Below are 57,671 nucleotides of genomic sequence, written 5' to 3'. Positions count from 1 at the left end.
TGCGGAAAAAGCCGATCTGGGTATTGCGCTGGATGGCGATGGCGACCGCGTCATTATGGTTGATCACGAAGGTAATAAGGTCGATGGCGATCAGATCATGTACATCATCGCCCGTGAAGCCCTGCGTCAGGGTCAGCTGCGCGGTGGCGCGGTAGGTACGCTGATGAGCAACATGGGCCTCGAGCTGGCGCTGAAACAGCTGGGTATTCCGTTCGCCCGTGCAAAAGTTGGCGACCGTTATGTGCTGGAAAAAATGCAGGAAAAAGGCTGGCGTATCGGTGCCGAAAACTCTGGTCATGTGATCCTGCTGGACAAAACCACTACTGGTGACGGTATCGTGGCGGGTCTGCAGGTGCTGGCGGCGATGGTACGCAACCATATGAGCCTGCACGACCTGTGCAGCGGCATGAAAATGTTCCCACAGCTGCTGGTTAACGTACGATACACAGCAGGTAGCGGCGATCCACTGGAACATGAAAACGTGAAAGCGGTGATGGCGGAAGTGGAAGCGGCGCTGGGTAACCGTGGACGCGTCCTGCTGCGTAAGTCTGGTACCGAACCGTTAATTCGTGTGATGGTTGAAGGTGAAGACGAAGCGCAGGTGACTGAATTCGCCCACCGTATTGCCGATGCTGTGAAAGCGGCCTAATTCCGAAGAAAGTGAAAGCCGGAGTCTGAGACTCCGGCTTTTTTTTACTGTACGGCAAGCTGCTGTTTACGTCGGCGCTGCCAGAAGTAACCACCGACCATCAGTAGCACAAGGACTGCCAGCCACGGCAGAACCGCCAGCAGATGTCCAGACCGGGCAAAGGTTAGCGCAATCATCAGTAGCCAACCGCCCAGCATCGGAATCGCGGTACGCTTAACAATATCCACAGGCGAGACGCCTGCAATTCCCGCGATAGCAATGATTACGCCGGCAATGGGCGATAGCGTACGACCAATACCCGCCGAGATCTGGATAGGCAACATCATGACAGCGATATCGCTACCGATATGACGGCTGATGTCCGGCACCATGGGTGCGAAGGAGAAAAATGCCGCATTCCCGGAGCCCATCAGCGCTGAAATTGCGAAGGTGATCAGGGTCATCAGCAGGATAATAGAGGCGGCGCTGAGGCCAAATTCACCGGAAAGTGACAACAGTGCGTCAACGGCACCAATGGCTTTCAGTCCGGCGGAAAAGACTTCACCGGCGATAATCAGCGTCACGACGGTGGCAAAAACGCTGCCCATGCTGTCAAAAACCTTTTGTACGCCAGCCATCACCTCACGCGCCTTGCGATGACGGCAGTACTCACAAACCAGCGTAATAGCGAGGCTTATCAGTACAGCGGTATCCAGCGTGATCTTGAGAGAGCTGAATACTAAATCGCTGCACACCAGCATCAATACCAGCGGCAGCATGGGCAGAAACAGCCAGGCGATAGGTGCGTCGGCTTCATCAGTCGCCGTTAATGTCTGCATTTTCTGGGCTGCATTGTCGCCACTTTCCCGACGGTCAAAAAAGCGTTGCACAACAATATGCAGTAGGGCGATGAAAAGAATGACGGGCACAACGATTGGCAACTGATCCTGCACGAAATAGTTCACGACCTCGATGCCTGCAGTTTTGGCGGCGAGAACAGAGTTGCCGGAACCGGGGCCAAACTCAACCGCACAGGTACTGGCGATAACGGCGGCAACCGCGGCGCGGCTACAGCCAAGACGGGTAAGCAGCGGGTAAAGCGTCGCCATCAACAGCAGACCCAATCCGGTGGCGCTGCTGATAAACAGCGACAGGAATTGACCCAATAGCAGTGCCAGCCCCAGCAGCAGATAAGGCGAGTTCAGCCGTTGCAAAGGACGAGACGTCACCCGAACCAGTACCTGGCTTGCGCCAATGGCTGACATGTAGGTGGCAAAACCACCAATCAGCATAATTTGCAGTCCGAGGCCGCCGAGACGCACGCTCAGGGTATCGCGAATAAACTCAAAGGCGTCAAAGGGGCCAAATCCGGTGCTCTTTTTCACCAGGCCACTGAGTGAGGTCATTCCGCTAAAATGCGCGATAAGCAACAGCACAATCCCGGTCAATAACAGTACCGACTGGGGGTGATATTTTTTGAGGATCAGACGTCCGGCAAAAATGATGGCGATTAGCGCCAGTAGCAATGACATTCTTGCCCCCTTACTCGAAGTTGCCGGTAACCAGGCACTCGCCATCCCGCAGCAACGGTTTACCCGCGGCAAACAGATGGGCCAGCGAGAGGTCATCATTGAGTACACAGATATCAGCACGTTCTCCGGCGCAGAGCACGCCCCCGGAAATACCCAGCGAGCGCGCAACGTTTGCCGTCAGCATCGCGATGGCCTGTGACACCGGAATCCCGACATCAATCAGGCGAGGAAGCAGGTTAAGATTGCCTGCGACCGGTGCCGCGCTTAAACCTTCAACGATACCCTGAGCGTTAAAGCGCGGAACGCTGCCATTGCCGTCAGAACTGATCGTGATGCGATCCGCCGGAACCTGCGCTTCCAGGGCGTGGAGGATCGCCTGTTCCTGAGGTGTAAAGCGGCTGCCGCCAGACGTAACGTCGATATGGCCGCCGCGGTGGGCGAAAGCAATCGCCTGTTCGAACAAGGGTTCAGTTCTCGCAACATGCGTCGGTGAAATATGGTGAATCGGAATACCCGCATCACACAGCTCAATAAGTTGCGACATCCCTTCCGGCAGATTCCCCAGGTGCACATGCAGCAAGCCCTTTTTCCCAGCCAGCAGGGAAGCGACGCGAATATCGCTCACTATCCTCAGCAACTCCTGGAAAGAGGGGTAAGAACCGCGGTGATCGGCGAGGGCGATTTTTACACCAAGAATTGCCGGAATGAAGGCCATATCATCGCGGATGGATCGCGTAATGGTTGGGCTGGGAACGGCGTAGGCTCCCGTGTGCATAAACGCGCGTAATCCCTCAAGGTTGAGAGACTGCATTTTTGCGTAGAGGTCTTTGGGGGAACGAGAAATGGCATCGGTGCCTAACACGCCAACCACCGTGGTAATACCTGCCTGAATCAGGTCGCGCAGCTTGACGGCGGGCGTCCGACTGGCAAATCCGGCTTCACCACCGCCACCGGTAAGATGAACATGCTGATCGATGATACCAGGGATAACCCATTTACCCCGACAATCGATGACCTCGTTGATGCCATCAAACAATGAAATATCTTTTTCTACCGCCACAATTCGGTCGGCATGAATGAGCAGGGAGCAGAGGCCTAAATCCTCAGGAGAAAAAACACGGGCATTGGTCAATAAAGTAAACATAGCGGTCCTGTCAAACGTCGAGGGTGAGAGTCGGCAGGTGAAACGAAATATTGTTGTTATGATGCCCACCATAAAGCCATTACTATAACTATGACTATTACCGATTTGTTATTGGAGGATGCGGTTATGGCATGGCGGAGAGCACAACGTGGATTGTAAGTGGCTGGAAGATTTTCTGGCCTTGAGCCAGCATGGAAACTACTCTCAGGCCGCGGCGCAGCGGCATATTACTCAACCTGCGCTGAGTCGGCGTATAAAGGCCCTGGAAGAGGTGCTGGGCGTACCTTTGTTTGACCGGACAACGACCCCCGTCACGTTGACGCGCTATGGTGAACGCTTTGAACCTTATGCCCGGCACGTTCTCAGCACGTTAAGAGAGGCAAGCCATGAGCTGTCGGCGATGACGCCAGCAACGGATAACACGCTGGTGATGGTCAGCCTGCATACGCTGTCGGTGAATATCCTGCCAGATATGATCAACTACCTGCGACAGAGTGAGCCGCAGTTAAACTTTACGGTCAACGCCAGTATCCAGGGGATAGACAACCACTTCAATGCCCTGATGAACCGGCAAATTGATTTACTGGTAACCTACGATTTACCGTCTGCCCAGCCGGGGCTGGAGATCGCCGGAGGGTTAAAACGTTCACTATGGCGGTATGAGCGATTTATACCGGTTATTTCAGCCCAGTTGGCTGATGCGCTTAATGATCCGCATGCTCCGATTCCGTGGCTATGCTACAGCGACTACACCTTTGTCAGACGTATTATTGAGTCGGCAGAACAACGCGTCCGCCCACGGCTAAAAAAAGTATTTGAGAGTGGTTTAAGCGAAACGATACGAGAAATGGTACTGCGCCATATGGGAATGGCCTGGTTACCTGAATCGATGGTTGCGGAAGAGTTGGTGAATCAGCAAATTATTCACTGCTGGCCAGAAAATACAGACCTGATTTGTGAAATCCCCGTTGTGGTATGGGCGAATCTTGAAGATCAACGTGCCGTTATGCAGAGATGCTGGGAGAAGTTGCTGCGTTTTTGATTGATGTGGCGATTTTTTCCGCAGTTGATACAATGCTAACAAATTGCCCTTGCGAAGGTTATTCGCTTTGGTTAGTATTCACACCCGCTTCAGTGGGAAACAGTAAATATTCCCGCTTTAATGGTCGAAGCATTGTACGCGGCAACTCCGCAAGGAACAGGTTGATTATGCACGAAGCTCTTTTAGTAGTTTTCCTTATTGTGGCAATTGGTCTGGTAGGCTTGATCATGCTGCAGCAAGGCAAAGGCGCTGATATGGGAGCCTCTTTTGGCGCAGGCGCTTCTGGTACTCTGTTTGGTTCAAGTGGTTCTGGTAACTTCATGACCCGTATGACAGCTGTATTGGGAACCTTGTTCTTCATCATCAGTCTGGTGCTGGGTAACATGAACAGCAATAAGACCAATAAAGGAAGTGAGTGGGAAAATCTGAGCGCACCGGCGAAAACCGAGCAAACTCAGCCAGCTGCTCCGGCTCAGCCGACCAGCGATATCCCACGCTAAGTATTCTGTACCGAGGTGGTGGAATTGGTAGACACGCTACCTTGAGGTGGTAGTGCCCTAACGGGCTTGTGGGTTCGAGTCCCATCCTCGGTACCAAATTCCAAAAAAAAGACGCTGCGAAGCGTCTTTTTTTTCGTCTGTTATTTGTGGCTATCCTGTAGGTCGGATAAGGCGTTAACGCCGCCATCCGACATTATTATAACGCCTGATGGCGCTACGCTTATCAGGCCTACAGACATCCTATATTCCGCGCATAAAAAAGGCCGCTTTCGCGGCCTTAAGATAGTGAATCTTTACTTCGCCTTATTTTCCAGATTCTCAACCTGCGGCAGGCCGGTTGCGGAAGAGGCGGTCAGCAGGCCAGACTGCGCATAGCCGAACAGCTTCTCGCGGGTATCGGTGATATCCAGATTACGCATGGTCAACTGACCGATACGGTCGTCCGGAGAGAATACGGAGTCGCCTTTTTCCATCGTCAGACGTTCTGGTTTGTACGTCAGATTGTCAGACACGGTGTTGAGGATTGAGTAGTCATTACCGCGACGCAGTTCCAGCGTCACTTCACCGGTAATCTGGCTGGCAACCCAACGTTGCAGACCGTCACGCAGCATCAGCGCCTGAGAGTCGAACCAGCGGCCCTGATACAGCAGACGACCCAGCTGGCGACCGTGCGCGTGATACTGCTCGATGGTATCCTCGTTGTGAATACCGGTCAGCAGACGCTCGTAGGCGATATGCAGCAATGCCATCCCCGGGGCTTCGTAGATGCCACGGCTCTTCGCTTCAATGATACGGTTTTCAATCTGATCGCTCATACCCAGACCGTGACGGCCGCCGATACGGTTGGCTTCCAGCATCATCTCAACGTCGTCGCTGAAGGTTTTACCGTTCAGAGCAACCGGATGACCCTGTTCAAAACGCACGGTCACTTCTTCTGCCGGGATCTTCACGCTCTCATCCCAGAACTTCACGCCCATAATCGGGTTAACGATTTTGACGCTGGAGTTCAGGAATTCCAGATCTTTTGCTTCGTGAGTCGCGCCGAGCATATTGGAGTCTGTTGAGTACGCTTTCTCAACGGACATCTTGTAGTCGAAACCACAGGCAATCATAAATTCGGACATCTCATGGCGACCGCCGAGTTCATCGATAAAATCGGTATCCAGCCATGGTTTGTAAATCTGCAGTTCGGCGTTGGTCAGCAGACCGTAACGATAGAAACGTTCAATATCGTTACCTTTATAGGTGCTACCGTCACCCCAGATATTTACACCATCTTCTTTCATGGCGGCAACCAGCATGGTGCCGGTCACGGCACGGCCCAGCGGGGTGGTATTGAAATAGGTCAGTCCGCCGGTGGTGTTGTGGAATGCACCGCACTGAATGGCAGCGATCCCTTCGGCAACCAGCTGCTTACGGCAATCTACCAGGCGAGCATTCTCAGCACCATATTCCATTGCACGGCGAGGAATGGCGTCATAGTCATCCTCATCCGGCTGGCCCAAATTCGCAGTATATGCATATGGGACAGCCCCTTTTTGTCGCATCCACAGCAGTGCTGCGCTGGTGTCCAGGCCGCCGGAAAAAGCGATACCAATACGTTGACCTACCGGGAGATGCTTGAGAATCGTCGTCATAAAATAAAACCCTGCTTGATAGACTGGTGAAGAGGTCGGCTTATTATACTAATTGCATTTTTATGCAAAATAAATGAGTTTTCATTTAATCATCTTTTCTGGATGACAGGAAGAGTTTAGTGATAATTTCGTTAAATAACGGCGTGGGCGGCATATTTATCTTGCTGGACTAGCGCTGGGCAGCATTCATTGATTTGCATAGTCGTAACAAGGTTGACATAACGCATAGTGAATCAATATACTGTGCGCAGATTTTACGTCCCGTCTCGGTACCAAATCCCAGCAGTATTTGCATTTTTTACCCAAAACGAGTAAAATTTGCCACGTTTCAGGCGCGGGGTGGAGCAGCCTGGTAGCTCGTCGGGCTCATAACCCGAAGGTCGTCGGTTCAAATCCGGCCCCCGCAACCACTTTCCCTTAGAGTTCTTTTTCAAATATACTGTGAAGACTTAGGCCTTCGTAGCTGGATTTGAAAAAAATTCTTTCGGAAGGTTCTCCGAACCGCAGGTGCGGTTATAGGGTTCAGTTATCTAAAGCCCCGATTTATCGGGGTTTTTTGTTATCTGACTACAGAATAACTGGGCTTTAGGCCCTTTTTTTATGTCTTGGGGGTGGGCTTGTCCACATTAGAGCAAAAATTAACAGAGATGATTACAGCGCCAGTTGAAGCCCTGGGCTACGAACTGGTCGGCATCGAATTTATTCGTGGTCGCACATCCACACTGCGCATCTATATTGATAGTGAAGATGGCATCAATGTTGATGATTGTGCTGATGTGAGCCATCAGGTAAGCGCCGTGATGGATGTCGAAGACCCAATCACCGTTGCCTATAACCTGGAAGTCTCCTCTCCGGGTCTCGACCGTCCTCTGTTCACAGCTGAACACTACGTGCGTTTCCTGGGTGAAGAAGTCACGCTGGTTCTTCGTATGGCGGTACAAAACCGTCGTAAATGGCAGGGCGTTATCAAAGCGGTGGACGGTGAGATGATCACGGTCACAGTCGAAGGCAAAGATGAAGTGTTCGCGCTGAGTAATATCCAGAAGGCGAACCTGGTTCCCCACTTTTAACAGTCTGGATTGAGGTGAAAAGCCCGCGATGAACAAAGAAATTTTGGCTGTTGTTGAAGCCGTATCCAACGAAAAAGCGCTGCCACGCGAGAAAATTTTTGAAGCGCTGGAAAGTGCGCTGGCTACAGCAACAAAGAAAAAATATGAGCAAGAGATCGACGTTCGCGTAGAAATCGATCGTAAAAGCGGTGATTTCGATACCTTCCGTCGTTGGGTAATCGTAGAAGAAGTTACTCAGCCGACCAAAGAAATTACGCTGGAAGCGGCACGCTTCGAAGACGAAAGTCTGAACGTGGGCGAATATGTTGAAGATCAGATTGAATCTGTCACCTTTGACCGTATCACTACCCAGACCGCGAAGCAGGTTATCGTACAGAAAGTACGTGAAGCTGAACGCGCAATGGTTGTTGATCAGTTCCGCGAACATGAAGGCGAAATCGTCACCGGTGTGGTGAAGAAAGTAAACCGCGACAACATTTCACTGGATCTGGGCAGCAATGCTGAAGCTGTGATCCTGCGTGAAGACATGCTGCCGCGTGAAAACTTCCGCCCTGGTGACCGTATTCGTGGTGTTCTGTACTCAGTTCGCCCGGAAGCGCGCGGTGCACAGCTGTTCGTAACCCGTTCCAAGCCGGAAATGCTGATTGAGCTGTTCCGCATTGAAGTGCCGGAAATCGGCGAAGAAGTTATCGAAATTAAAGCGGCTGCTCGCGATCCGGGATCGCGTGCGAAAATCGCCGTTAAGACCAACGACAAGCGTATTGATCCGGTCGGCGCCTGTGTTGGTATGCGCGGTGCGCGCGTTCAGGCGGTTTCTACCGAACTGGGCGGCGAGCGTATCGATATCGTCCTGTGGGATGATAACCCGGCGCAGTTCGTGATTAACGCAATGGCACCAGCAGACGTCGCTTCTATCGTGGTGGATGAAGACAAACACACCATGGATATCGCGGTTGAAGCCGGTAACCTGGCTCAGGCGATTGGACGTAATGGTCAGAACGTCCGCCTGGCTTCACAACTGAGCGGTTGGGAACTCAACGTGATGACCGTTGATGACCTGCAAGCGAAGCATCAGGCTGAAGCACATGCAGCCATCGATACCTTCACCAAATATCTCGATATCGATGAAGATTTCGCGACCGTTCTGGTGGAAGAAGGTTTTGCGACGCTGGAAGAACTGGCCTACGTGCCAATGAAAGAACTGCTGGAAATTGACGGCCTGGATGAACAGACCGTTGAAGCGCTGCGCGAGCGTGCTAAAAACGCACTGACCACTCTGGCACTGGCCCAGGAAGAAAGCCTCGGTGATAACAAACCGGCTGACGATCTGCTGAATCTGGAAGGATTGGATCGTGAGATGGCCTTCAAACTGGCGGCCCGTGGTGTTTGTACGCTGGAAGATCTCGCTGAACAGGGCATTGATGATCTGGCTGATATCGAAGGGTTGACCGACGAAAAAGCCGGTGAGCTGATTATGGCTGCCCGTAATATTTGCTGGTTCGGCGACGAAGCGTAATAAACTGTAGCAGGAAGGAACAGTATGACAGATGTAACCGTAAAAACGCTGGCTGCAGAGATACAGACTTCCGTAGATCGCCTGGTACAGCAATTTGCTGATGCCGGTATCCCGAAGTCTGCTGACGACTCTGTGTCCGCACAAGAGAAACAAACCTTACTGGCGCATTTGAACCGTGAAAACGGCTCAGCGCCGGATAAGTTGACATTGCAGCGTAAAACGCGCAGTACTCTCAATATTCCAGGTACCGGTGGAAAAAGCAAATCGGTACAAATCGAAGTCCGCAAGACACGCACCTTTGTGAAACGCGATCCGCAAGAGGCTGAACGCCTTGCCGCGGAAGAGCAGGCGCAGCGTGAAGCGGAAGAGCAAGCCCGTCGTGAGGCAGAAGAAGCTGCCAAACGCGAGGCGCAACAAAAAGCCGAACGTGAGGCCGCAGAACAAGCTAAGCGTGAAGCCGCTGATAAAGCGAAACGTGAAGCTGCGGAAAAAGACAAAGTGAGCAATCAACAGACCGACGATATGACTAAAACCGCCCAGGCCGAAAAAGCCCGCCGTGAAAATGAAGCCGCAGAACTGAAGCGTAAAGCGGAAGAAGAAGCACGTCGCAAGCTTGAAGAAGAAGCGCGCCGCGTAGCGGAAGAAGCTCGCCGTATGGCGGAAGAAAACGAGAAAAATGGTGTGAATAACGCTGAACCTGTCGAAGACACCAGTGATTATCACGTCACCACCTCTCAGCATGCTCGCCAGGCTGAAGACGAGAACGATCGTGAAGTTGAAGGCGGTCGTGGTCGTACTCGCAGCACTAAAGCTGCGCGTCCGGCGAAGAAAGGTAACAAACACGCTGAATCTAAAGCTGACCGTGAAGAAGCACGTGCAGCGGTTCGCGGCGGTAAAGGCGGCAAGCAGCGTAAAGGTTCCGCTCTGCAGCAGGGCTTCCAGAAGCCAGCTCAGGCCGTTAACCGTGACGTTGTGATCGGCGAAACCATCACCGTTGGCGATCTGGCGAACAAGATGGCGGTCAAAGGCTCTCAGGTCATCAAAGCAATGATGAAACTGGGCGCAATGGCGACCATCAACCAGGTCATCGACCAGGAAACCGCACAGCTGGTTGCCGAAGAGATGGGCCACAAAGTTATCCTGCGTCGTGAAAACGAGCTGGAAGAAGCAGTAATGAGCGACCGTGACACCGGCGCTGCGGCTGAACCGCGCGCACCGGTAGTGACCATCATGGGTCACGTTGACCACGGTAAAACGTCTCTGCTGGACTACATTCGTTCAACGAAAGTGGCCTCTGGCGAAGCGGGCGGCATTACTCAGCACATCGGTGCGTACCACGTTGAAACTGACAACGGTATGATCACCTTCCTGGACACCCCGGGTCATGCCGCGTTTACCTCCATGCGTGCTCGTGGTGCTCAGGCAACGGATATCGTTGTTCTGGTTGTTGCAGCAGACGACGGCGTGATGCCGCAGACTATCGAAGCTATCCAGCACGCGAAAGCGGCAGGTGTGCCGGTAGTTGTTGCAGTCAACAAAATCGATAAACCGGAAGCGGATCCAGATCGCGTTAAAAACGAACTGTCCCAGTACGGCATCATGCCGGAAGAGTGGGGCGGCGAGAGCCAGTTCGTTCACGTTTCTGCGAAAGCGGGTACCGGTATCGACGAACTGCTGGATGCTATCCTGCTGCAAGCCGAAGTACTGGAACTGAAAGCTGTGCGTAAAGGTATGGCGAGCGGTGCGGTTATCGAATCCTTCCTGGATAAAGGTCGTGGCCCGGTTGCTACCGTCCTGGTTCGCGAAGGTACCCTGAACAAGGGCGATATCGTTCTGTGTGGTTTCGAATACGGCCGCGTTCGTGCGATGCGTAACGAACTGGGTCAGGAAGTACTGGAAGCGGGTCCGTCCATTCCGGTGGAAATCCTCGGTCTGTCCGGTGTTCCGGCTGCGGGTGACGAAGTTACCGTTGTTCGTGACGAGAAGAAAGCGCGTGAAGTTGCACTGTACCGTCAGGGCAAATTCCGTGAAGTTAAACTGGCTCGTCAGCAGAAATCTAAACTTGAGAACATGTTCGCCAACATGACCGAAGGCGAAGTTCACGAAGTGAACATCGTGCTGAAGGCTGACGTACAGGGTTCTGTAGAAGCGATTTCCGACTCTTTACTGAAACTGTCTACCGACGAAGTAAAAGTGAAGATCATCGGTTCTGGCGTAGGTGGTATCACCGAAACCGACGCAACCCTGGCTGCGGCATCCAACGCGATTCTGGTTGGCTTCAACGTACGTGCTGATGCCTCTGCACGTAAAGTTATCGAATCAGAAAGCCTGGATCTGCGTTACTACTCCGTCATCTATCATCTGATCGACGAAGTGAAAGCAGCGATGAGCGGCATGCTGTCTCCGGAACTGAAACAGCAGATCATTGGTCTGGCTGAAGTTCGTGATGTGTTCAAATCACCGAAATTCGGCGCTATCGCAGGCTGTATGGTTACCGAAGGCACGATTAAACGTCACAACCCAATCCGCGTACTGCGCGACAACGTGGTTATCTATGAAGGCGAGCTGGAATCCCTGCGCCGCTTCAAAGATGACGTCAACGAAGTCCGTAACGGTATGGAATGTGGTATCGGCGTTAAGAACTACAACGACGTTCGCGTTGGCGATATGATCGAAGTGTTCGAGATCATCGAGATCAAACGTACAATTGCTTAAGGTTGTTCGGGTGTAGGCCGGATAAGGCGTTTACGCCGACATCCGGCAATGTAATGCCTGATGGCGCTACGCTTATCAGGCCTACAGCCTAATCACCGAATTATTTTCAAAAGGGGCTGAATGCCCCTTTTTTGTCTGGAGAATTTATTATGGCGAAAGAATTTGGTCGCCCGCAGCGTGTCGCGCAGGAGATGCAGAAAGAAATCGCACTCATCCTGCAACGCGAAATCAAAGACCCGCGTGTTGGTATGATGACCACCGTATCGGGTGTTGAGATGTCCCGTGATCTGGCATATGCCAAAGTATTCGTGACTTTCCTCAACGATCAGGACGAAGCTGCCGTGAAAAACGGCATTAAGGCACTGCAGGAAGCCTCTGGTTTTATCCGCTCTCTGCTGGGTAAAGCAATGCGTCTGCGTATCGTGCCTGAGCTGACCTTCTTCTACGACAACTCGTTGGTTGAAGGGATGCGCATGTCCAACCTGGTCACCAGCGTGGTGAAACATGACGATGAGCGTCGTGTGAACCCAGCGGACGACAGCAAGGAGGACTGATGAGTCGTCCTCGTCGTCGTGGTCGCGATATTCACGGTGTCCTGCTGCTGGATAAGCCGCAGGGCATGTCCAGCAATGACGTGCTGCAAAAAGTAAAGCGCATCTACAATGCCAACCGCGCGGGACATACCGGCGCGTTGGATCCGCTGGCGACAGGCATGCTGCCTATCTGCCTTGGTGAAGCGACAAAGTTTTCACAGTATTTGCTGGATTCTGACAAACGCTATCGCGTGGTTGCCCGTCTGGGCCAGCGTACTGACACTTCCGATGCCGATGGGCAGATCGTGCAGGAGCGTCCGGTAACCTTCACCGCAGAACAACTGGAGAGCGCGCTGGAGGCTTTCCGCGGCGATATCGAGCAGATTCCATCGATGTATTCGGCGCTGAAGTATCAGGGTAAGAAGCTGTACGAATATGCGCGTCAGGGCATTGAAGTGCCGCGTGAAGCGCGCCCGATTACCGTCTATGAGCTGCTGTTTATCCGTCGCGAGGGTAACGAACTGGAGCTGGAAGTTCACTGCTCCAAAGGCACCTATATTCGTACCATCGTTGACGATCTCGGTGAGAAGCTGGGCTGCGGCGCGCACGTAACGTATCTGCGTCGTTTGACGGTCAGCAAGTATCCGGTGGATCGTATGGTCACGCTGGAACACCTGCGTGAGCTGGTCGAACAGGCAGAACAGCAGAACATTCCGGCGGCTCAGTTGCTTGATCCTTTGTTGATGCCAATGGACAGTCCGGCATCGGACTATCCTGTTGTTAATTTGCCTTTAACATCGTCGGTTTACTTTAAAAATGGTAATCCGGTACGGACGACAGGCGCCCCGCTGGAAGGGCTGGTACGCGTGACGGAAGGCGATGACGGCAAGTTTATTGGCATGGGGGAGATGGACGATGAAGGTCGTGTCGCCCCTCGCCGCCTGGTGGTTGAGTATCCTGCATAGCGCTCTCTGTCTTGCGATAAAAGGGCGCTGCGAGTAGAATACTGCCGCTTAACGTCGCGTAAATTGTTTAACAATCTGCGTGGCGTACACTGGGATAGCTGAATTAGAGATCGGCATCCTTTCATTCTTAACACTTTGGAGTTTTAAAATGTCTCTAAGTACTGAAGCTACCGCTAAAATCGTTTCTGAGTTTGGTCGTGATGCAAATGACACCGGTTCTACCGATGTTCAGGTTGCTCTGTTGACTGCACAGATTAACCACCTGCAGGGCCACTTTGCAGAGCACAAAAAAGATCACCACAGCCGTCGTGGTCTGCTGCGCATGGTTTCTCAGCGTCGTAAACTGCTCGACTACCTGAAACGTAAAGATGTTGCACGTTACACCGCGCTGATCGAGCGTCTGGGCCTGCGTCGCTAATTCTTTCGAGTTTCAGAAAGAGGGGGCCTTCATGGCCCCTTTTTTCCAGCAGATGGCAGCAATTCGCTGGAAACTAATGTATTGTTGCTATGAATGATCTTCCGTTGCAGAGGTTCGCGCGGCTAATGAGAGGCTTTACTCATGCTTATGGGTTAGGGTTGTCATTAGTCGCGAGGATGCGCAGAAGATCGGGTATTAACGATGGCGCAAAAATGTGCCGTCAAAAAATAGAGAAAGGATATTATTTTGCTTAATCCGATCGTTCGTAAATTCCAGTACGGTCAGCATACCGTTACGCTGGAAACCGGCATGATGGCGCGTCAGGCGACTGCCGCTGTTATGGTTAGCATGGATGACACCGCGGTATTCGTTACCGTTGTTGGCCAGAAAAAAGCGAAACCAGGCCAGGACTTTTTCCCGCTGACCGTTAACTATCAGGAGCGTACCTACGCTGCTGGCCGTATCCCGGGTAGCTTCTTCCGTCGTGAAGGCCGTCCGAGCGAAGGCGAAACCTTGATCGCGCGTCTGATTGACCGCCCGGTTCGCCCGCTGTTCCCGGAAGGCTTCGTTAACGAAGTTCAGGTTATCGCGACCGTTGTTTCCGTTAACCCGCAGGTTAACCCGGACATCGTGGCAATGATTGGTGCATCTGCTGCGCTGACTCTGTCTGGTATCCCATTCAACGGCCCGATCGGTGCTGCACGTGTTGGTTACATCAATGACCAGTACGTACTGAACCCGACTCAGGACGAACTGAAAGAAAGCAAGCTGGACCTGGTTGTTGCAGGTACTGAAGCAGCCGTACTGATGGTTGAATCCGAAGCTGAACTGCTGAGCGAAGACCAGATGCTGGGCGCTGTTGTGTTCGGTCACGAACAGCAGCAGGTTGTGATTCAGGCTATCAACGAGCTGGCGAAAGAAGCTGGCAAACCGCGTTGGGACTGGCAGCCAGAAGCCGTCAACGAAGCGCTGAACGCACGCGTTGCCGCACTGGCAGAAGCTCGCCTGAGCGATGCTTACCGTATCACTGACAAACAAGAGCGTTATGCTCAGGTTGACGTGATCAAATCTGAAACCATTGCGACTCTGGTGGCTGAAGACGAAACCCTGGACGCTAACGAACTGGGTGAAATCCTGCACGCTATCGAGAAAAACGTTGTTCGTAGCCGCGTACTGGCAGGCGAGCCGCGCATCGATGGTCGTGAAAAAGACATGATCCGTGGCCTGGACGTGCGTACTGGCGTTCTGCCGCGTACCCACGGTTCCGCACTGTTCACCCGTGGCGAAACTCAGGCGCTGGTTACTGCGACCCTGGGCACCACTCGTGATGCGCAGAACCTCGACGAACTGATGGGCGAGCGTACTGACAACTTCCTGTTCCACTACAACTTCCCTCCGTACTGCGTAGGTGAAACCGGTATGGTCGGTTCTCCGAAGCGTCGTGAGATTGGTCACGGCCGTCTGGCGAAGCGTGGCGTACTGGCAGTAATGCCGGAACTGGATAAATTCCCGTACACCGTACGTGTGGTTTCTGAAATCACCGAATCTAACGGTTCTTCTTCCATGGCTTCCGTATGTGGCGCTTCCCTGGCGCTGATGGACGCAGGCGTGCCGATCAAAGCAGCCGTTGCGGGTATCGCGATGGGTCTGGTGAAAGAAGGTGACAACTTTGTTGTTCTGTCTGACATCCTGGGCGACGAAGACCACCTGGGCGATATGGACTTTAAAGTGGCGGGTTCCCGCGACGGTATCTCTGCACTGCAGATGGATATCAAAATTGAAGGTATCACCAAAGAGATCATGCAGGTTGCTCTGAACCAGGCTAAAGGTGCGCGTCTGCACATCCTGGGTGTGATGGAACAAGCGATCAACGCTCCGCGTGGCGATATTTCTCAGTTCGCTCCGCGTATCCACACTATCAAGATCAGCCCGGACAAGATCAAAGACGTTATCGGTAAAGGCGGTTCTGTTATCCGTGCTCTGACCGAAGAAACCGGCACCACCATTGAAATCGAAGATGATGGCACCGTGAAGATTGCTGCGACCGACGGTGAGAAAGCGAAATATGCTATCCGTCGTATCGAAGAGATCACCGCAGAGATCGAAGTAGGCCGTATCTACAATGGTAAAGTGACCCGTATCGTTGACTTTGGCGCATTCGTTGCCATCGGTGGCGGTAAAGAAGGTCTGGTACACATCTCTCAGATCGCTGATAAGCGCGTTGAGAAAGTGACCGACTACCTGCAGATGGGCCAGGAAGTACCGGTCAAAGTTCTGGAAGTTGATCGCCAGGGCCGTGTACGTCTGAGTATTAAAGAAGCAACTGAGCAGTCTCAGCCTGCAGGCGAACCGGAAGCTCCGGCAAGCCAGGGCGAGTAAGGTTGCCATTGCCCTCCGTGAAAGCGGAGGGCCTTTAACCCGGCAGGATGCCTTGTTAGCAACCGGGGAACCTGGACGTTCATTCAATCGTTGTCTTCGGGAGTGGGAAATGAAGCCTTTTTTGCGCTGGTGTTTCGTTGCGACAGCACTCACGCTGGCTGGATGCAGTAATTCCGCCTGGCGAAAGAGTGAAGTCCTCGCAGTACCATTGCAACCGACTTTGCAGCAGGAAGTGATTCTGGCACGTATGGAACAAATTCTTGCCAGTCGGGCTTTAACCGATGACGAACGCGCACAGCTTTTATATGAGCGCGGAGTGTTGTATGATAGTCTCGGTCTGAGGGCACTGGCGCGAAATGATTTTTCACAAGCGCTGGCAATCCGACCAGATATGCCTGAAGTATTCAATTACTTAGGTATATATTTAACGCAGGCAGGCAATTTTGATGCTGCCTATGAAGCGTTTGATTCTGTACTTGAGCTTGATCCAACTTACAACTACGCGCACTTAAATCGCGGTATCGCATTGTATTACGGCGGTCGCGACAAGTTAGCGCAAGATGATCTGCTAGCGTTTTATCAAGACGATCCCAATGATCCTTTCCGTAGTCTGTGGCTTTATCTTGCCGAGCAGAAGCTCGATGAGAAGCAGGCTAAAGAAGCGTTGAAGCAACGCTTTGAGAAATCGGATAAAGAGCAATGGGGATGGAACATTGTCGAGTTCTACCTGGGCAACATTAGCGAAGCAACGCTGATGGAACGCCTGAAGGCGGACGCAACGGATAACACCTCGCTCGCTGAGCATCTCAGTGAAACCAACTTCTATTTAGGTAAGTACTACCTAAGTCTGGGGGATTTGGACAACGCTACGGCATTGTTCAAACTGGCGGTGGCTAACAACGTTCATAACTTTGTTGAGCACCGATACGCATTGTTGGAATTATCGCTCCTGGGCCAGGACCAAGATGACCTGGCAGAATCGGACCAGCAATAGCTGACGTACACATCAGCCCGTAATCTTTTTTGATTGCCATCACCTTCACGGGTGAGGGCGTTGTTGTTCGTTAATACACCTACTTTGAGCCGGTTCACACTTTTCAATGAAAATTGCAGATCAATTTCATGATGAGTTATGTAGACTGGCCGCCATTAATTTTGAGGCACACGTACTACATGGCTGAATTCGAAACCACTTTTGCAGATCTGGGCCTGAAGGCTCCTATCCTTGAAGCCCTTAACGATCTGGGTTACGAAAAACCATCTCCAATCCAGGCAGAGTGCATTCCGCATCTGCTGGGCGGCCGCGATGTTCTGGGTATGGCCCAGACAGGTAGCGGCAAAACTGCAGCGTTCTCTTTACCGCTGCTCAACAATCTTGATCCTGAGCTGAAGGCACCTCAGATTCTGGTGCTGGCACCGACCCGCGAACTGGCGGTTCAGGTTGCAGAAGCCATGACGGATTTCTCTAAACACATGCGCGGCGTGAACGTGGTTGCCCTGTACGGCGGCCAGCGTTATGACGTGCAATTACGTGCCCTGCGTCAGGGGCCACAGATCGTCGTCGGTACGCCGGGTCGTCTGCTGGATCACCTGAAGCGCGGTACTCTGGACCTCTCCAAACTGAGCGGTCTGGTACTGGACGAAGCTGACGAAATGCTGCGTATGGGCTTCATCGAAGACGTTGAAACCATCATGGCGCAGATCCCGGAAGGTCATCAGACCGCTCTGTTCTCTGCAACCATGCCGGAAGCGATTCGTCGTATTACCCGCCGCTTTATGAAAGAGCCGCAGGAAGTACGTATTCAGTCCAGCGTTACTACCCGTCCTGACATCAGCCAGAGCTACTGGACTGTGTGGGGCATGCGTAAAAATGAAGCGCTGGTGCGTTTCCTGGAAGCAGAAGACTTTGATGCGGCGATTATTTTCGTACGTACCAAAAATGCGACCCTGGAAGTAGCAGAAGCGCTGGAGCGTAGCGGTTATAGCAGCGCTGCACTGAACGGCGACATGAACCAGTCCCTGCGTGAGCAGACTCTGGAGCGTCTGAAAGATGGCCGTCTGGATATTCTGATTGCAACCGACGTTGCGGCCCGTGGCCTGGACGTTGAGCGTATCAGCCTGGTTGTCAACTACGACATCCCGATGGATTCCGAGTCTTACGTTCACCGTATCGGCCGTACCGGTCGTGCGGGTCGCGCGGGTCGTGCGCTGCTGTTCGTTGAGAACCGCGAGCGTCGTCTGCTGCGTAACATCGAACGCACCATGAAGCTGACTATTCCGGAAGTAGAACTGCCGAACGCAGACCTGCTGGGCAAACGCCGTCTGGAAAAATTCGCCGCTAAAGTACAGCAGCAGCTGGAAAGCAGCGATCTGGATCAGTACCGTGCTCTGCTGGCGAAAATGCAGCCGGAAGAAGAGCTGGATATCGAAACGCTGGCAGCTGCACTGCTGAAAATGGCTCAGGGCGAACGTCCTCTGATCCTGCCGCCAGATGCGCCGATGCGTCCGAAACGCGAATTCCGCGACCGTGATGACCGTGGTCCGCGTGACCGTAACGATCGTGGCCCTCGTGACCGTAATGACCGTGGTGGTGAAGACCGTCCGCGTCGTGAACGTCGTGACGTTGGTGACATGCAGCTGTACCGCATTGAAGTGGGCCGTGATGACGGTGTTGAAGTTCGTCATATCGTTGGTGCGATTGCTAACGAAGGTGATATCAGCAGCCGTTACATCGGTAACATCAAGCTGTTTGCTTCCCACTCCACCATCGAACTGCCGAAAGGTATGCCGGGCGACGTGCTGCAGCACTTTACCCGTACTCGCATCCTGAACAAGCCGATGAACATGCAGCTGGTTGGCGATGCAGTTCCGCACACCGGTGGTGAGCGTCGTGGCGGTGGTCGTTTCAGCGGTGAGCGTCGTGAAGGCGGTCGCGGTGAAGGTCGTAACTTTAGCGGCGAACGTCGTGAAGGCGGTCGTGGCGATGGTCGTCGTTTCAGCGGCGAACGTCGTGAAGGCAACCGTGGTCCGCGTCGTGACGATTCTTCTGCTCCGCGTCGTGATGACTCTGCTGGTCGTCGTCGTTTCGGCGGTGATGCATAAGCCTTTTAGCTTTATAGCTGTAAAGTAAAATATACGGCCCCGATCTCAACAATCGGGGCTTTTTTTATTTCAATTGTACTCGTGTACTGGTACAGTGCAGCACATTGAGATGTAGTCACAATATAAATGACTGGAGAGATGGCTAAATGGCGACACTAACCACCACCCAAACGTCACCTTCGCTGCTCGGCGGCGTGGTGATCATCGGCGGCACCATTATTGGCGCGGGGATGTTTTCTCTGCCAGTGGTCATGTCCGGGGCGTGGTTCTTCTGGTCAATGGCGGCGCTGATCTTTACCTGGTTCTGCATGCTGCACTCCGGGCTGATGATCCTTGAAGCTAACCTCAATTACCGCATTGGCTCCAGCTTCGACACCATTACCAAAGATCTGCTGGGCAAAGGCTGGAACGTGGTGAACGGCATCTCGATTGCTTTCGTTCTCTATATTCTGACCTACGCGTATATCTCGGCGAGCGGTTCGATCCTGCATCACACCTTCTCCGAGATGTCGTTGAACGTTCCGGCGCGTGCGGCAGGTCTTGGCTTTGCGTTGCTGGTGGCGTTTGTGGTGTGGTTAAGTACCAAAGCGGTGAGCCGCATGACGGCGATTGTGCTGGGCGCAAAGGTGATTACCTTTTTCCTGACCTTCGGCAGCTTATTGGGACACGTTCAGCCCACAACGTTGTTTAACGTGGCGGAAAGCAATGCTTCGTATACGCCGTACCTGCTGATGACGCTGCCGTTCTGTCTGGCCTCATTCGGCTATCACGGCAACGTCCCGAGCCTGATGAAGTACTACGGCAAAGATCCGAAGACCATCGTTAAGTGTCTGGTGTACGGCACGCTGCTGGCGCTGGTGCTGTATACCGTGTGGTTGCTGGGGACGATGGGTAACATTCCGCGTCCGGAGTTTATCGGTATTGCGCAGCAGGGCGGTAACATTGATGTGCTGGTACAGGCGCTGAGCGGTGTACTAAACAGCCGCAGTCTGGATCTGCTGCTGGTGGTGTTCTCCAACTTTGCGGTGGCGAGTTCATTCCTCGGCGTTACGCTCGGTCTGTTTGACTATCTGGCGGATCTGTTTGGCTTTGATGACTCGGCAATGGGACGTTTCAAAACGGCATTGCTGACGTTTGTCCCGCCAATTATCGGTGGCTTGCTATGGCCGAACGGTTTCCTGTACGCCATTGGCTATGCAGGACTCGCGGCAACCATCTGGGCCGCCATTGTTCCGGCGCTGCTGGCACGTAAATCCCGCGAGCGTTTCGGTAGCCCGAAATTCCGTGTCTGGGGCGGCAAGCCGATGATTGCGCTGATCCTGGTATTCGGTATCGGCAACGCGGTTATCCATATTCTCTCGAGCGTGAATCTGTTGCCTGTTTATCAGTAACTTTGTTGTGCCGGATGGCGGCTGCGCCTTATCCGGCCTACAGGGTCAAGTAGGCCCGGTAAGCGAAGCGCCACCGGGCAAAACAACGCACTACCCCAATAATTCCTGCTTCACATCCATCGCCAAATCAAACGAATGTAGACGTGCCTGATGATCAAAAATCTGGCCGTTAACCATAATCTCATCAGCCTGGGTTTCACGCAAAATGGCGTCGAGACCATGCCGCACTTTTGCCTTATCACCGACCAGCGACATGCTCAGCGCCTGTTGTACGCCGTACTGCTCAGAAGCGGACCACAGCTGATGCATATTCTCTACCGGCGGCGGTAGCTGGCCGGTTTCGCCACGACGCAGCTTCACAAATGCCTGCTGCATGGAGGTGAAAAGATACTCGGCGTCGCGATTGCTGTCGGCGGCAATAATGTTGATGCACACCATCGCATACGGTTTTGCCAGCCGCGCTGAGGGTTTGAATTGGGTGCGATACAGATGCAGCGCCTGATGCAGCATATCCGGGGCAAAGTGCGAGGCGAAGGCAAACGGCAGACCAAGCTGGGCCGCCAGTTGTGCACTGTACAGGCTGGAGCCTAATAACCAGACCGGGATCTGCTCGCCGTAGCCGGGAACCGGGCGTACATGGGGATTAGGATCGCGGGCGTCGAACCAGTCCACCAGTTCAGCGACGTCGCGTGGGAAGTTATCGATATCACCGCTCATATGGCGGCGCAGTGCGCGCATGGTTGGTTGATCGCTACCCGGTGCGCGACCAAGCCCGAGATCGATTCGTCCCGGATATAGCGTGTTCAGGGTACCGAACTGCTCGGCGATCACCAGCGGCGAATGGTTAGGCAGCATCACGCCGCCAGACCCGAGATGCAGCGTAGTGGTATTGGCAGCCAGATAACCAATCAGCACTGAGGTAGCTGCGCTGGCGATGCCGGTCATGTTGTGATGTTCCGCCAGCCAATAGCGGTGGTAGCCGCGCTTTTCAGCCAGTTGAGCGAGATCAAGCGAGTGTGTGAAGGCCTCTTTTGCCGAGGATCCTTCAGGGATCGGCGCCAGATCCAGCACCGAGAACGGAATAGTTTTGTCAGTCATAACGGCTCACTTTGTTACCGGTTAATCTTTTAATACTGCATTAAAGATTAGCGAATGTTGTTAACAAAGTGAGCTTTATACGGCGGGCACCGAATATAACATGCCCGATGGCGCTGCGCTCATCGGGCCTACGGGATCGCTATTTGTAGGCCCGATAAGGCATTTATGCCGCATCCGGCTAGGCCTGCAGCTCCAGTCCAGCCAGTCGCTTCCAGTAGCCGTTACAGTCACTGTGGGCGGCAAGCGGTAATGGGGCACTGCCATTTTCATTGGCGCGGAAGGCGTCGAGCATGGCGAATGTTTCAGTGCCTGAAGGGGACAGACGCACAATATCAACCAGCCCCTGCATCGATGTCAGTTCGTTGCCGAGGTTGTAAACATAACCGCTCATGGTCTGGATCCCGTTGAGGACAAAGACCTGCTGATTCTCCTGCGACAGCACATCGCGCCCGTTCGGGTATTTGATGCAGCAGGTTTCACACTCGTCTTTTGGACGGTCTTCAGAGCGTGCGGTAAAGCAGCGGGCAGAGTACGCCAGCGGCAGATGCCCGTAGCTCAGCACCTCAACTTCAAACTGATTGCGAATACCCAGCTCATCACACTGGTTGAGCAAGTTTGCCAGCCAGTCGCGGGAAAGCTCTACCGGCATACACCAGCGCACCATGCCTTGTTTGAGCAGAATACGCAGGGTAACCGCGTTGTAGCAGTTGAGCGCATGCCCAGCGACAAACGGCAGCTTATGCTCGGCGCACATGTTTACTACGCCGAGATCGCTGGCTTCCAGCAGGAAGTCACCGTTTTCGACATAGCGCTTCAGCTCTCCCAGTTCAGAAGAGGCCTGTACCAGCGCCAGTGTTGACAGCACAACCTGTTTACCGCTGCCAGCGAGCGATTTCGCCATATCGAGCCAGTCGCCCACTTTGGTGGCGCGGCGTTTACTGCATACCGCTTCGCCAAGATAGATAACGTCGGCCTGGCTTACGGCAGCCTGCTGATAAAAATCTTCCAGCGTTTCTTTCGGCCAGTACCACAGCACCGGCCCTAAGGAATATTTCATTGCTTCTCTCACTGCCATTTACGGTGATACGCGCCAAGCGTGGTCTGCGTGCCTTCGGACATAGAACCGAGCGTTTCCATCCACGCGGCCTGCGGGACGTAGTTTTGCGGGTCGGCCATACAGCGGTCGATCGCCTGACGCCACACTTTCGCCACCTGGCTGACATAGGCCGGACTACGCTGACGACCTTCGATTTTCACCGAGGCAATATTGGCTGCCAGTAGTTCCGGCAGCAGCTCCAGCGTGTTCAGGCTGGTGGGTTCTTCCAGCGCATGATAACGCTCGCCGTCCACCAGATAGCGGCCTTTGCATAGCGTCGGATAGCCGGCGTTTTCCCCGTCCTGATAGCGGTCGATCAGCACTTCATTAAGACGGGATTCCAGCCCTTGTTGGGTCTGTTGCCAGCGGACAAAACGGGCAGGTGAGCAGGCACCAACCGTGTTTGGCGATTCACCCGTCAGATAGGACGAAAGATAGCAACGGCCTTCCGCCATAATGCACAGGCTACCGAAGGCGAACACTTCCAGGGGAACAGGTGTGATGCGAGCAAGCTGTTTCACCTGATGAATAGACAGCACGCGCGGCAGCACCACGCGGGCGACGTCAAAGTTGCGATGATAGAAATTAATTGCCTCTTCATTGGTTGCAGATGCCTGAACAGAGACATGGCGCTCAATATGCGGGTAGCGCTCTGCGGCATACTCAAGCATGGCGAGGTCGGCAAGGATCAGCGCGTCTGCACCCAGTTGCGCTGCCATATCAACGGCACGTTGCCAGCGCGCGTAACCATCCGGGTGCGCAAAGGTGTTAATCGCAATGTGCAGCTTACGGCGGTGCTGATGGACAAAACTCACCGCTTCCTGCAATTTTTTCTCGGTAAAATTAAGGCCGGCGAAATGACGGGCGTTGGTATCATCTTTCAGCCCGATGTAGACAGCATCAGCGCCGTTCTCGATGGCCGCCTTAAGCGCCGGTAGGTTTCCGGCAGGGCAGAGCAGCTCCATAATTTATCCTGAACGTTGCGCCGTGATGGGCGCAGAAATGTTAACGAATGGGGATTTTAGTTAACCTTGCTGAGACAATTTTTGATTTGAGGCAGTTAAAGTCGTATTGGTGACACCAATAAAGAGGTAACAATTTCGCATCGAATTGTTGATTTATGCCGCTATGTCGTTTATTTGATATGGCAAAATAGCAGGACTATTGAAACAGGGAGTAAAGCTCGTGTTGGATAAACTGCGTTCACGCTTAGTACAATTTGGTCCTTCTCTGATGAGTGTACCAGTTAAACTGACGCCCTTTGCGCTGAAGCGCCAGGTTCTGGAGCAGGTCCTGAGCTGGCAGTTTAGTCAGGCGCTGGCCGATGGGGAGCTGGAGTTTCTCGAAGGTCGCTGGCTGAGCATTCATGTGCGTGACATTGACCTCAAATGGTATACCTCTGTTGAGAACGATAAACTTATCGTCAGCCAGAATGCAGATGCGGATGTGAGTTTTAGCGCCGATGCCAGCGATCTGCTGATGATCGTGGCCCGCAAGCAGGATCCGGATACGCTTTTCTTCCAGCGTCGTCTGGTGATTGAAGGTGATACAGAATTAGGGCTATACGTAAAAAATCTGATGGATGCCATCGAACTGGAGCAGATGCCTAAAGCGTTGCGCGTCATGCTGATGCAGTTGGCGGATTTTGTTGAGGCGGGGATGAAAACGTCGCCAGAAACCAAACAGACCTCGGTAGGTGAGCCATGCTGATTCGAGTTGAAATTCCCATTGATGCCCCTGGTATTGATGCGCTGCTGCGCCGTTCATTTGAGAGCGATGCGGAAGCGAAATTAGTGCACGACCTGCGTGAAGATGGTTTCTTAACGCTGGGTCTGGTTGCTACCGATGACGAAGGTCAGGTAGTGGGTTACGTCGCGTTCAGCCCAGTCGATGTTCAGGGTGAAGATCTGCAATGGGTCGGCATGGCGCCGCTCGCGGTGGATGAAAACTACCGGGGGCAGGGCCTGGCGCGTCAGCTGGTCTATGAAGGACTCGATTCACTGAACGAGTTTGGCTACGCCGCGGTGGTTACGCTGGGGGATCCGGCCCTGTACAGCCGCTTTGGCTTTGAGCTGGCAGCCCATCATGACCTGCGTTGCCGCTGGCCGGGCACCGAAAGCGCGTTCCAGGTTCATCGCCTGGCGGACGATGCGCTGGATGGCGTGACGGGTCTTGTGGAATACCACGACCACTTCAATCGCTTTTAAGCTTCCGGGGTTTGCAGGCTGCTTAATAGCGCCTCAAACCCTTCGCCTTCGACAAGGCGCTCTTTCTGCCGCTTGGTGAGCTGTTTAACGCGATACTCTATGCGCAGGGCCAGCGAACGGTCGCCGACCTGCGCCGCAAATGCCAACGTGAGTTCCCCCTTTCCGCGTAGCGCCTTCGCGCCTTTCCCATTTTGATGCTGCTTATAGCGGCGCTGCACATCGGTGGTTATTCCGGTGTATAAGGCGTTGTCTGCGGTACGGATCAGGTACAGATACCAGGGTGTCATTGTTACCATCGACGTGATAATTTTCAGGCCTACAGTATAAAAGAGAACAGAAATGGAAACACTGACTGCGGTGTCTCGCTGGCTGGCAAAACAGCACGTCGTGACCTGGTGCGTACACCATGAAGGTGAATTATGGTGCGCCAATGCGTTTTACCTGTTTGATGCGCAGAAGATGGTGTTCTATGTGCTGACCGAAGAGAAAACGCGGCATGCACAGATGTCCGGACCACGCGCGCCGATTGCCGGTACAGTAAACGGTCAGCCTAAAACCGTCGCCCTGATTCGTGGCGTACAGTTTAAAGGGGAAATCCGGCGTCTTGAAGGGCAGGAGAGCGAAGACGCGCGTAAAGTCTACAACCGTCGTTTCCCCGTTGCCAGAATGCTGCCAGCGCCCGTATGGGAGATTCGACTGGATGAAGTTAAATTTACGGACAACACGCTGGGCTTCGGTAAAAAGATGCACTGGCTGCGTGATCTATAGTTAGAAGAGTGATTGAAGACCCTGGGAAGATAAGCGATGAGTCAGGTGTTAATAACGGGAGCCACGGGGCTGGTGGGCGGACATTTGCTGCGTATGCTGCTCAATGAACCGCGGGTCAATGCCATCACGGCACCAACGCGTCGACCGCTGGCAGATACGGTTGGTATCTATAACCCCCATGATCCGCAGCTAACCGATGCTTTGGCACAGGTCACCGATCCGGTCGATATTGTCTTTTGTTGTTTGGGGACTACCCGGCGTGAAGCCGGCAGCAAAGAGGCGTTTATCCATGCTGACTACACGCTGGTGGTAGATACGGCCCTGACGGGACGTAGGTTAGGCGCCCAGCATATGCTGGTGGTGAGTTCGATGGGCGCCAATGCGAATTCACCGTTTTTTTATAATCGGGTGAAAGGTGAAATGGAGCAGGCGCTGATCGCGCAGGATTGGCCACGGCTGACGATTGTCCGGCCTTCAATGCTACTGGGGGATAGGGACAAACAGCGGACGAATGAGATGTTTTTAGCGCCGTTGTTCAGGCTGCTACCGGGTAACTGGAAGTCGATTGAAGCGCGCGATGTTGCGCGGGCAATGCTGGCAGAAGCGTTGGCACCTGGGCATGAAGGGGTTTCGATCCTGACCTCTTCCGAGCTACGCGAAAGGGCTAAATAAAAAAATGCCGAATGGCGCTGACGCTTATCCGGCCTACAAACGATTACGTTCTGTAGGCCGGATAAGATGCCATCTACAGGCGTGTTACTTAATAAACGTAAAGGCTGTCGTGACGCGTTTCACGCCGCTTACCCGGCTGGCGATATCCGCCGCTGCCTTCGCTTCACGCTCGGTCACCAGACCTAACAGGAACACTTCTCCGTTCTCAGTCGTTACTTTCACATTAGAGGATTTCACCTGATCGCTGGTAAGTAACTGGGAACGTACTTTGGTGGTTATCCAGGTATCGTTGGACGCATCGCCCAGACCGATTGGCTGGCCCTGACGGATCTCATTAAAGACCTCAGTCGTACCTTCTACGCCCATCGCAATCTGTTTTGCACGTGCAGACAGTTCGCTATTCGGCGACTGGCCGACCAGCAGCACTTTACCCTGATATGCGCTCACGTTGATTCGCGCTTCTTTCTTGATCTGGGCATCTTTCGACAACGCCGTATTGACGCGTAATTCCAGGGTACTGTCATCAACCTGGGTGCCGACACTACGAGGATCCGTCGCGGCTTTAGTCCCGACAGCTGCAGTTCCAACAACGGCGGCAGCGACACAGCCTTGCAGCAGCAGTGCAGCGATAATCACAGCAAGCGGCGAAAATGCCTTCATGTGTACTCCTTAATCATCCTGGTGAGGGAAAAGCGTGTTATCGATAAGATCGCAAAGGCAGTTGACCGTCAGCATGTGCATTTCCTGAACGCGGGCGCTGTGGTGTGAGGGTATACGGATTTCAACATCCTGTGGCCCCAGTAATCCGGCCAGTTCCCCTCCGTCATACCCGGTCAGCGCGACGATTGTCATGTCGCGTGTCACGGCGGCTTCAACGGCTTTTACGATATCGCGGCTATTACCACGCGTAGAGATTGCCAGCAGAACATCACCTGCATGTCCCAGCGCACGGACTTGTTTTGCATAAACTTCGTCGTGCAGGCGATCGTTGGCAATCGCAGTTAAGACCACATTATCAGTGTTTAGTGCAATCGCAGGTAAACTTGGGCGTTCTGTTTCAAAACGATTGATCATGCTGGCAGCAAAATGCTGTGCGTTGGCAGCGGACGTCCCATTACCACAACAGAGAATTTTGTTGCCATTGAGCAGGGACTGAACCAGCGTCATGGCGGCACGGGAGATTGCATCCGGAAGTGCTTCAGCCGCAGCTATCTGAGTTTGAATGCTTTCTGTAAAGCAGACTTTAATTCTATCTAACACGCTAATCCTTAAGAACCAGGCTCTGAATCTTCAACTATGAGCGGTCGTTGAACGCGTCCTTAAACCACTCAACATCATTTCCGGTGAAGGCTAACACATCGAACCGGCAATCCACAGTATCAAAACTCCCATTATGGCGCGCAAGCCACAAGCGGGCGGTCTGTAATAATTTGTGTTGTTTGCTCCGGGTCACACTCGCCGCCGCACCGCCGAACTGTGCTGAGCGTCGGTAGCGAACCTCAACAAATACGGTGGTGTTGCCTTCACGCATTATCAGGTCGATTTCGCCACCACGTTCACGCACGTTGGCGGCGATAAAATGCAGTCCCTTGCTCAGCAGCCAGTCACGCGCGGTGGATTCCCACGCGTCACCGGTCTGTTTACTCGTTAACTGGCGGGGACGACTTGTCCTTGCTGGTATTTGAGCCATGATAACTTCCTGTTAATCACACAATCCTGCGTTGCGGTTAAGGCCCCGGTATTACCGTTAATTTCGAAACCCTGCACCTGACGCATTTGCGAGAAGTGGTTGGCAAGCGACCAGGCATCGACACCCATGGCATACATACGCGCCAGCGAGTAGTCGTTACGAACCGCGCCAAGCGCCTGCTGCATAAGAGGCACATTAGCGCCTGCCAGCATCGGAATTTCGCTGTACTGCAAGCCTTCCATCTCCAGACGGAAATCCGGGCCGGCAGTGCCCTGCGCACTACGAGAGCTGGCGTACAGCGTTGCTCCGCTCTGGCTGCCGTTGCGCATGGCGATCATCGGCTTAATAAATGCAATTTCTTCCGGCGTCGCCAGAATATACACGGCATCAACACGACCGCTGCCGCCGGTGATTTGCGCATCGGTAGGTGCTGCCGGGATGGTCAGACCGCCAATCGTTACGCCGGGTTGGGCTGGCACAGAGGAGGCCACAGGGCTGCCTGTCAGGGAAATCCCTGAGCCGCCGTTGACACCCATTTTAAGTTCAGCGGTGGAGCCGAACTTCTGCTGCAATACCACGCCGCCACCCAGTTTTTGCCATTCCTGTGCAAAGGCGTTGGCAACGCGATCGCCTAATGAACTCCGTGGAATCAACAACAGCGGCGTCTGTTTTCCTTGATCGCGGATGTGGCGCGCGGCGTCGCGCGCTTCATCTTCTGGCGACAGGGCGAAGTAGCAGACATTCGGCAGATTTTTCACCGACTCCGGCTGGTTAAGCGCCAGGACGTTCAATGGCGTGTTGCTTTTCATCAGCTCTTCAACATTGTTCTTCAACAGTGGGCCAACCACGATGCTGGCGCCATCCTGCTGAACCTGAGTCAGGATCTGGTTCAGCGGCTGTGATGAAGTGTCGTAGATTTTCAGCTCAGCGGATGGATTCGCCGGTGCGCTGGCTGTTGTTGGCTGAGCGGGTGCTGTGGGCTGCACAGCAGGTGTTTCTGGTTGAGCCGGCGTCTCGTTGGTCAGATCGCTTACTGACGCCTGAGACGGGCTGGCAACGCCGTCAGTCGTTTGCGGCTGTTCTGTGGTGGTCGCGGCAGCTGGAACTGCGGCAGGTGCGACAGCAACAGGGGCTGCGACAGGTTGAGTGCCCATGTTTTTCGCAGCTTCAAAGCCTTGCTGAATAGTCCGGCCAAATACAGCGGCCTGACCGTTCAGTGGTAACAGCAGGGCGATTTTGCTGGTGGAGGCGGGCTTAAAGCTCTGCACGTTAACCAACTGTGTTGGTAACAGTTTTGCCCCTGGGTTTTGCGGATAACGTTTCTGCCAGTCCGCAATACCGGCTTTCATCATGTCCGGATCGTTACGGTTATCGAACCAGACGCGCTGGAGATCCAGCCAGCCTTGCAGCACGTTTTCATCAGCATTGATGACCAGCGCCTGCGCTTGCTCCTGGGTCATGGACGACAGCGCCTGCCAGGTGGCGTCCATATTTTTCTGCTTAGCATTCGCGGCCAGCAGCGGTTCCTGGGCGATCAGGGCGCGCAGCAGCGTCAGAGATGGACGACCCTGGTTGACGTCGATTTGCGCCTGCCAGTAGCGTGCCTGTTGGTTTTGATCAAAATCGGCGGGAGTTAACTTATCCAGCAGGGCCTGTGCGCCAGCGACATCTTTCTGCGCGAGCTTAATCTCGACGGCCAGCAGTGACTGCTCACGCTGCTGGGTATCGCTTAGCTTCTGCGGTAGCTGGTTAAACAGTTCGATAGCCTGCTGGCTCTTGCCTTCTTTCAGCAGTGCACGAATGGCGAGTAATTGCCAGTTGGTCTTGCTATCATCAGAGCTTTGCTGCATTTGTTGCAGATAAAAGCCGGAATCAGCCTGCGCAGTGCCCTGCATATGGGCTGCACTCTGGTCTGGCGCCTGGGTGCCACAGCCTGCGAAAATCAGTGCTGCCAGAATGACTGGTAGCGCGCGTGCGGCTTTCAAACGAGAAAATGTTGAGGGTACCATACTGTATCCAGTGATATTTTTTTACTCAATGCTCAATATTAAATCGGCAATACGGACGACACAATGAAACAACACGAATCGGCGGATAATTCTCAAGGCCAACTCTTTATTGTACCTACTCCTATAGGAAATTTGGCTGATATTACCCAACGAGCGCTCGAGGTTTTACAAGCCGTTGATTTGATTGCCGCTGAAGACACTCGTCATACAGGATTATTGTTACAACACTTCGCGATTAACGCGCGTCTGTTCGCGCTACATGACCACAACGAGCAGCAAAAGGCCGAAACGCTGGTCGCGAAGCTCAAAGAAGGACAAAACATTGCGCTGGTTTCCGATGCCGGAACGCCGCTGATTAACGATCCTGGCTACCATCTGGTGCGTACCTGTCGCGAAGCGGGGATCCGCGTTGTTCCCCTGCCAGGTCCTTGTGCGGCGATTGCTGCCCTGAGCGCTGCAGGTCTGCCTTCAGACCGTTTTTGCTATGAAGGATTTCTGCCTGCCAAATCGAAAGGGCGTCGTGATGCGATGAAAGCCATTGAGGCCGAACCGCGTACGCTTATTTTTTATGAATCTACCCACCGCTTGCTGGATAGCCTGGAAGACATGGTTGCCGTCTGGGGCGAATCCCGTTACGTGGTGTTGGCGCGCGAGCTGACCAAAACCTGGGAAACTATTCACGGTGCACCGGTTGGCGAACTGCTGGCGTGGGTCAAGGAAGATGAAAACCGTCGTAAGGGCGAAATGGTGCTGATTGTCGAAGGGCATAAAGCGCAAGAAGATGACCTCCCGGCTGATGCGCTGCGTACGCTGGCGTTGTTACAAAAAGAGCTGCCGCTGAAGAAAGCGGCGGCGCTGGCAGCGGAAATCCACGGCGTGAAAAAGAATGCGCTGTATAAGTACGCGCTGGAACAGCAGGGAGAGTAACAGTGAGCACCTACCAACCACCTTTCGTGGTCACCCCATTGATCCTCAACCAGGTTATTGAAATTGGTGAGTTGATGGGGCATTGGGCTGCGATGGCAGGTAGGGCATCTCCTCTTTTGCGTAAAGAGAATCGTATTCGCACGATTCAGGCCTCTTTAGCGATTGAGCATAATTCGTTGACGACGGAACAAGTCACCGCGCTGATGGAGGGCAAACGTATTCTGGCGCCTGCTAAAGACATACAGGAAGTTAGAAATGCGATTCTGGCCTATGAAAAAATGTCGGAATGGAAAAGTGGAAAATTATCCGACCTTTTACAGGCACATCGGGTTCTTATGCTCGGTCTGGTCGATAATCCAGGCCAGTTACGTACCGGAAATGTTGGTGTTTACAGGGAAAAACAGCTTATTCACATGGCTCCACCAGCCTCACAAATTTTACGTTTGATGAATGATTTACTGGGCTGGTTAAAAACGACAGAGCTCCACCCACTGATTGCTGGTGCCGTTTTCCATTATGAGTTTGAATTTATTCATCCTTTTGCCGATGGTAATGGGCGGATGGGACGGCTGTGGCAGACATTAATCCTTCGTGAGTGGCGATCGGAATTGGCGTGGTTACCAGTAGAGACACTGATCCACTACCAACAGGACCGCTATTATCAGGTGTTAGGGCTTTGCGATCGGCAAAGTAGCTGCACGCCATTCATAGAATTTATCCTGGAAAACATCATCTCTGCTTTGCAGGAGGGATTGGGAAAACCATCAGCCCTGTCGGAAGAAATGTCGGAAGAAATGTCGGCTGATTTACTGGATATAGAAAAACGCATTCTACAAATATTGTCGAATCAGCCGAGCAGATCCGCCAAAAGCATCGCTAATGAGTGTGAAATCTCAGCCCGGACCGTAGAACGCTATCTGAAAGCGTTGCAGCTAAAAGGTAAACTGCAACGCGTTGGCGCGACAAAAGGGGGCATGTGGCGGGTAATTTAAACGACCAGCAGTTCAACGCCTGTTTTGGCCAGCGCTGATTTATCCTGTTTGCTGATACTGTCGTCGGTTATTACGCAGTTAATCTTTTCCATTGGCAGCACCTGATTAAAACCACGTCGATTAAATTTTGTCGCGTCCAGTACGGCAATGACCTTATGTGCTGCCGCTGCCATCACGCTACTAATCGAATAACCTTCGTTGAAGGTCGTAATACCGTTAGTAGCATCAATCCCGTCAGCGCCCACGAACATCAGGTCAGCGCTTATTCCTTGTAGGGAACGTTCAGCGATAGTGCCATGCATTGAATGCGTTTTGTGGCGCACAGTGCCGCCGCAGACGACCAGCGTAATGTCTTTGTTTTCCGATAACGTGAACGCGGCAGGCAGGCTATTGGTAATAACGGTGATATTACTTTTTCGGTTTAGCGCTTCAGCAATCAATAAGGTGGTGCTTCCGCTATCCAGAATTACGGTCATTCCTTCCTCAACCATTGCCGTTGCGGCTTGGGCAATCCGTTTTTTGGGATCGCTGGCAAGCTGATACCGATCTTCTAATAACACTTCCTGATTGTCACCTTCAGCCAGATGGCTTCCTGGTTTTGCCGCACCGCCGTGAAAACGGGTGACCAGACCCTTCTCTTCTAATAACCGTAGGTCGGCGCGAATGGTTACTTCAGAAATACCAAAGGTATTCGAAAGGTCCATTACCAGTACGCTGCCTTGCGTGTTAATCAGGTCGACAATTTTATTCCTTCTCTCAAATGAGTTCATATTGATTTGCCTGATAATTTAATTATCACTAGTTTAATCGAAGGATTGCGAAAGGTGAACGCTAAATTTCGAAAGTAAATGTGAGCCAGCGCAGGTTGCTGGCTCATGGGTTCAGGATAGTTTGAGTAGAATTTTTCCTTGCATCGGCGCGCCGTGGAGTGACTTGACGGCGCTGGCAAAGCTTTCGGCATTTCCAGTGTGAGCAATTAATGGCTCAAGCTGTAAGCGTTTTTCCGTCAATAAACGGGCAGCGGTTTCCCACTCTTCTCCAGGCCATGGGCTGGAATAGTTCATCCAACTGCCAAGAATGGTTAATTCTTTACGTAATATTTGCCCAAAGACACCTGAAGCAAGTGTCAGATCGTGATGCAACGTGCCGACTAACGCTAGTTGAGCACGAGGGCCTGCAATCTCAATCGATAGCGTCACAGTTTGCGGGGTTCCCGCTGTTTCCAGCACGAGTTGGTCAAACTGAGTATTCTCCAGGCCCGCGAGGATCTCAGCCGCACTCATCTCCCGACTATTAAACACATGGGTTGCCCCCAGTTCTTTTGCTAATGCCAGCTTTTGCGGGTTGATATCAATCGCCGTGATACTTTTTGCACCGAGTTCACGGGCACATTGCATTGCCAGCAAACCGATAGTACCAGCACCAACGATAATCACATTTTTGCCTTCGCATCCCTGAGCCAGATGAAAAGCATGCAGACCGACGGTAATCGGTTCAATGAATGCGCCATCATCAATCGGCATATCTGAAGGCAGGCGGAACAGGTTGGCGCGTTTTACAACCACATATTCCGCGTTGCCGCCTTCGCTTCGTGAACCGACAAACTGATATTGCTTACATAACGAGAAGTATCCGCGCTCGCACTGAGGGCAGTGAAAGCAAGGGAGTAGTGGTACGCAGGCAACGGCATCTCCGGGTTGGAGGTCGGTTACGCCTGTGCCGTAGGACTCAACATAACCACTGAACTCATGTCCAAGCGTTATCGGATAATAGTGAGCGCCATGATTAAAGATACGAGGAATGTCCGAGCCGCAAAGTCCTGAACTGACCACTTTGACCAGTACATCTTCATCAGTTTGCAGTTGCGGAATGGGGCGTTCTTCAACGCGTACGTCGCCCTCAGCGTGAATGACCACTGATTTCATAAGTGTCTCCAGAAATGTGAAGGGGAGCAAATGCTCCCCAGAAATTAAGATGCGGTCTGGCTTTCCGTTATGGCTGCCGCTTTTTCAGCCGCCACGAAATTACGTGCCCGACGCCAGGTCAGCAGTACACCCAACAGGTAAATCGCAGCGATAATGATGAAGCCCACCACGTTCTGCCAGGTAAAGAGCTGAATCAACAGCCAGGTGATTGGGGAGCCGCCCTGGTCCATTGATGCAACCATGCCACCGGCTTTCAGTGCGCCTGCATTGGCGGCTAGCTGGGTATGTAGACCAATAGTTTGCGTGGCTATCCACAGGGTGATACCCATGATGATGACGCCGGAGATCAGCGTACGGAACAAGTTCCCCTGATGAACGGCTACCGCCATGGCGACAAAGAAACCAATGGTCGCGAGATCGCCGAATGGCAGTACCTGATTACCTGGTACCAGGACGGCAATCAGAATGGTCAGCGGAATAAAGATCAGGCTGGCGGAAACCACCGACGTATGGCCGAGCAGTAGTGCAGGATCCAGACCGATTAGGAACTCCTGTCCGCCAAATTTCGCCTGCAGGCGTTTACGGGCATGTTTCGCAATGGGAGTTAAACCATCCATAATAGGTTTAATAACGCGAGGCATGAGCAACATAACGGCGGCCGTTTTCACCGCTAGTTGTAGAACTGCTTTGACGTCATATCCTGCCAGCATGCCGATCACTAAACCCATCACAAAACCGACGGTTACAGGTTCGCCGAAGGGTCCGAAGCGTTTTTGGACATCATCCGCGCTGAAATGAATGCGGTTCAGTCCGGGAATTTTTTCAATGATCGTATCAACCAGGACAGCTATCGGGCCCAGGTATGCCGAGGAACCGTGTGGAATGGCAATGCCTTCCAGGCCAAAAAAGTCGCGCGTGTCTTTGGCAAACCAGTCACCCAGTTTATAGACGAATGCGGCATGAACAACCACGCCGAGAATGCCCAGCCAGTATGACCCAGTCGCCAGATGCAACATGGCACCGGTAAACGTCATATGCCAGATATTCCAGATATCGACGTTCACCACACGGGTCATGCGGGTAACCAGCATCAGGATATTCACTCCAATGGCGACTGGAATCGCAATTAACGCAATTTGCGAAGCCCAGGTCATTGGTGATGAGCCAGGCCAACCGACATCGATGACATGCAGGTTGATTTGAAATTGTTCTGCCATTGCTTTTGCGGCAGGGCCAATAGAGTCCAGCATCAGGCCGATCACCAGACCGATACCGACGAAGCCAATCCCGATATGCAAACCTGATTTAAAACAATCCCCGAGCTTCATTCCCAGCAATTTTGAGAAGATGATGATCACTAACGGCAGCATAACCGTTGGACCTAAGTCGAGGATATAACGCATTATTTCGCTAAACATGGCGTTACCCCACGAGGATAGTCAGTATTTTTTGCTGTAATGCTTCGATACCCACACCTGAAACAAAAGGCATGCCGTGGACCACTGGGATATCGCCAAACGTACGGTCAACGCGGGCGGTGGTACAGATAAGATCCGCTCCATCCATATAGGTTTCGATTTCTGTTACCCGACATTGAACCAGGTCGAGTTGGATATTGTTGGCTTCACAGAGTTCTTTAATTTCTTCCGCTGCCATTGTTGAGGTTGCTACAGCACCGCCACAAGCTACAATTACTTTACGTTTCATAGGGTATTCCTTTTATTATCAGTTTCTTATCAAGCCTGAGCGCAAAGCTCAGACTCAAGGATTTTTTCGCGAAAGAGCATGGCCAGTTCTGCATCGGGCGCATCCAGCAATGCTTCAATGGTGTTCGGGTTTTGTAGCTCACTAAATAAACGACGCAGGAGCTTCAGTTGCGCCGTCGGGTTCTCAACGATTAAGGCGATTATTAAAGAGACGGCTATCTCTTCGTCATCATCCGCTTGTTGAAAGTTGACCGGTGTATCCGGGCGAATCAGATAGATAGCAGGAGACTTAGCATGAACAGCTTCACAATGCGGAATCGCAACGGCATGACGTTCCAGCGCTATTCCGGTTGGAAAAGTGGCTTCACGCTCGATCAGGGCCTGCGGATAGCTTTCATGGACGACCCCTTTGGCCAGCATCTCCTCCCCAATATGCGTCAGCGCATGCTGACACGAGCTAAAGTTAATTCCTGTTCGGACAAAAAGTTGGCTCATATATTCTCCAGATTTTAGGCAATTGCTGGTTCGCAACCAAAGCGATAGGCGCGCAGAACGTCCTGAATTTTGTCGATAATCAGATTATGTGGTGTGGCGGTTAACGTCCCTTCAGTCAGGCGCTCAAATTGCACGGGCATAAACTGGCTAATGAGCCCCAGTGGTAAAGCGACGTCATTAAGGTTGGTAATTAATTTCTCTACACTTTGGCGAATGCGGGGATGCGGCCAGTAGTAACGAATGCGGTCGGAGAGGCTGAAGTGAATATCAACCATCGCCTGACTCCAGGTTGGGCGATAGTATTTTTTCCAGTAGTCCGGTTCATTCAGCATAACTTCGTCAATCACTTCCATTACCCGGCTTCGCTGTTCAGGCGATACCAGCTCATTTTCCATTTGCGCCAGGGCAAAAATCGCTTCACGCAGGGCAAAGGTGAGTGCTGGACCTACTTTCAATATTGCGTAGTGATCGCGTACCAGCGCACGGTATGCCTGGCGGGTTTGATAATCTGTTGAATGCGCTTCGTAGACCATAGGGGTCTCTTTTATCCAGGCGGAAAGCGCTTTTGCAGCTTGTGGTTGATAGTGAATGATTTGAGTGTGGTCGAACTCGACGCCGGGCTGGACCACAATGGCGATGACACGAGTTAACGCTTCTTCAAGTCCTAATGCACGGAAGGCAACCTGATGGGTTTCCAGCGTCCGGGCGGCATCTTCTTCGCGCGTGACATGAACGGTACCAATGGTGCTGGCTTCTCCACCTGGTACGGGAACTTCTGTACCAATAACGTACGTCAGTTGGCGTTTCTGTTCTTCGGTTGCAGTTGATTCCGCAGCCTGGCAAAGTACGGCTGCTCGCTGGGCAACAACCATTGGGTCCAGTGGTGTCGGGTCGTCAGCGCATGACATTGAAGCGTCAAGGTGGATTTTGCTGAACCCTGCGGCAACGTAAGCCTTAATTAAGGCAACGGATTTCTCCATCGCTTCTGCCGCTGCTTCATTTTGCCAGCAGTTAGGGCCGAGGTGATCGCCACCCAAGATCAGTCTTTCGCGAGGGAAACCAATCTCTTGTGCGATGCCATAGACAAAGTCTCGGAAATCGGCGGGTTTCATCCCGGTATAACCACCAAACTGATTAACCTGGTTAGAGGTTGCTTCGATCAGAACTTTCGTGTTCGTATTGAGATCAAAACGTAATGCGGATTCAATGACCAGCGGATGGGCTGAACAAACAGAACAAATACCTATATGCTCACCTGCTTTATGACGAGAGATTATTTCTTTCACTTCTATCTCCGATATCTTTTGTTTATCTTCATAATGTTTTTGGATTGAAGGCAAAGGGTAAAAGCGGCTTTCGTGATCCAGCTTTAAAACAGACCTTTGTCAGAATCCGTACAAATCAAATGAATCAATAAGTTACAGTTTTCCTTCACAACCGCAGTCAGCAATGACTTTACGCACTACCTCTTTCATGGCGGCTTTCGCAGGCATCATGTAATGCCGTGGGTCGTTTGCATCGGTATGTGCGCTCAGGTAAGTTTTGAGTGCGCCAGAAAAGGCGATTTTAAGTTCGGTCGCGACGTTCACTTTGCAGACCCCTAAGGAGATTGCGCGCTTAATATCATGTGTAGGCAGGCCAGATGCGCCATGTAAAACCAGTGGGATATCAACGTGCTGACGAATCTCGGCTAGTCGCTCGAAATCCAGTTTAGGTTCAGCGTTATACAGACCATGAGCTGTGCCAATCGCGACAGCCAGTGAGTCGATACCCGTTTTTTCCAGGAACTCCCGAGCCTGTTCTGGGTGGGTATATAGCGCGTCTTTTCCGTCCACGATCAGGTCATCTTCCTGTCCGCCTAACCGTCCCAGCTCAGCTTCAACGCTAACGTCATAGCGGTGGCAGTAATTAGTTACGTGTTTAACTAAGGCAATGTTGTCGGCAAATGGCAGATGAGAACCATCAATCATGACAGAGCGAATACCTGTAGCGACTTTCGCTTCAATATCGGTGGTGCTTTCATGGTGATCGAGATGGATGGCGAGAGGATGGTTCCAGCTTCCTGCCAGTGCACTGGCGATTGCAACGATGTTACCGACCCCGGCATAACTAAAAGTGCCAGGTGTGCCGGCGACGATCAATGGAGAACGTAGTTCGGCTGCTGTTTCCACGACGACCTGTAAGGTCTCCAGATTGTGGATGTTAAATGCTGGTACGGCATAGCCTTCTTGCTGCGCCTTCTTCAGCATCATTTTGCTTGAGATGATAAACATACTTCCTCCGAAGTCTTTCGATTTCTTTCTTCGAAATAAAGTATAGGGTTTCGTAACGTTTTTTTGTGATTTTGATCTGATAAATGAAAGTTTCGAAAGAAAGGGGAGGGTTGCGAAAGGTTGTGGCGAAAAAAAAGCATGCCCGAAGGCATGCTCATTAAGAAAATACGGTAGATAATCAGGTCACTGGCGCCGGGTTAAACACCGCCAGCTGGTTATGCAGTCCCCACTGGTCCGAGAAGGTTTTCTTACGCCCGCTGGCGACGTCGAGAATAAATTCGAACAGTTTCAGACCCACATCTTCAATGGTTTCTTCTCCGGTGGCGATGGTGCCCGCGTTAATGTCCATCAGGTCAAACCAACGGTTGGCCAGCTCGGTGCGTGTCGCCATTTTAATCACCGGCACGGCCATCAGACCATACGGCGTACCGCGACCGGTGGTGAACACCTGCACGGTGATCCCGGAAGCGACCTGCTGTGTACCGCAAACAAAATCACTGGCGGGGGTTGCAGCGTAAATCAGGCCACGTTTGGTTGGACGCTGACCCGGCGACAATACTTCGACAATCGCGCTCTTGCCAGACTTGGCAATCGAACCCAGCGCCTTTTCCACCACGTTTGCCAGACCGCCTTTCTTGTTGCCCGGAGAAGGGTTGGCGCTGCGATCCGTTTTGCCCATATCAAGGTAGTTATCGTACCAGGCCATCTCTTCGAGCAGGCGTTTACCTACTTCTTCGTTAATCGCACGTGGGGTCAGAAGGTGGATGGCATCGCGCACTTCGGTTACTTCAGAGAACATTACGGTCGCGCCGCAGCGTACTAACAGGTCGGAGGCATAACCCACCGCCGGGTTGGCCGTCACGCCGGAGAACGCATCGCTACCGCCGCACTGCATGCCTACCACCAGTTCTGAAGCCGGGCAGGTTTCACGTTGGCGCTGATTGAGTTTTGCCAGATGACGTTCGGCCACCTGCAGAATATCGGTGACCATCGATTGAAAGCCGACGTGCTTTTCATCCTGCAGGCTGACGATACTGGCGCTGTCGACCGGAATACTTTTCACATCGTGCGTGCCTTCCAGCAGCCGCTCTGGCTGCAGTTTTTCGCAACCGAGGCCGATGACCATCACTTCACCGCCAAAATTCGGGTTAAGCGCAATATTGTGAATGGTACGAATCGGCACGATGGCGGCTGGAGCATTGATCGCCACGCCGCAGCCGTACAGATGATTGAGCCCCACCACACCGTCAACGTTCGGGTATTTAGGCAGCAGATCGCGCTCAATGATTTTCACCACATAGTCCACCACTCCCGCTACGCAGTGCACGCTGGTGGAGATACCGAGTAGATTTTTGGTACCTACGCTACCGTCAGCATTGCGGTAACCTTCGAAGGTATAGCCCTCTAGTGGTGGCAGCGGCTCTGGCACTTTAGTTGCCAGCGGCAGCGTCTCCAGCGGCGGGGCTTTGGGCAGCTCAACCATTGATTCATCAATCCAGCTGCCGCGTGGGATATCGCGAACGGCATAGCCTATCACTTCGCCATAACGCACGATTTCGCCATGAACAGGAATATCCAATAGCGCCACTTTATGACCCTGGGGAATATGTTCAATGAGTTCCAGTCCGTCCGGAAAACGCGTTCCGGCTTTCAGACCATTGTCATTGACAATTATCGCCACATTATCTGTTTCGTGAACTTTAATATAAAACGCCGTTGGCGATTCTTGTCTGATTTCGATGTCGGCCATTGTCCAGTATTCTCCAACAAGGTGGTGATAATAGTGTGGATATTTATATTTTGAATCTAATTTTAAGTAATAAAGATTCGGTATCGTGAAATAAGAATGTCAGGAGTTTAACGTGAAGAATGTGACGATGATCACTTAAACTCAGCAAGGCCGGGTCACCAGTGGTAGCAATACGTAAATGTGTGCATTAGCGCCCATGCTTGTGTGCATATGCCCAAAACATTAATTTAATAACGTGTATTTAATGAGCACTTGCACAATGATTAACGTTGTGCTGATGATTATACTAAATCACGGTTTCATAACGTCTGATAAATTATTATCTATTTTTATTATCGGTAATTTATCACGAGAAATACCCATAAAATAATAATAAAAACCTTTTATGTGCCCGAGGTAAATAGAATGATATTGGATACAGTTGTCGAGAAAAAGAAAGGTACGCACACCCGTTATTTAATATTGCTGATAATATTTATTGTTACAGCCGTTAACTATGCGGACCGTGCGACGCTGTCTATTGCCGGAACTGAAGTGGCGAAAGAGTTACATCTCAGCGCCATCTCAATGGGTTACATTTTCTCCGCCTTCGGCTGGGCTTACCTGTTGATGCAAATCCCCGGCGGCTGGCTGCTGGATAAATTCGGCTCGAAGAAAGTCTACACTTACAGTTTGTTCTTCTGGTCACTGTTTACCTTCCTGCAGGGCTTTGTGGACATGTTCCCGCTGGCCTGGGCGGGTATTTCAATGTTCATCATGCGCTTTATGCTGGGCTTCTCGGAAGCGCCATCCTTCCCGGCTAATGCCCGTATCGTGGCAGCCTGGTTCCCAACGAAAGAGCGCGGCACGGCATCCGCGATTTTTAACTCCGCACAGTATTTCTCCCTGGCGCTGTTTTCCCCGCTGCTCGGCTGGCTGACCTTCGCCTGGGGCTGGGAGCACGTCTTTACCGTGATGGGCGTGATTGGTTTTGTGCTTACCGGACTGTGGGTAAAGTTTATTCATAACCCAACCGATCACCCGCGCATGTCGCAAGAAGAGTTGAAGTTTATCTCTGAAAACGGCGCGGTCGTGGATATGGACCATAAAAAACCGGGCGATGTGAAGTCAGGTGGTCCTAAACTGCATTATATCAAGCAGTTGCTCACGAACCGTATGATGCTTGGTGTGTTCTTTGGCCAGTATTTTATCAACACAATTACCTGGTTTTTTCTCACCTGGTTCCCGATTTACCTGGTTCAGGAAAAAGGTATGTCGATTCTGAAAGTGGGCCTGGTGGCTTCGATTCCGGCACTGTGTGGGTTTTTCGGTGGCGTGCTCGGCGGCGTGTTCTCTGATTATCTGATTAAACGTGGTTTCAGCATTACCCTGGCGCGTAAGCTGCCGATAGTGCTCGGCATGTTGCTCGCATCGACCATTATTCTGTGTAACTACACCGATAATACCGCTCTTGTGGTGGCGCTGATGGCGCTGGCGTTCTTCGGTAAAGGTTTCGGCGCGCTGGGTTGGCCGGTGATTTCCGATACCGCGCCGAAAGAGATTGTCGGTCTGTGCGGTGGGGTATTTAACGTATTTGGCAACGTGGCTTCCATCGTCACCCCGCTGGTGATTGGGTATCTGGTGAGCGAGCTGCACTCATTTAATGCTGCGCTGATGTTTGTAGGGTGCTCAGCGCTGATGGCAATGGTTTGCTACCTGTTTATTGTCGGTGACATTAAACGTATGGAATTGCAGAAATAAACAAAGGTATAGGCGATGAATAACACGATTTTCCCGAATAAGTTTAAAGCGGCCCTCGCGGCGCAACAAATTCAGATTGGCTGCTGGTCTGCATTGGCCAGCCCAATCAGTACCGAAGTTTTAGGCCTGGCAGGTTTTGACTGGCTGGTACTGGATGGCGAACATGCGCCGAATGATATCTCGACGTTTATTCCGCAATTGATGGCGCTGAAAGGCAGCGACAGCGCGGCGGTAGTGCGTGTACCAACCAACGAGCCGGTAATTATCAAGCGTCTGCTGGATATCGGGTTTTACAACTTCCTGATCCCGTTCGTTGAGACGGAAGAAGAAGCGGTTAACGCTGTGGCGTCGACCCGCTATCCGCCGGAAGGTATTCGCGGCGTGTCCGTATCCCATCGCGCCAATATGTTTGGCACCGTACCGGACTACTTTGCGCAGTCGAATAAGAACATCACCATCATCGTGCAGATCGAAAGTCAGCAGGGCGTTGATAACGTTGACGCAATCGCGGCGACAGAAGGCGTTGACGGTGTCTTCGTTGGACCAAGCGATCTGGCTGCGGCGCTAGGTCACCTCGGCAATGCGTCACATCCTGATGTGCAGAAAGCTATCCAGCACATTTTTGCCCGCGCGAAAGCACACGGCAAACCAAGCGGCATTCTGGCTCCGGTAGAGGCGGATGCGCGTCGTTATCTGGAGTGGGGCGCGACGTTTGTTGCCGTTGGCAGCGACCTTGGCGTGTTCCGTTCAGCCACGCAGAAACTGGCTGATTCTTTTAAGAAATAACCACCATCGACAGTAGAGAGAGATAAAGACATGACAATGAAAGTTGGTTTTATTGGCCTCGGTATTATGGGTAAACCAATGAGTAAAAACCTCCTCAAGGCAGGTTACTCGCTGGTGGTTGCTGACCGTAACCCGGAATCTATTGCGGAAGTGATTGCCGCAGGCGCTGAAACTGCCGCCACGGCGAAAGATATCGCTGAGCAGTGTGATGTGATCATCACCATGCTGCCGAACTCTCCGCATGTTAAGGAAGTAGCACTGGGTGAAGGCGGCATTATTGAAGGGGCGAAACCGGGCACAGTGCTTATCGACATGAGCTCCATTGCACCGTTGGCCAGCCGTGAAATTAGCGACGCGCTGAAAGCGAAAGGCGTGGATATGCTGGATGCGCCGGTCAGCGGCGGCGAGCCAAAAGCGATTGACGGCACGTTGTCGGTGATGGTTGGCGGTGATAAAGCGATCTTCGACAAGTACTACGATCTGCTGAAAGCGATGGCAGGCTCCGTGGTGCATACCGGTGAAATTGGCGCGGGTAACGTCACCAAGCTGGCGAATCAGGTGATTGTGGCGCTGAACATTGCCGCGATGTCTGAAGCGCTGACGCTGGCGACCAAAGCGGGTGTGAATCCGGACCTGGTGTATCAGGCGATCCGTGGCGGGCTGGCAGGCAGCACCGTGCTGGATGCGAAAGCGCCGATGGTGATGGATCGCAACTTTAAACCAGGTTTCCGTATTGACCTGCATATCAAAGACCTGGCGAACGCGCTGGATACCTCTCATGGCGTTGGCGCTCAGTTGCCGCTGACTGCAGCAGTCATGGAGATGATGCAGGCGCTACGCGCAGATGGATTGGGTACTGCCGATCACAGTGCGCTCGCATGCTACTACGAAAAACTGGCGAAAGTGGAAGTCACTCGCTAACAAGAAGGGCGCGGATGTGCGCCCTGTATTTCTTGCCTTGCGCGGCACAGTCAGGCTACATAACTATGAAAATCGTAATTGCCCCAGACTCTTATAAAGAAAGCCTTTCTGCCACCGAGGTAGCTCAGGCAATAGAAAAAGGATTTCGGGAAATTTTCCCCGATGCGCAATATGTTTCTGTTCCGGTTGCCGATGGCGGCGAAGGAACGGTTGAAGCCATGATTGCCGCGACGCAAGGGAGTGAGCATTCAGCGCAAGTAACGGGGCCGCTGGGCGAAAAAGTGAATGCCTGCTGGGGCATGTCCGGAGATGGTAAAACTGCGTTTATCGAAATGGCGGCAGCCAGCGGTCTGGCGTTGGTGCCTCCTGAAAAGCGCAACCCTTTAGTCACTACGTCACGCGGTACCGGAGAGCTGATTTTGCAGGCGCTGGATAGCGGTGCGCAGAGCATCATTATTGGCATCGGCGGCAGTGCGACCAACGACGGTGGCGCGGGTATGGTGCAGGCGCTGGGGGCGAAACTTTGCGATGCCAACGGGACAGAAATTGGCTACGGTGGTGGAAGCCTGATGAGTCTGAATTCCATCGATATCTCGGGTTTGGATCCGCGCTTAAAAACCTGTTCCATTCGCGTGGCCTGCGATGTGACTAATCCTCTCATCGGTGATTCTGGCGCTTCGCGCATTTTTGGCCCGCAGAAAGGGGCGACGGAAGAACGCATTCTCGAACTGGACCGTAATCTGTCTCACTATGCCGACATCATTAAAAAATCGCTGCGGGTCGATGTGAAAGATGTGCCAGGCTCCGGTGCGGCAGGCGGAATGGGCGCGGCATTAATGGCTTTTTTAGGCGCCGAGCTACGCAGCGGTATCGAGATTGTGACCCAGGCGCTCAATCTGGAAGAGCATATTCACGACTGTACGCTGGTGGTGACCGGCGAAGGGCGGATCGACAGCCAGAGCATTCACGGCAAAGTGCCGGTAGGCGTGGCGAATGTCGCGAAGAAGTACCACAAGCCGGTTATTGGTATTGGCGGCAGCCTGACGCGCGATGTGGAGGTAGTGCATCAATATGGTATCGATGCGGTGTTTAGCGTATTGACCAGCATCAGCACGCTGGAAGAGGCCTTCCGTGGGGCATTTGATAATATTTATCGCGCCTCAAGAAACATCGCTGCCACGTTAGCGATAGGAATGCGCAGTGCGGGGTGACATTGCCCCGCAAACCCTCTATACTGCGCGCCGAAGCTGACCAGACAGTCGCCGCTTCGTCGTCGTCCTCTTCGGGGGAGACGGGCGGAGGGGAGGAAAGTCCGGGCTCCATAGGGCAGGGTGCCAGGTAACGCCTGGGGGGGAAACCCACGACCAGTGCAACAGAGAGCAAACCGCCGATGGCCCACGCAAGTGGGATCAGGTAAGGGTGAAAGGGTGCGGTAAGAGCGCACCGCGCGGCTGGTAACAGTCCGTGGCACGGTAAACTCCACCCGGAGCAAGGCCAAATAGGGGTTCACATGGTACGGCCCGTACTGAACCCGGGTAGGCTGCTTGAGCCAGTGAGCGATTGCTGGCCTAGATGAATGACTGTCCACGACAGAACCCGGCTTATCGGTCAGCTTCACTCTTTAATAAAACCCCGCTTCGGCGGGGTTTTTGCTTTCTGGGTAAGACAGATGAATGACTGTCCACGACGCTATGCTCAAAAGAACGCGGCTTATCGGTCAGCTTCACTCTTTATAAAGCCTCGCTTCGGCGGGGTTTTTGCTTTCTGGGCAGGTTGCCATGCCTGATGGCGCTGCGCTTATCAGGCCTACTGGGGGAGAGACTGGTTTTGTAGGCCGGATAAGGTGTTTACACCGCCATCCGGCAGAGGTTTTACAGCGAGCATTGAGATTGGTTTTCGAGGATGCAGGCGCTTATTTCCTTCTTATCTAATTTTTATATCCCTATTATTTATGCACCGAATTTCTTTTATCTGAGGGGAATGTGTCGGTGGATATTTCTAATTTTGTGACGACCAACACAAAACACTGTGCGATACGTTTTTCTCGAGAATAATCGAACGCAATCGATCGCCGTCACAAAATTACTTGCTAATAAATTGCACAAAATCAGTGTTAATATAATGTTGCATATGATAATTGTTTGTGTTTTTTAGATTGAATTTTAATAAATGCAATGTTTCTTTACAAACAAATATGGCGAAAAAATGTGATGCATAACGTTATTTAATCGCCATAATCATTAAAATATAATTAAATTTGATAAGTTGTTTATTAAATTTAAGCGCCATCTTGCCTGATAATTGTTCTGTAATTGATTGAAATATAGCCTTTCATGGTTTTAAAAAATAGTGGAAAAAATGGGGGGGTTATAGCCATAAAAAATCGTTATCCCCCCATCTTTTTTTGACTAAAATCAGGATAAAGTGAGATCGATAATTCATATCTATATGATTATTAAGTGATTTAAATTTCAACGATAGTCTTACAAAATGTAAGTCAAGGGGATTTGTGAGGGGTAGCACATATCCTTGTTCGCTTAATTTGGTACACTTCCTGCCGTCAACAAAGTAATTAACGCAGGTCGATATGAATACTATTACACTCCCTAAAACACAGCACTTAGTGGTCTTTCAGGAAGTCATTAGAAGCGGTTCTATCGGCTCAGCTGCAAAAGAATTAGGTTTAACTCAACCGGCTGTCAGCAAAATCATTAATGATGTAGAGGCTTATTTCGGTATTGAGTTAGTTGTACGTAAAAATACTGGTGTGACATTGACTCAGGCAGGGCAGGTGATGCTCTCATGGTCTGAATCTATTACCCGTGAAATGAAAAACATGGTTGATGAGATGAACAGCATGACGAGCAATGCGGTCGTTGATGTGTCGTTTGGCTTTCCTTCACTGATTGCCTTCACCATCATGTCCGGCATGATTAAAAAATTCAAAGAAGTGTTCCCGAAGGCGCAGGTTTCTATGTATGAAGCTCAGCTCTCCTCCTTCTTACCGGCAATCCGTGACGGACGTCTGGATTTCGCCATCGGTACGCTGAGTGATGAGATGAAACTGCACGATCTGCATGTTGAACCGCTCTTTGAGTCAGACTTTATCCTGGTTGCCAGCAAGTCCCGAACATGCACCGGCATCACCTCGCTGAGCGCGTTGAAAAACGAACAGTGGGTGTTGCCACAAACGAATATGGGGTACTACAGCGAACTTCTTACCACGTTACAGAATAATGGCATCAGCAGTGAAAACATCGTTAAAACAGACTCTGTCGTTACGATTTATAATCTTGTTCTCAATGCTGATTTCTTAACAGTAATTCCCTGCGATATGACCACACCGTTTGGCTCAAACCAGTTTATTACTATCCCGGTAGAAGAAACCTTACCCGTCGCGCGTTATGCCGCCGTGTGGTCGAAAAATTATCGAATTAAAAAAGCAGCATCTATTTTGGTGGAATTAGCCAAAGAGTATTCATCATATAATTGTCGGAGACGAAGGCAATTAATTGAAATTGATTAAAGATTGAATTTGTTTTAACACGAAATAAACGCCATTTGTCTATATCTGACAATGGTTACGGCTATCTATTTACTTTAATACCCAGGTAAGAGGTTCTAATGCACATTACATACGATCTCCCAGTTGCAATTGAAGATATCCTCGAAGCGAAAAAAAGACTTGCGGGGAAAATTTATAAAACGGGAATGCCTCGCTCTAACTATTTTAGTGAACGTTGCAAAGGGGAAATTTTCCTCAAGTTTGAAAACATGCAGCGTACCGGTTCATTTAAAATCCGTGGTGCTTTTAACAAGCTCAGTTCATTAACCGAAGCTGAAAGATGTAAGGGCGTGGTGGCTTGCTCTGCAGGTAACCATGCGCAAGGTGTTTCTCTCTCCTGCGCTATGCTCGGAATCGACGGCAAAGTGGTGATGCCGAAAGGCGCACCGAAGTCTAAAGTAGCGGCAACCTGCGATTATTCCGCAGAAGTTGTACTGCACGGCGACAACTTCAACGACACCATCGCTAAGGTTAGCGAGATTGTGGAAACTGAAGGCCGCATCTTTATTCCACCCTATGATGACCCGAAAGTTATTGCTGGTCAGGGCACTATTGGTCTGGAAATTCTGGAAGATCTGTACGATGTCGATAACGTGATTGTGCCAATTGGCGGTGGTGGATTGATTGCTGGTATTGCGGTGGCAATTAAATCTATTAACCCGACCATTAAAATTATTGGCGTACAGTCTGAAAACGTTCACGGCATGGCGGCTTCTTTCCACGCTGGAGAAATAACCACGCACCGAACGACCGGCACCCTGGCGGATGGTTGTGACGTTTCCCGCCCGGGTACTTTAACGTATGAAATTGTTCGTGAGTTGGTGGATGACATTGTCCTGGTCAGCGAAGATGAAATTCGCAACAGCATGGTGGCATTAATTCAGCGAAATAAAGTTGTGACTGAAGGTGCCGGCGCGCTGGCATGCGCAGCATTATTAAGCGGGAAATTAGATAGCTATATCCAGAACAGAAAAACAGTCAGCATTATTTCTGGCGGTAATATCGACCTTTCTCGTGTATCTCAAATTACTGGTTTAGTTGACGCTTAATATACTTCGTTGAGGATAGGATATGAGTACTACTGATAGCATTGTATCCAGCCAGACAAAACAGTCGTCCTGGCGCAAATCGGACACCACCTGGACACTGGGTTTATTTGGTACAGCCATCGGCGCTGGGGTGCTGTTCTTCCCTATCCGCGCAGGTTTTGGCGGACTGATCCCCATTCTGATCATGCTGGTGTTAGCATACCCCATCGCCTTCTATTGCCACCGTGCGCTGGCACGCCTGTGTCTTTCCGGTTCTAACCCTTCCGGTAACATCACAGAAACGGTTGAAGAGCACTTTGGTAAAACGGGCGGCGTGGTTATCACGTTCCTCTACTTCTTTGCGATTTGTCCGCTGCTGTGGATTTATGGCGTCACCATTACCAACACCTTTATGACCTTCTGGGAAAACCAGCTGCAGATGCCCGCGCTGAACCGTGGCTTCGTGGCGCTGTTCCTGCTGCTGCTGATGGCATTCGTCATCTGGTTTGGTAAAGATCTGATGGTTAAAGTGATGAGCTACCTGGTATGGCCGTTCATTGCCAGCCTGGTGCTTATTTCTCTGTCACTGATTCCTTACTGGAACTCTGCGGTTATCGATCAGGTTGATATCAGCAATATCGCCCTGACTGGCCATGACGGCATCCTGGTTACCGTATGGCTGGGTATTTCCATCATGGTGTTCTCTTTCAACTTCTCGCCAATCGTTTCTTCCTTCGTCGTCTCTAAACGTGAAGAGTATGAGAAAGATTACGGTCGTGAATTTACCGAGCAGAAGTGTTCCAAAATCATCTCCCGCGCCAGTATGCTGATGGTTGCGGTGGTAATGTTCTTCGCCTTTAGCTGCCTGTTCACGCTGTCTCCGGCAAACATGGCGGATGCGAAAGCGCAAAACATTCCTGTGCTGTCTTACCTGGCGAACCACTTCGCTTCACTGTCCGGTACGAAGTCCACCTTCGCAACTGTTCTGGAGTACGGTGCTTCAATCATCGCCCTGGTTGCTATCTTCAAATCTTTCTTCGGCCACTATCTGGGGACGCTGGAAGGTCTGAACGGTCTGGTGCTGAAGTTTGGTTACAAAGGCGATAAAACGAAAGTTTCTGCCGGCAAACTTAATACCATCAGCATGATCTTCATCATGGGCTCCACCTGGGTTGTGGCTTACGCCAACCCGAACATCCTGGACCTGATTGAAGCAATGGGCGCGCCGATTATTGCCTCTCTGCTCTGCCTGCTGCCGATGTATGCCATCCGTAAAGCGCCATCACTGGCGAAATACCGTGGCCGTCTGGATAACGTGTTTGTTACCGTGATTGGTCTGCTGACCATCCTGAACATCGTCTACAAACTGTTTTAATCCTTAAGCTCAGGATGAGCGGAGTAGTGAAATGAATGAGTTTCCGGTAGTACTGGTTATTAACTGTGGTTCGTCTTCCATTAAATTCTCAGTGCTGGATGCAGCAAACTGTGAAGTTTTAATGGCGGGGATCGCAGACGGTATTAACTCTGAAAATGCGTTCATAGCAATTAATGGAGGAGAGCCAGCTAAGCTGGCTCACCACAGCTACGAAGACGCATTAAAAGCAATTGCCGTTGAACTGGAGAAACGTAATTTAATGGACAGCGTGGCCTTAATTGGCCACCGCATTGCCCACGGCGGAAATATCTTTACTGAATCAGCAATTATTACTGACGAAGTTATCGATAATATTCGTCGGGTATCGCCGCTAGCTCCGTTACATAATTATGCGAACCTGAGTGGGATCGAATCTGCTCAGCACCTTTTCCCAGGCGTGCAGCAGGTCGCGGTATTTGATACCAGCTTCCACCAGACGATGGCCCCAGAAGCCTATCTGTACGGTTTACCGTGGAAATATTTTGAGGAGTTGGGCGTTCGCCGTTATGGCTTCCACGGCACGTCGCACCGCTATGTTTCTCAACGGGCGCATGAGCTTCTCGAGTTGCAACATGATGACTCCGGTCTGGTTGTGGCGCACCTGGGCAACGGCGCGTCAATCTGTGCGGTACGTAATGGACAGAGCGTTGATACCTCAATGGGCATGACGCCGCTGGAAGGGCTGATGATGGGCACACGCAGTGGCGACGTCGATTTCGGCGCCATGGCGTGGATTGCCAGCGAAACCAACCAGACGCTGAGCGACCTTGAGCGCGTAGTGAATAAAGAGTCCGGTTTACTGGGTATTTCCGGTCTGTCCTCTGACTTACGTACGTTAGAAAAAGCCTGGCACGAAGGACATGAGCGTGCGCAGCTGGCGATTAAAACGTTTGTGCATCGTATTGCACGCCATATCGCCGGACATGCCGCATCGCTGCATCGTCTTGATGGGATTATTTTCACCGGCGGAATTGGTGAGAACTCGGTATTAATTCGTCGTCTGGTTATTGAACATCTCGCCGTTTTAGGGGTGAATATCGACAGCGAAATGAACAGCCTGCCAAATTCCCATGGCGAAAGAATTATCTCTAATAAAGATGCTCGTGTTATTTGTGCGGTTATTCCCACAAATGAAGAGAAAATGATTGCGCGTGATGCCATTGCCTTAGGCAAAATTAATACACCAGTAGAATTTGCATAATTAAATTTCAGCAGAGAGATTATTTTTCATGAAGGTAAATATCGATACCAGCGATATGCTGTATGCCGAAGCCTGGAATGGCTTTAAAGGTACGGACTGGAAAGAAGAAATTAATGTCCGTGATTTTATTCAGCACAACTATACGCCTTATGAAGGGGATGAATCTTTCCTCGCCGAAGCAACGCCTGCGACCACTGCATTGTGGGAAAAAGTTATGGCGGGCATCCGTATTGAAAACTCGACGCACGCGCCGGTTGATTTCGATACCAATATTGCGACCACGATAACCGCGCATGACGCCGGTTATATTGAACAAGAACTGGAAAAAATCGTCGGTCTACAAACGGATAAGCCGCTCAAGCGTGCTCTGCATCCGTTTGGCGGCATCAATATGATCAAAAGCTCTTTTGATGCTTATGGTCGTGAGATGGATGCTGATTTTGAATACCAGTTTACTGAACTGCGTAAAACCCATAACCAGGGCGTATTCGACGCCTACTCTCCGGATATGCTGCGCTGCCGTAAATCCGGCGTGCTGACCGGCCTGCCGGATGGTTACGGTCGTGGTCGTATCATCGGTGATTATCGCCGCGTCGCGCTGTACGGTATCCGCTATCTGGTGCGTGAGCGTGAACTGCAGTTTGCCGATCTCCAGTCGAACCTGGAGTGGGGCCAGAATCTTGAAGCCACGATTCGTCTGCGCGAAGAGCTGTCTGAACACCGTCGCGCCCTGCTGCAAATGCAGGAAATGGCGGCGAAATATGGCTGCGATATTTCCCGTCCGGCGCGTAATGCGCAGGAAGCGGTGCAGTGGGTGTACTTTGCTTACCTGGCTGCGGTGAAATCTCAGAACGGTGGCGCTATGTCGCTGGGCCGTACCGCATCGTTCCTTGACATCTACATTGAGCGCGATTTCAAAGCGGGCGTGTTAAATGAGCAGCAGGCGCAGGAACTGATCGACCACTTCATTATGAAGATCCGTATGGTGCGCTTCCTGCGTACGCCGGAATTCGACACTTTGTTCTCAGGCGACCCTATCTGGGCGACCGAAGTTATCGGCGGTATGGGGCTGGATGGCCGCACGCTGGTGACGAAAAACTCGTTCCGCTACCTGCATACGCTGCACACCATGGGCCCGGCACCTGAGCCGAACCTGACGGTGCTGTGGTCTGAGCAGCTACCGATAGCCTTCAAAAAGTACGCCGCCCAGGTGTCTATCATCACTTCGTCTTTGCAGTATGAAAACGACGATCTGATGCGTGCCGACTTTGACAGCGATGACTATGCCATTGCCTGCTGCGTCAGCCCGATGGTTATCGGCAAGCAAATGCAGTTCTTCGGGGCGCGTGCCAACCTCGCCAAAACGTTGCTGTATGCAATCAACGGCGGCGTGGATGAGAAGCTGAAAATCCAGGTCGGGCCGAAAACGGCACCGCTGATGGATGACGTGTTGGACTACGACACGGTGATGGAGAGCCTGGACCACTTTATGGACTGGCTGGCCGTGCAGTACATCAGTGCGCTGAACATCATCCACTACATGCACGACAAGTACAGCTACGAAGCTTCGCTGATGGCGCTGCACGATCGTGATGTCTATCGCACGATGGCCTGTGGTATGGCGGGTCTGTCCGTGGCGGCGGATTCTCTGTCGGCTATCAAATACGCTCGCGTGAAACCGATTCGTGATGAAAATGGTCTGGCAGTTGATTTCGAAATCGAAGGCGACTATCCGCAATACGGCAACAACGACGAGCGCGTAGACAGCATTGCCTGCGACCTGGTCGAACGCTTTATGAAGAAAATTAAGGTGTTGCCAACTTACCGTAACGCGGTGCCGACGCAGTCCATTCTGACCATTACCTCCAACGTGGTGTACGGACAGAAAACCGGTAATACGCCGGACGGACGTCGCGCAGGTACGCCGTTTGCGCCAGGGGCGAACCCGATGCACGGCCGCGATCGCAAAGGTGCGGTGGCGTCGTTAACCTCGGTTGCCAAACTCCCGTTCACCTATGCCAAAGACGGTATCTCGTACACCTTCTCCATTGTGCCGGCAGCGCTGGGCAAAGAGGATGGAGTGCGTAAAACCAACCTGGTCGGTCTGCTGGACGGTTACTTCCACCATGAAGCACATGTGGAAGGTGGTCAGCATCTGAACGTTAACGTTATGAACCGTGAAATGTTGATGGATGCCATTGAGCACCCGGAAAACTATCCGAACCTGACGATCCGCGTGTCTGGTTATGCGGTGCGCTTCAACGCGCTGACCCGCGAACAGCAGCAGGATGTTATTTCACGTACTTTCACCCAGGCGCTCTGACGCCGGAGGGACTATGAGAAAAGTAATTGCAACCGAATGTGCGCCAGGGGCGATTGGGCCTTACGTACAGGGTGTGGATTTGGGCAGCATGGTGTTGACGTCAGGTCAAATCCCGGTGTGTCCACAGACCGGTGAAGTGGCTGAAAACGTGTCCGATCAGGCGCGTCAAAGCCTGGAAAACGTGAAAGCGATCGTCGAGTCCGCAGGTTTGAAAGTGAGCGATATCGTGAAGACGACCGTTTTCGTTTCTGACCTGAACGACTTCGCCACCATTAATCAGGTGTACCAGCAGTTCTTTGATGAGCATAAGGCAATTTACCCTACGCGCAGCTGCGTACAGGTCGCCCGCTTACCAAAGGATGTGAAGCTGGAGATTGAAGCCATCGCCGTACGTGGCGACACGCTGTAATCCCTTGCGGGGCGATCTAAGGATCGCCCCGATCCTTAATGAGTGTGAAACCTGGTCTTCACTGAACGGCAATCCGAGGGTGTGGATATGATTAGCGCATTCGATATTTTTAAGATTGGCATTGGACCTTCCAGCTCCCATACCGTGGGGCCAATGAACGCAGGTAAAAGCTTTATCGATCTGTTGGTCAGCTGTGGGGAACTCCCCAAGGCTACGCATATTGTGGTCGATCTTTACGGATCGCTCTCCCTGACCGGAAAAGGTCATGCGACAGACGTCGCCATCATAATGGGACTGGCCGGTAACAGTCCGCAAAACGTTAATATAGATTCAATCGCTGGCTTTATTCAGGAAGTGGCCCGTACCGGACGTTTACCGGTTGCAGAGGGCACGCATATTGTCGATTTCACTCCAGATAAAAATATTCTTTTTCATAGCGAAACGCTGCCGCGCCATGAAAATGGCATGCGTATCACCGCATGGAACGGCACCGAGACGCTATTAAGTAAAACCTATTACTCCGTCGGCGGTGGTTTTATCGTTGAAGAGGAGCAATTTGGTCAGGCGCATGATGTTGAAGCACACGTGCCCTACAATTTTCATTCCGCCAGCGAACTGCTGAAACTGTGTGAGCGTAACGGGCTGTCCGTTTCCGGTCTGATGATGCAGAACGAACTGGCGATGCGCAGCAAAGAAGAAATCGATGCTGGCTTTGCCGCCATCTGGGATGTCATGCACGCCGGGATTGAGCGCGGCATGAACACCGAAGGCGTCCTGCCTGGCCCGCTTAACGTACCGCGTCGCGCCGTAGCATTACGTCGGTTACTGGTTTCCAGCGATAATCTGTCCAGCGACCCGATGAACGTTATCGACTGGATCAACATGTTCGCGCTGGCCGTGAGCGAAGAAAACGCCGCCGGATGCCGGGTTGTGACGGCACCGACCAACGGCGCATGTGGAATTATCCCTGCCGTATTGGCCTATTACGACAAGTTCCGCCGTCCGGTGAATGCAAACTCCATTGCCCGCTACTTGCTGGCCGCGGGGGCGATAGGGGCGCTGTATAAAATGAACGCCTCTATTTCTGGTGCCGAAGTCGGTTGCCAGGGTGAAATTGGCGTAGCCTGTTCAATGGCGGCAGCCGGGCTGACCGAGTTGCTCGGCGGTAGCCCGTCGCAGGTTTGTATTGCGGCTGAAATCGCCATGGAGCATAACCTGGGGCTGACCTGCGATCCGGTTGCTGGACAGGTGCAAATACCGTGTATTGAACGTAATGCGATCAACGCGGTAAAAGCCGTCAACGCCGCACGCATGGCGCTACGTCGCACATCTGAGCCACGCGTTTCGCTCGATAAAGTGATCGAGACCATGTATGAAACGGGCAAAGATATGAACGACAAGTACCGTGAAACCTCACGCGGTGGTCTGGCGATTAAAGTGGTCTGTACCTGAGATGAAAGGGTGCGTTTGTAGGCCGGATAAGGCGTAAGCGCCGCCATCCGGCAATGAATTCATCAATACGGCATGATAAAAAAGTGCACTTTGGTGTAATACCTCTCAGCTAAGTATGTATGGTGAGTATGTGATTCTTGCTCAGGGTCCCGTTCACCTCAGCGGTGTCATTTCTCTGAAACGCTGTTACCCGTGAACGTGCAAGGGATGCTCACCGCCGCCTCCCTTGCATCCCAGGCTCCCGGCGGGAAAATCGTCGCTGCGCGATTATTCGCCCCATCCCTGGGGCTCACCCCTTCGGGGCCATCGCAAGCGCTGTTCAAAAATGCTCCCAGCAATTTTGTCATTCGTCTTATGCCATCAGCCGTCAACGCCTCATCGATTTTCAGCCGGACATGGGTCATCGCTTCAACGCTCTGACTTCCAGTAAAATCTGTTTTGCTGTTCAGATATATTCAAATAAAAATACAGATGGTCAGGTGTGGCTGGTCCGGCTGAAAATTGCCGACGTGTTTCCGTAAGGCCGGGAGAACCCGCAGGGATGCGGGTTCAGGGCGCGCTTTGCAAGGACGCTTCATCGCGCCCGGCCCGAAAGCCTGAAGGAATAAGCGGAGGGAACCACGAAGTGGCAATTTTCCGTGCCGGGAGCCGGGATTGTAAAGGGCGTGGCGGAGAACGCCCTTTACACGTTCACGGGAATCGATGTTTCAGAGAAACAATGAACATGAGGTGAACGGAACCCTTTCTCTGAGAGCGCATATTCATCACTTCTACCCACACAGGCGATACTTTCTAAAATTGAGGCGTTAACCCATCAGTATTACGCTTTAGTGAACCTTTTTTTTGTTGTGATCTGCTTCAAAAACAGAAATTTAATACATTTAATGTTATTAAAAGAGAAAATATTTCTTAACTTTTAGAAATTACAGGGGTTTGTTTGTGAAGTTTTTCTCTGATCCTGCGCGTATGATTTCTTCATTACTCCAATAGCTCACCTGCACCTAAGTACTGCGTATCGCATTGATGCAGTACGAAAAAAATATAAAAACCTCTACCTACACATTGAGCGGGAAATTATGGAAACGGCAACGAATAGTAGCGTAATACTCGACGCATCTGCTCCGGCACGTCGGGCGGGAATGACCGAAAGCGAATGGCGTGAAGCCATTAAGTTCGACAGCACGGACACTGGCTGGGTAATTATGAGTATCGGTATGGCAATTGGCGCGGGGATTGTTTTTCTTCCTGTCCAGGTAGGATTGATGGGGCTGTGGGTGTTCTTGCTCTCCTCTATCATCGGCTACCCTGCCATGTACCTGTTCCAGCGCCTGTTTATCAACACGCTGGCTGAGTCCCCAGAGTGTAAAGACTACCCGAGCGTGATCAGCGGCTATCTGGGTAAGAACTGGGGCATCCTGTTAGGTGCGTTGTATTTTGTGATGCTGGTTATCTGGATGTTCGTTTATTCCACCGCCATCACCAATGACAGCGCCTCCTATCTGCACACGTTTGGTGTGACGGAAGGTTTACTGTCCGACAGCCCGTTCTATGGCCTGGTACTGATTTGCATCCTGGTGGCTATCTCGTCACGCGGGGAACAAATGCTGTTTAAAATCTCCACCGGCATGGTAATGACCAAGCTGCTGGTTGTGGCAGCGCTTGGCGTGTCGATGGTAGGGATGTGGCATCTGCATAACGCAGGTTCACTGCCGCCGATGGCGCTGCTGATCAAAAATGCGATCATCACTCTGCCGTTTACGCTGACCTCGATTCTGTTTATTCAGACCTTAAGCCCGATGGTTATCTCATACCGTTCACGCAACAAATCCATCGAAGTGGCGCGCCATAAAGCCCTGCGTGCCATGAACATCGCGTTCGGTATTCTGTTTGTTACCGTCTTTTTCTACGCTGTTTCCTTCACGTTGGCGATGGGCCACGACGAAGCGGTTAAAGCTTATGAGCAGAACATTTCCGCTCTGGCGATTGCCGCGCAATTTATCAATGGTGCGGGTGCTGGCTGGGTGAAAATCGTCAGCGTTATTCTGAACATTTTCGCCGTTATGACCGCTTTCTTCGGTGTCTACTTAGGTTTCCGTGAAGCGACTCAAGGGATCGTGATGAACATTCTGCGCCGCTATATGCCGGCTGAGAAAATCAACGAAACCTTTGTTCAGCGCGGCATTATGATTTTTGCCATCTTGCTGGCCTGGAGCGCAATTGTGCTCAACGCGCCGGTGCTGAGCTTCACCTCTATTTGTAGCCCTATCTTCGGCATGGTGGGTTGTCTGATCCCGGCCTGGCTGGTCTACAAAGTTCCTGCACTGCACAAATACAAAGGCGCTTCCCTGTATCTGATTATTTTCACGGGCCTGCTGTTGTGCGTTTCTCCGTTCCTGGCATTTTCCTGAGATATTTGAGCAAAGGTTGTTGTTATGTTTGAGACTACATTGAATCCATTATGGGATAGTTTTATCCGCGCGGTGCAGGAAGAAGTTAAGCCTGCGTTGGGCTGTACAGAACCTATCTCTCTGGCTCTGGCGGCGGCGGTTGCATCCTCTGAGCTGGACGGCGCGGTTGAACGCATTGACGCGTGGGTCTCACCGAACCTGATGAAAAACGGCATGGGTGTTACCGTGCCGGGTACCGGAATGG

General features: G+C 52.0%; 52 protein-coding genes, 2 tRNA genes and 1 other RNA gene (2 of these 55 running past the window's edge). 36 read left to right on the top strand and 19 right to left on the bottom strand.

Annotation, left to right across the window (positions count from 1 at the left end; all coding sequences use genetic code 11):
- A protein-coding gene (gene glmM, locus OGY33_RS14890; protein ID WP_008785919.1) for a phosphoglucosamine mutase crosses the window boundary here: on the top strand, window positions 1-649 show its 3' end. Its footprint begins 689 nt before the window's first position; the window shows 649 of its 1,338 coding nt (coding positions 690-1,338); its start codon lies off the left edge, out of view; it ends in the stop codon at window positions 647-649.
- A gap of 44 nt (window positions 650-693) precedes the next feature.
- Here glmM and dcuC read toward each other — a convergent pair whose 3' ends face one another.
- The gene (gene dcuC / locus OGY33_RS14885) at window positions 694-2,160 is read right to left on the bottom strand and encodes a C4-dicarboxylate transporter DcuC (protein WP_191238081.1); all 1,467 of its coding nucleotides are present in this window, start codon (window positions 2,158-2,160) and stop codon (window positions 694-696) included.
- A 10-nt stretch (window positions 2,161-2,170) separates the two neighbouring features.
- Window positions 2,171-3,304, bottom strand: a complete 1,134-nt coding sequence (iadA, locus tag OGY33_RS14880; protein WP_103014949.1) for a beta-aspartyl-peptidase — start codon at window positions 3,302-3,304, stop codon at window positions 2,171-2,173.
- 148 nt (window positions 3,305-3,452) lie between these two features.
- Between iadA and OGY33_RS14875 the strand changes: the two genes are divergently transcribed.
- The 3 genes from OGY33_RS14875 to OGY33_RS14865 all read left to right on the top strand — a co-directional run bounded on the left by OGY33_RS14875 (window position 3,453) and on the right by OGY33_RS14865 (window position 4,942).
- Window positions 3,453-4,346: a LysR family transcriptional regulator gene (locus OGY33_RS14875; protein ID WP_103014950.1), complete on the top strand. Its 894-nt coding sequence runs from the start codon at window positions 3,453-3,455 to the stop codon at window positions 4,344-4,346.
- Window positions 4,347-4,513: 167 nt separating this feature from the next.
- On the top strand, window positions 4,514-4,846 hold the full coding sequence (secG, locus tag OGY33_RS14870; RefSeq protein WP_003025000.1) for a preprotein translocase subunit SecG: 333 nt from the start codon (window positions 4,514-4,516) through the stop codon (window positions 4,844-4,846).
- Window positions 4,847-4,855: 9 nt separating this feature from the next.
- Window positions 4,856-4,942, top strand: a tRNA-Leu gene (locus OGY33_RS14865).
- Window positions 4,943-5,139: 197 nt separating this feature from the next.
- Here OGY33_RS14865 and argG read toward each other — a convergent pair.
- Complete coding sequence (gene argG, locus OGY33_RS14860; RefSeq protein ID WP_005131837.1) at window positions 5,140-6,483, bottom strand: argininosuccinate synthase; 1,344 nt, start codon at window positions 6,481-6,483, stop codon at window positions 5,140-5,142.
- Window positions 6,484-6,816: 333 nt separating this feature from the next.
- On the opposite strand from argG, the gene OGY33_RS14855 reads away from it, so the two are divergent.
- From OGY33_RS14855 to mtr, 12 genes are all read left to right on the top strand, one after another.
- Window positions 6,817-6,893 (top strand) — tRNA-Met (locus tag OGY33_RS14855).
- Window positions 6,894-7,100: 207 nt separating this feature from the next.
- The gene (gene rimP / locus OGY33_RS14850; protein WP_003024996.1) at window positions 7,101-7,553 is read left to right on the top strand and encodes a ribosome maturation factor RimP; all 453 of its coding nucleotides are present in this window, start codon (window positions 7,101-7,103) and stop codon (window positions 7,551-7,553) included.
- A gap of 28 nt (window positions 7,554-7,581) precedes the next feature.
- Window positions 7,582-9,069, top strand: a complete 1,488-nt coding sequence (nusA, locus tag OGY33_RS14845) for a transcription termination factor NusA (RefSeq protein ID WP_003024992.1) — start codon at window positions 7,582-7,584, stop codon at window positions 9,067-9,069.
- A 24-nt stretch (window positions 9,070-9,093) separates the two neighbouring features.
- Complete coding sequence (gene infB / locus OGY33_RS14840) at window positions 9,094-11,784, top strand: translation initiation factor IF-2 (RefSeq protein WP_003828710.1); 2,691 nt, start codon at window positions 9,094-9,096, stop codon at window positions 11,782-11,784.
- Window positions 11,785-11,933: 149 nt separating this feature from the next.
- Window positions 11,934-12,338 (top strand): 30S ribosome-binding factor RbfA, encoded by a 405-nt coding sequence (gene rbfA / locus OGY33_RS14835; protein WP_003024988.1) that lies wholly within the window; start codon window positions 11,934-11,936, stop codon window positions 12,336-12,338.
- Window positions 12,338-13,282 (top strand): tRNA pseudouridine(55) synthase TruB, encoded by a 945-nt coding sequence (gene truB / locus OGY33_RS14830; protein ID WP_191238082.1) that lies wholly within the window; start codon window positions 12,338-12,340, stop codon window positions 13,280-13,282. Before rbfA ends, truB begins: the two co-directional genes overlap by 1 nt.
- 148 nt (window positions 13,283-13,430) lie before the next feature.
- Window positions 13,431-13,700, top strand: a complete 270-nt coding sequence (gene rpsO / locus OGY33_RS14825; protein WP_000059465.1) for a 30S ribosomal protein S15 — start codon at window positions 13,431-13,433, stop codon at window positions 13,698-13,700.
- A 246-nt stretch (window positions 13,701-13,946) separates the two neighbouring features.
- Complete coding sequence (gene pnp / locus OGY33_RS14820; protein WP_008785911.1) at window positions 13,947-16,079, top strand: polyribonucleotide nucleotidyltransferase; 2,133 nt, start codon at window positions 13,947-13,949, stop codon at window positions 16,077-16,079.
- A gap of 109 nt (window positions 16,080-16,188) precedes the next feature.
- Complete coding sequence (gene nlpI, locus OGY33_RS14815; RefSeq protein WP_003024982.1) at window positions 16,189-17,073, top strand: lipoprotein NlpI; 885 nt, start codon at window positions 16,189-16,191, stop codon at window positions 17,071-17,073.
- A 106-nt stretch (window positions 17,074-17,179) separates the two neighbouring features.
- On the top strand, window positions 17,180-17,260 hold the full coding sequence (yrbN, locus tag OGY33_RS14810) for a protein YrbN (RefSeq protein ID WP_010723222.1): 81 nt from the start codon (window positions 17,180-17,182) through the stop codon (window positions 17,258-17,260).
- Entirely contained in the window at window positions 17,253-19,181 is a 1,929-nt protein-coding gene (locus OGY33_RS14805; protein WP_003828643.1) for a DEAD/DEAH family ATP-dependent RNA helicase, read from the top strand. The genes yrbN and OGY33_RS14805 overlap by 8 nt, the downstream gene beginning before the upstream one ends.
- 146 nt (window positions 19,182-19,327) lie before the next feature.
- A complete protein-coding gene (gene mtr, locus OGY33_RS14800) occupies window positions 19,328-20,572 on the top strand; it encodes a tryptophan permease (RefSeq protein WP_003828642.1) in 1,245 nt (414 codons plus the stop codon).
- Between the two features lie 90 nt (window positions 20,573-20,662).
- Here the strand turns inward: mtr and OGY33_RS14795 are convergent, their stop codons facing one another.
- The 3 genes from OGY33_RS14795 to ubiU all read right to left on the bottom strand — a co-directional run bounded on the left by OGY33_RS14795 (window position 20,663) and on the right by ubiU (window position 23,731).
- Window positions 20,663-21,670, bottom strand: coding sequence for a luciferase-like monooxygenase (locus tag OGY33_RS14795; RefSeq protein WP_191238084.1), 1,008 nt, complete (start codon window positions 21,668-21,670; stop codon window positions 20,663-20,665).
- A 178-nt stretch (window positions 21,671-21,848) separates the two neighbouring features.
- Entirely contained in the window at window positions 21,849-22,727 is an 879-nt protein-coding gene (locus tag OGY33_RS14790; protein WP_416335917.1) for a U32 family peptidase, read from the bottom strand.
- Between the two features lie 8 nt (window positions 22,728-22,735).
- Entirely contained in the window at window positions 22,736-23,731 is a 996-nt protein-coding gene (gene ubiU, locus OGY33_RS14785) for a ubiquinone anaerobic biosynthesis protein UbiU (RefSeq protein ID WP_191238086.1), read from the bottom strand.
- A 220-nt stretch (window positions 23,732-23,951) separates the two neighbouring features.
- Between ubiU and ubiT the strand changes: the two genes are divergently transcribed.
- Together ubiT and OGY33_RS14775 are read left to right on the top strand one after the other, a co-directional pair.
- Window positions 23,952-24,476, top strand: coding sequence for a ubiquinone anaerobic biosynthesis accessory factor UbiT (ubiT, locus tag OGY33_RS14780; protein WP_003828637.1), 525 nt, complete (start codon window positions 23,952-23,954; stop codon window positions 24,474-24,476).
- Entirely contained in the window at window positions 24,470-24,973 is a 504-nt protein-coding gene (locus OGY33_RS14775) for a GNAT family N-acetyltransferase (protein ID WP_008785907.1), read from the top strand. Before ubiT ends, OGY33_RS14775 begins: the two co-directional genes overlap by 7 nt.
- Here the strand turns inward: OGY33_RS14775 and OGY33_RS14770 are convergent.
- Complete coding sequence (locus tag OGY33_RS14770; RefSeq protein ID WP_048236838.1) at window positions 24,970-25,260, bottom strand: GIY-YIG nuclease family protein; 291 nt, start codon at window positions 25,258-25,260, stop codon at window positions 24,970-24,972. The two genes, OGY33_RS14775 and OGY33_RS14770, sit on opposite strands and share 4 nt — an antisense overlap.
- Window positions 25,261-25,312: 52 nt before the next feature.
- Between OGY33_RS14770 and OGY33_RS14765 the strand changes: the two genes are divergently transcribed.
- Complete coding sequence (locus tag OGY33_RS14765; RefSeq protein ID WP_149607307.1) at window positions 25,313-25,741, top strand: YhbP family protein; 429 nt, start codon at window positions 25,313-25,315, stop codon at window positions 25,739-25,741.
- 36 nt (window positions 25,742-25,777) lie between these two features.
- Entirely contained in the window at window positions 25,778-26,413 is a 636-nt protein-coding gene (locus tag OGY33_RS14760; protein WP_149607308.1) for an NAD(P)H-binding protein, read from the top strand.
- A gap of 84 nt (window positions 26,414-26,497) precedes the next feature.
- On the opposite strand, the gene dolP is transcribed toward OGY33_RS14760, so the two are convergent.
- The 4 genes from dolP to OGY33_RS14740 are packed head-to-tail and all read right to left on the bottom strand — an operon-like array spanning window position 26,498 to window position 30,112.
- On the bottom strand, window positions 26,498-27,073 hold the full coding sequence (dolP, locus tag OGY33_RS14755) for a division/outer membrane stress-associated lipid-binding lipoprotein (protein ID WP_008785904.1): 576 nt from the start codon (window positions 27,071-27,073) through the stop codon (window positions 26,498-26,500).
- 9 nt (window positions 27,074-27,082) lie between these two features.
- Complete coding sequence (diaA, locus tag OGY33_RS14750) at window positions 27,083-27,673, bottom strand: DnaA initiator-associating protein DiaA (RefSeq protein WP_003024948.1); 591 nt, start codon at window positions 27,671-27,673, stop codon at window positions 27,083-27,085.
- A gap of 34 nt (window positions 27,674-27,707) precedes the next feature.
- A complete protein-coding gene (locus tag OGY33_RS14745; protein ID WP_003828625.1) occupies window positions 27,708-28,103 on the bottom strand; it encodes a YraN family protein in 396 nt (131 codons plus the stop codon).
- Window positions 28,061-30,112, bottom strand: a complete 2,052-nt coding sequence (locus OGY33_RS14740) for a penicillin-binding protein activator (RefSeq protein ID WP_191238087.1) — start codon at window positions 30,110-30,112, stop codon at window positions 28,061-28,063. Before OGY33_RS14740 ends, OGY33_RS14745 begins: the two co-directional genes overlap by 43 nt.
- Before the next feature lie 63 nt (window positions 30,113-30,175).
- Here OGY33_RS14740 and rsmI point away from each other — a divergent pair, with 63 nt between their 5' ends.
- The gene (rsmI, locus tag OGY33_RS14735) at window positions 30,176-31,039 is read left to right on the top strand and encodes a 16S rRNA (cytidine(1402)-2'-O)-methyltransferase (protein ID WP_191238088.1); all 864 of its coding nucleotides are present in this window, start codon (window positions 30,176-30,178) and stop codon (window positions 31,037-31,039) included.
- A gap of 2 nt (window positions 31,040-31,041) precedes the next feature.
- Entirely contained in the window at window positions 31,042-32,031 is a 990-nt protein-coding gene (locus tag OGY33_RS14730) for a Fic family protein (protein ID WP_286571832.1), read from the top strand.
- Here the strand turns inward: OGY33_RS14730 and OGY33_RS14725 are convergent.
- From OGY33_RS14725 to garD, 8 genes are all read right to left on the bottom strand, one after another.
- The gene (locus OGY33_RS14725) at window positions 32,028-32,801 is read right to left on the bottom strand and encodes a DeoR/GlpR family DNA-binding transcription regulator (RefSeq protein WP_003828620.1); all 774 of its coding nucleotides are present in this window, start codon (window positions 32,799-32,801) and stop codon (window positions 32,028-32,030) included. The genes OGY33_RS14730 and OGY33_RS14725 overlap by 4 nt on opposite strands.
- Window positions 32,802-32,912: 111 nt before the next feature.
- Window positions 32,913-33,956, bottom strand: a complete 1,044-nt coding sequence (gatD, locus tag OGY33_RS14720; protein WP_149607311.1) for a galactitol-1-phosphate 5-dehydrogenase — start codon at window positions 33,954-33,956, stop codon at window positions 32,913-32,915.
- A 44-nt stretch (window positions 33,957-34,000) separates the two neighbouring features.
- On the bottom strand, window positions 34,001-35,374 hold the full coding sequence (locus OGY33_RS14715; protein WP_003828618.1) for a galactitol-specific PTS transporter subunit IIC: 1,374 nt from the start codon (window positions 35,372-35,374) through the stop codon (window positions 34,001-34,003).
- Window positions 35,375-35,378: 4 nt separating this feature from the next.
- Complete coding sequence (gatB, locus tag OGY33_RS14710) at window positions 35,379-35,663, bottom strand: PTS galactitol transporter subunit IIB (RefSeq protein ID WP_003828616.1); 285 nt, start codon at window positions 35,661-35,663, stop codon at window positions 35,379-35,381.
- A gap of 29 nt (window positions 35,664-35,692) precedes the next feature.
- Window positions 35,693-36,157, bottom strand: a complete 465-nt coding sequence (gatA, locus tag OGY33_RS14705) for a PTS galactitol transporter subunit IIA (protein WP_191238090.1) — start codon at window positions 36,155-36,157, stop codon at window positions 35,693-35,695.
- A gap of 14 nt (window positions 36,158-36,171) precedes the next feature.
- A complete protein-coding gene (gatZ, locus tag OGY33_RS14700; RefSeq protein ID WP_191238091.1) occupies window positions 36,172-37,443 on the bottom strand; it encodes a tagatose-bisphosphate aldolase subunit GatZ in 1,272 nt (423 codons plus the stop codon).
- 132 nt (window positions 37,444-37,575) lie between these two features.
- Window positions 37,576-38,430 (bottom strand): tagatose bisphosphate family class II aldolase, encoded by an 855-nt coding sequence (locus tag OGY33_RS14695; protein WP_191238092.1) that lies wholly within the window; start codon window positions 38,428-38,430, stop codon window positions 37,576-37,578.
- A 178-nt stretch (window positions 38,431-38,608) separates the two neighbouring features.
- Entirely contained in the window at window positions 38,609-40,180 is a 1,572-nt protein-coding gene (garD, locus tag OGY33_RS14690) for a galactarate dehydratase (RefSeq protein ID WP_057067637.1), read from the bottom strand.
- Between the two features lie 405 nt (window positions 40,181-40,585).
- Here garD and garP point away from each other — a divergent pair, with 405 nt between their 5' ends.
- The 14 genes from garP to OGY33_RS14620 form a co-directional block, all read left to right on the top strand.
- Window positions 40,586-41,920, top strand: coding sequence for a galactarate/glucarate/glycerate transporter GarP (gene garP, locus OGY33_RS14685; RefSeq protein WP_008785890.1), 1,335 nt, complete (start codon window positions 40,586-40,588; stop codon window positions 41,918-41,920).
- 15 nt (window positions 41,921-41,935) lie between these two features.
- Window positions 41,936-42,706, top strand: coding sequence for a 2-dehydro-3-deoxyglucarate aldolase (gene garL, locus OGY33_RS14680; protein ID WP_008785889.1), 771 nt, complete (start codon window positions 41,936-41,938; stop codon window positions 42,704-42,706).
- A gap of 30 nt (window positions 42,707-42,736) precedes the next feature.
- A complete protein-coding gene (gene garR / locus OGY33_RS14675) occupies window positions 42,737-43,627 on the top strand; it encodes a 2-hydroxy-3-oxopropionate reductase (RefSeq protein ID WP_003828600.1) in 891 nt (296 codons plus the stop codon).
- Window positions 43,628-43,692: 65 nt separating this feature from the next.
- Window positions 43,693-44,838 (top strand): glycerate 2-kinase, encoded by a 1,146-nt coding sequence (garK, locus tag OGY33_RS14670; RefSeq protein WP_032934186.1) that lies wholly within the window; start codon window positions 43,693-43,695, stop codon window positions 44,836-44,838.
- Between the two features lie 32 nt (window positions 44,839-44,870).
- An RNA gene (gene rnpB, locus OGY33_RS14665) (RNase P RNA component class A) lies at window positions 44,871-45,247 on the top strand.
- Window positions 45,248-46,214: 967 nt separating this feature from the next.
- Window positions 46,215-47,153, top strand: a complete 939-nt coding sequence (gene tdcA / locus OGY33_RS14660; protein WP_003828596.1) for a transcriptional regulator TdcA — start codon at window positions 46,215-46,217, stop codon at window positions 47,151-47,153.
- A 98-nt stretch (window positions 47,154-47,251) separates the two neighbouring features.
- On the top strand, window positions 47,252-48,241 hold the full coding sequence (tdcB, locus tag OGY33_RS14655; RefSeq protein ID WP_003828594.1) for a bifunctional threonine ammonia-lyase/L-serine ammonia-lyase TdcB: 990 nt from the start codon (window positions 47,252-47,254) through the stop codon (window positions 48,239-48,241).
- Between the two features lie 22 nt (window positions 48,242-48,263).
- A complete protein-coding gene (gene tdcC, locus OGY33_RS14650; RefSeq protein ID WP_008785886.1) occupies window positions 48,264-49,595 on the top strand; it encodes a threonine/serine transporter TdcC in 1,332 nt (443 codons plus the stop codon).
- Between the two features lie 31 nt (window positions 49,596-49,626).
- The gene (gene tdcD / locus OGY33_RS14645) at window positions 49,627-50,835 is read left to right on the top strand and encodes a propionate kinase (protein WP_032945082.1); all 1,209 of its coding nucleotides are present in this window, start codon (window positions 49,627-49,629) and stop codon (window positions 50,833-50,835) included.
- Window positions 50,836-50,863: 28 nt separating this feature from the next.
- Window positions 50,864-53,158, top strand: a complete 2,295-nt coding sequence (gene tdcE, locus OGY33_RS14640; RefSeq protein ID WP_003828587.1) for a 2-ketobutyrate formate-lyase/pyruvate formate-lyase — start codon at window positions 50,864-50,866, stop codon at window positions 53,156-53,158.
- A 13-nt stretch (window positions 53,159-53,171) separates the two neighbouring features.
- A complete protein-coding gene (locus OGY33_RS14635; RefSeq protein WP_003024870.1) occupies window positions 53,172-53,567 on the top strand; it encodes an enamine/imine deaminase in 396 nt (131 codons plus the stop codon).
- Window positions 53,568-53,654: 87 nt separating this feature from the next.
- Window positions 53,655-55,019 carry an L-serine ammonia-lyase gene (gene tdcG, locus OGY33_RS14630; RefSeq protein WP_071446349.1) on the top strand — a complete coding sequence of 455 codons (1,365 nt, stop codon included), beginning with the start codon at window positions 53,655-53,657 and terminating at the stop codon, window positions 55,017-55,019.
- Window positions 55,020-56,095: 1,076 nt separating this feature from the next.
- Window positions 56,096-57,427, top strand: a complete 1,332-nt coding sequence (locus tag OGY33_RS14625) for an SLC5/6 family protein (protein WP_020996346.1) — start codon at window positions 56,096-56,098, stop codon at window positions 57,425-57,427.
- 24 nt (window positions 57,428-57,451) lie between these two features.
- Window positions 57,452-57,671: the beginning of an L-cysteine desulfidase family protein gene (locus OGY33_RS14620; RefSeq protein WP_008785880.1), read on the top strand. Its footprint extends 1,091 nt past the window's final position; the window shows 220 of its 1,311 coding nt (coding positions 1-220); it begins with the start codon at window positions 57,452-57,454; its stop codon lies beyond the right edge, outside the window.

The sequence above is a fragment of the Citrobacter sp. Cpo032 genome, from assembly GCF_030332975.1.
Lineage (GTDB): Bacteria > Pseudomonadota > Gammaproteobacteria > Enterobacterales > Enterobacteriaceae > Citrobacter > Citrobacter portucalensis.
Note: the sequence above shows the minus strand (reverse complement) of the source record. Positions and strands in the feature narration are given on the sequence as shown.

Excerpts from the sequence above, each read along its gene's own strand:
- argG (WP_005131837.1), bottom strand. The coding sequence starts at position 6,483 with ATGACGACGATTCTCAAGCATCTCCCGGTAGGTCAACGTATTGGTATC.
- dolP (WP_008785904.1), bottom strand. The coding sequence starts at position 27,073 with ATGAAGGCATTTTCGCCGCTTGCTGTGATTATCGCTGCACTGCTGCTG.
- OGY33_RS14725 (WP_003828620.1), bottom strand. The coding sequence starts at position 32,801 with ATGAACTCATTTGAGAGAAGGAATAAAATTGTCGACCTGATTAACACG.
- garD (WP_057067637.1), bottom strand. The coding sequence starts at position 40,180 with ATGGCCGACATCGAAATCAGACAAGAATCGCCAACGGCGTTTTATATT.
- OGY33_RS14695 (WP_191238092.1), bottom strand. The coding sequence starts at position 38,430 with ATGTTTATCATCTCAAGCAAAATGATGCTGAAGAAGGCGCAGCAAGAA.
- infB (WP_003828710.1), top strand. The coding sequence starts at position 9,094 with ATGACAGATGTAACCGTAAAAACGCTGGCTGCAGAGATACAGACTTCC.
- gatA (WP_191238090.1), bottom strand. The coding sequence starts at position 36,157 with ATGAGCCAACTTTTTGTCCGAACAGGAATTAACTTTAGCTCGTGTCAG.
- garK (WP_032934186.1), top strand. The coding sequence starts at position 43,693 with ATGAAAATCGTAATTGCCCCAGACTCTTATAAAGAAAGCCTTTCTGCC.
- yrbN (WP_010723222.1), top strand. The coding sequence starts at position 17,180 with ATGAAAATTGCAGATCAATTTCATGATGAGTTATGTAGACTGGCCGCC.
- mtr (WP_003828642.1), top strand. The coding sequence starts at position 19,328 with ATGGCGACACTAACCACCACCCAAACGTCACCTTCGCTGCTCGGCGGC.
- gatD (WP_149607311.1), bottom strand. The coding sequence starts at position 33,956 with ATGAAATCAGTGGTCATTCACGCTGAGGGCGACGTACGCGTTGAAGAA.
- garL (WP_008785889.1), top strand. The coding sequence starts at position 41,936 with ATGAATAACACGATTTTCCCGAATAAGTTTAAAGCGGCCCTCGCGGCG.
- truB (WP_191238082.1), top strand. The coding sequence starts at position 12,338 with ATGAGTCGTCCTCGTCGTCGTGGTCGCGATATTCACGGTGTCCTGCTG.
- nusA (WP_003024992.1), top strand. The coding sequence starts at position 7,582 with ATGAACAAAGAAATTTTGGCTGTTGTTGAAGCCGTATCCAACGAAAAA.
- dcuC (WP_191238081.1), bottom strand. The coding sequence starts at position 2,160 with ATGTCATTGCTACTGGCGCTAATCGCCATCATTTTTGCCGGACGTCTG.
- gatB (WP_003828616.1), bottom strand. The coding sequence starts at position 35,663 with ATGAAACGTAAAGTAATTGTAGCTTGTGGCGGTGCTGTAGCAACCTCA.
- OGY33_RS14625 (WP_020996346.1), top strand. The coding sequence starts at position 56,096 with ATGGAAACGGCAACGAATAGTAGCGTAATACTCGACGCATCTGCTCCG.
- garR (WP_003828600.1), top strand. The coding sequence starts at position 42,737 with ATGACAATGAAAGTTGGTTTTATTGGCCTCGGTATTATGGGTAAACCA.
- tdcA (WP_003828596.1), top strand. The coding sequence starts at position 46,215 with ATGAATACTATTACACTCCCTAAAACACAGCACTTAGTGGTCTTTCAG.
- OGY33_RS14775 (WP_008785907.1), top strand. The coding sequence starts at position 24,470 with ATGCTGATTCGAGTTGAAATTCCCATTGATGCCCCTGGTATTGATGCG.
- iadA (WP_103014949.1), bottom strand. The coding sequence starts at position 3,304 with ATGTTTACTTTATTGACCAATGCCCGTGTTTTTTCTCCTGAGGATTTA.
- tdcE (WP_003828587.1), top strand. The coding sequence starts at position 50,864 with ATGAAGGTAAATATCGATACCAGCGATATGCTGTATGCCGAAGCCTGG.
- OGY33_RS14770 (WP_048236838.1), bottom strand. The coding sequence starts at position 25,260 with ATGACACCCTGGTATCTGTACCTGATCCGTACCGCAGACAACGCCTTA.
- rpsO (WP_000059465.1), top strand. The coding sequence starts at position 13,431 with ATGTCTCTAAGTACTGAAGCTACCGCTAAAATCGTTTCTGAGTTTGGT.
- OGY33_RS14760 (WP_149607308.1), top strand. The coding sequence starts at position 25,778 with ATGAGTCAGGTGTTAATAACGGGAGCCACGGGGCTGGTGGGCGGACAT.
- tdcC (WP_008785886.1), top strand. The coding sequence starts at position 48,264 with ATGAGTACTACTGATAGCATTGTATCCAGCCAGACAAAACAGTCGTCC.
- OGY33_RS14745 (WP_003828625.1), bottom strand. The coding sequence starts at position 28,103 with ATGGCTCAAATACCAGCAAGGACAAGTCGTCCCCGCCAGTTAACGAGT.
- OGY33_RS14635 (WP_003024870.1), top strand. The coding sequence starts at position 53,172 with ATGAGAAAAGTAATTGCAACCGAATGTGCGCCAGGGGCGATTGGGCCT.
- tdcB (WP_003828594.1), top strand. The coding sequence starts at position 47,252 with ATGCACATTACATACGATCTCCCAGTTGCAATTGAAGATATCCTCGAA.
- tdcG (WP_071446349.1), top strand. The coding sequence starts at position 53,655 with ATGATTAGCGCATTCGATATTTTTAAGATTGGCATTGGACCTTCCAGC.
- ubiU (WP_191238086.1), bottom strand. The coding sequence starts at position 23,731 with ATGGAGCTGCTCTGCCCTGCCGGAAACCTACCGGCGCTTAAGGCGGCC.
- tdcD (WP_032945082.1), top strand. The coding sequence starts at position 49,627 with ATGAATGAGTTTCCGGTAGTACTGGTTATTAACTGTGGTTCGTCTTCC.
- garP (WP_008785890.1), top strand. The coding sequence starts at position 40,586 with ATGATATTGGATACAGTTGTCGAGAAAAAGAAAGGTACGCACACCCGT.
- nlpI (WP_003024982.1), top strand. The coding sequence starts at position 16,189 with ATGAAGCCTTTTTTGCGCTGGTGTTTCGTTGCGACAGCACTCACGCTG.
- OGY33_RS14765 (WP_149607307.1), top strand. The coding sequence starts at position 25,313 with ATGGAAACACTGACTGCGGTGTCTCGCTGGCTGGCAAAACAGCACGTC.
- secG (WP_003025000.1), top strand. The coding sequence starts at position 4,514 with ATGCACGAAGCTCTTTTAGTAGTTTTCCTTATTGTGGCAATTGGTCTG.
- rbfA (WP_003024988.1), top strand. The coding sequence starts at position 11,934 with ATGGCGAAAGAATTTGGTCGCCCGCAGCGTGTCGCGCAGGAGATGCAG.
- OGY33_RS14740 (WP_191238087.1), bottom strand. The coding sequence starts at position 30,112 with ATGGTACCCTCAACATTTTCTCGTTTGAAAGCCGCACGCGCGCTACCA.
- rsmI (WP_191238088.1), top strand. The coding sequence starts at position 30,176 with ATGAAACAACACGAATCGGCGGATAATTCTCAAGGCCAACTCTTTATT.
- OGY33_RS14790 (WP_416335917.1), bottom strand. The coding sequence starts at position 22,727 with ATGAAATATTCCTTAGGGCCGGTGCTGTGGTACTGGCCGAAAGAAACG.
- OGY33_RS14805 (WP_003828643.1), top strand. The coding sequence starts at position 17,253 with ATGGCTGAATTCGAAACCACTTTTGCAGATCTGGGCCTGAAGGCTCCT.
- OGY33_RS14715 (WP_003828618.1), bottom strand. The coding sequence starts at position 35,374 with ATGTTTAGCGAAATAATGCGTTATATCCTCGACTTAGGTCCAACGGTT.
- OGY33_RS14795 (WP_191238084.1), bottom strand. The coding sequence starts at position 21,670 with ATGACTGACAAAACTATTCCGTTCTCGGTGCTGGATCTGGCGCCGATC.